This window comes from Pseudoalteromonas sp. PSi26, from assembly GCF_054960575.1.
This window is the reverse complement of sequence record NZ_JBHNYT010000004.1, coordinates 57,672-115,342: the sequence shown is the minus strand read 5'-3', so window position 1 is coordinate 115,342 and position 57,671 is coordinate 57,672. Positions and strand designations below refer to the sequence as shown.

General features: G+C 40.1%; 44 protein-coding genes and 2 pseudogenes (2 of these 46 cut by a window edge). 29 read left to right on the top strand and 17 right to left on the bottom strand.

The genetic code is table 11. The annotated features are described in order from the left end of the window. Positions 1–115, bottom strand: the beginning of a protein-coding gene (locus ACFI34_RS05825; protein WP_006791602.1) for a potassium channel family protein. Its footprint begins 320 nt before the window's first position; 115 of the gene's 435 nt are visible here — the first part of the coding sequence; its start codon is at positions 113–115; its stop codon lies off the left edge, out of view. A gap of 667 nt (positions 116–782) precedes the next feature. On the opposite strand from ACFI34_RS05825, the pseudogene ACFI34_RS05820 reads away from it, so the two are divergent. Continuing rightward, a pseudogene (locus ACFI34_RS05820) lies at positions 783–1,742 on the top strand (IS110 family RNA-guided transposase). Positions 1,743–1,776: 34 nt separating this feature from the next. Here ACFI34_RS05820 and ACFI34_RS05815 read toward each other — a convergent pair. From ACFI34_RS05815 to ACFI34_RS05805, 3 genes are all read right to left on the bottom strand, one after another. Beyond that, on the bottom strand, positions 1,777–2,826 hold the full coding sequence (locus ACFI34_RS05815) for an alpha/beta hydrolase (RefSeq protein WP_462672761.1): 1,050 nt from the start codon (positions 2,824–2,826) through the stop codon (positions 1,777–1,779). A gap of 467 nt (positions 2,827–3,293) precedes the next feature. Continuing rightward, on the bottom strand, positions 3,294–4,457 hold the full coding sequence (locus tag ACFI34_RS05810; protein WP_462672760.1) for a leucine-rich repeat domain-containing protein: 1,164 nt from the start codon (positions 4,455–4,457) through the stop codon (positions 3,294–3,296). Positions 4,458–4,494: 37 nt separating this feature from the next. Continuing rightward, positions 4,495–4,884 (bottom strand): DUF3592 domain-containing protein, encoded by a 390-nt coding sequence (locus tag ACFI34_RS05805; protein ID WP_462672759.1) that lies wholly within the window; start codon positions 4,882–4,884, stop codon positions 4,495–4,497. A gap of 432 nt (positions 4,885–5,316) precedes the next feature. On the opposite strand from ACFI34_RS05805, the gene ACFI34_RS05800 reads away from it, so the two are divergent. From ACFI34_RS05800 to ACFI34_RS05790, 3 genes are read left to right on the top strand one after another with little or no spacing between them, the layout of a single operon-like run. Further along, positions 5,317–7,170 (top strand): CIA30 family protein, encoded by a 1,854-nt coding sequence (locus ACFI34_RS05800; protein WP_462672758.1) that lies wholly within the window; start codon positions 5,317–5,319, stop codon positions 7,168–7,170. 27 nt (positions 7,171–7,197) lie between these two features. After that, positions 7,198–8,238, top strand: a complete 1,041-nt coding sequence (locus ACFI34_RS05795) for a sensor histidine kinase (protein WP_462672874.1) — start codon at positions 7,198–7,200, stop codon at positions 8,236–8,238. Next, positions 8,235–9,023, top strand: a complete 789-nt coding sequence (locus ACFI34_RS05790; protein ID WP_462672757.1) for a LytR/AlgR family response regulator transcription factor — start codon at positions 8,235–8,237, stop codon at positions 9,021–9,023. Before ACFI34_RS05795 ends, ACFI34_RS05790 begins: the two co-directional genes overlap by 4 nt. A 17-nt stretch (positions 9,024–9,040) precedes the next feature. On the opposite strand, the gene ACFI34_RS05785 is transcribed toward ACFI34_RS05790, so the two are convergent. Further along, entirely contained in the window at positions 9,041–9,445 is a 405-nt protein-coding gene (locus ACFI34_RS05785) for a hypothetical protein (protein ID WP_462672756.1), read from the bottom strand. Positions 9,446–9,638: 193 nt separating this feature from the next. Between ACFI34_RS05785 and uvrA the strand changes: the two genes are divergently transcribed. Beyond that, on the top strand, positions 9,639–12,221 hold the full coding sequence (gene uvrA / locus ACFI34_RS05780; RefSeq protein ID WP_462672755.1) for an excinuclease ABC subunit UvrA: 2,583 nt from the start codon (positions 9,639–9,641) through the stop codon (positions 12,219–12,221). Between the two features lie 52 nt (positions 12,222–12,273). Here uvrA and ACFI34_RS05775 read toward each other — a convergent pair whose 3' ends face one another. Continuing rightward, on the bottom strand, positions 12,274–12,891 hold the full coding sequence (locus ACFI34_RS05775) for a LysE family translocator (protein WP_008129686.1): 618 nt from the start codon (positions 12,889–12,891) through the stop codon (positions 12,274–12,276). 71 nt (positions 12,892–12,962) lie between these two features. Beyond that, positions 12,963–15,425 (bottom strand): alpha/beta hydrolase family protein, encoded by a 2,463-nt coding sequence (locus ACFI34_RS05770; RefSeq protein WP_462672754.1) that lies wholly within the window; start codon positions 15,423–15,425, stop codon positions 12,963–12,965. A gap of 164 nt (positions 15,426–15,589) precedes the next feature. Here ACFI34_RS05770 and ACFI34_RS05765 point away from each other — a divergent pair, with 164 nt between their 5' ends. From ACFI34_RS05765 to ACFI34_RS05735, 7 genes are all read left to right on the top strand, one after another. After that, positions 15,590–16,594, top strand: coding sequence for a LacI family DNA-binding transcriptional regulator (locus ACFI34_RS05765; protein ID WP_462672753.1), 1,005 nt, complete (start codon positions 15,590–15,592; stop codon positions 16,592–16,594). Then, positions 16,591–17,820, top strand: coding sequence for a glycosyltransferase (locus ACFI34_RS05760; RefSeq protein ID WP_462672752.1), 1,230 nt, complete (start codon positions 16,591–16,593; stop codon positions 17,818–17,820). Before ACFI34_RS05765 ends, ACFI34_RS05760 begins: the two co-directional genes overlap by 4 nt. A 107-nt stretch (positions 17,821–17,927) precedes the next feature. After that, positions 17,928–19,154 (top strand): threonine/serine exporter family protein, encoded by a 1,227-nt coding sequence (locus ACFI34_RS05755; RefSeq protein WP_462672751.1) that lies wholly within the window; start codon positions 17,928–17,930, stop codon positions 19,152–19,154. A gap of 146 nt (positions 19,155–19,300) precedes the next feature. Next, entirely contained in the window at positions 19,301–21,349 is a 2,049-nt protein-coding gene (locus ACFI34_RS05750) for a S9 family peptidase (protein WP_462672750.1), read from the top strand. Between the two features lie 139 nt (positions 21,350–21,488). Further along, the gene (locus ACFI34_RS05745; RefSeq protein ID WP_462672749.1) at positions 21,489–23,141 is read left to right on the top strand and encodes an RluA family pseudouridine synthase; all 1,653 of its coding nucleotides are present in this window, start codon (positions 21,489–21,491) and stop codon (positions 23,139–23,141) included. A gap of 282 nt (positions 23,142–23,423) precedes the next feature. Further along, positions 23,424–25,343: a tetratricopeptide repeat-containing diguanylate cyclase gene (locus ACFI34_RS05740; RefSeq protein ID WP_462672748.1), complete on the top strand. Its 1,920-nt coding sequence runs from the start codon at positions 23,424–23,426 to the stop codon at positions 25,341–25,343. Positions 25,344–25,537: 194 nt separating this feature from the next. Continuing rightward, positions 25,538–25,963, top strand: coding sequence for a hemerythrin domain-containing protein (locus tag ACFI34_RS05735; protein ID WP_462672747.1), 426 nt, complete (start codon positions 25,538–25,540; stop codon positions 25,961–25,963). Between the two features lie 87 nt (positions 25,964–26,050). Here the strand turns inward: ACFI34_RS05735 and ACFI34_RS05730 are convergent, their stop codons facing one another. Continuing rightward, positions 26,051–26,413, bottom strand: a complete 363-nt coding sequence (locus ACFI34_RS05730) for a hypothetical protein (protein ID WP_462672746.1) — start codon at positions 26,411–26,413, stop codon at positions 26,051–26,053. A gap of 298 nt (positions 26,414–26,711) precedes the next feature. Between ACFI34_RS05730 and ACFI34_RS05725 the strand changes: the two genes are divergently transcribed. The 10 genes from ACFI34_RS05725 to ACFI34_RS05680 all read left to right on the top strand — a co-directional run bounded on the left by ACFI34_RS05725 (position 26,712) and on the right by ACFI34_RS05680 (position 43,334). Further along, complete coding sequence (locus ACFI34_RS05725) at positions 26,712–29,066, top strand: TonB-dependent receptor (RefSeq protein ID WP_462672745.1); 2,355 nt, start codon at positions 26,712–26,714, stop codon at positions 29,064–29,066. A gap of 182 nt (positions 29,067–29,248) precedes the next feature. Then, a complete protein-coding gene (locus ACFI34_RS05720; protein WP_462672744.1) occupies positions 29,249–31,402 on the top strand; it encodes an FAD-dependent oxidoreductase in 2,154 nt (717 codons plus the stop codon). A 1-nt stretch (position 31,403) separates the two neighbouring features. After that, on the top strand, positions 31,404–32,210 hold the full coding sequence (locus ACFI34_RS05715) for a DUF547 domain-containing protein (protein ID WP_462672743.1): 807 nt from the start codon (positions 31,404–31,406) through the stop codon (positions 32,208–32,210). Next, entirely contained in the window at positions 32,197–33,474 is a 1,278-nt protein-coding gene (locus ACFI34_RS05710; protein ID WP_462672742.1) for an ABC transporter substrate-binding protein, read from the top strand. The genes ACFI34_RS05715 and ACFI34_RS05710 overlap by 14 nt, the downstream gene beginning before the upstream one ends. After that, positions 33,471–35,225, top strand: coding sequence for an ABC transporter permease (locus ACFI34_RS05705; RefSeq protein WP_462672741.1), 1,755 nt, complete (start codon positions 33,471–33,473; stop codon positions 35,223–35,225). The genes ACFI34_RS05710 and ACFI34_RS05705 overlap by 4 nt, the downstream gene beginning before the upstream one ends. A 22-nt stretch (positions 35,226–35,247) precedes the next feature. Then, a complete protein-coding gene (locus tag ACFI34_RS05700) occupies positions 35,248–35,886 on the top strand; it encodes an ATP-binding cassette domain-containing protein (protein ID WP_462672740.1) in 639 nt (212 codons plus the stop codon). Between the two features lie 27 nt (positions 35,887–35,913). Beyond that, entirely contained in the window at positions 35,914–36,558 is a 645-nt protein-coding gene (locus ACFI34_RS05695; protein ID WP_462672739.1) for a CDP-alcohol phosphatidyltransferase family protein, read from the top strand. After that, the gene (locus ACFI34_RS05690) at positions 36,551–37,342 is read left to right on the top strand and encodes a sterol desaturase family protein (protein WP_462672738.1); all 792 of its coding nucleotides are present in this window, start codon (positions 36,551–36,553) and stop codon (positions 37,340–37,342) included. The genes ACFI34_RS05695 and ACFI34_RS05690 overlap by 8 nt, the downstream gene beginning before the upstream one ends. Positions 37,343–37,602: 260 nt before the next feature. After that, on the top strand, positions 37,603–40,266 hold the full coding sequence (locus tag ACFI34_RS05685) for a family 16 glycosylhydrolase (RefSeq protein WP_462672737.1): 2,664 nt from the start codon (positions 37,603–37,605) through the stop codon (positions 40,264–40,266). A 74-nt stretch (positions 40,267–40,340) separates the two neighbouring features. Beyond that, on the top strand, positions 40,341–43,334 hold the full coding sequence (locus tag ACFI34_RS05680; protein WP_462672736.1) for a TonB-dependent receptor: 2,994 nt from the start codon (positions 40,341–40,343) through the stop codon (positions 43,332–43,334). Between the two features lie 56 nt (positions 43,335–43,390). Here the strand turns inward: ACFI34_RS05680 and ACFI34_RS05675 are convergent. Together ACFI34_RS05675 and ACFI34_RS05670 are read right to left on the bottom strand one after the other, a co-directional pair. Continuing rightward, positions 43,391–43,786: pseudogene (locus ACFI34_RS05675) on the bottom strand (S41 family peptidase); the annotation flags it as partial. Between the two features lie 59 nt (positions 43,787–43,845). Next, positions 43,846–44,145: a hypothetical protein gene (locus tag ACFI34_RS05670; RefSeq protein ID WP_462672735.1), complete on the bottom strand. Its 300-nt coding sequence runs from the start codon at positions 44,143–44,145 to the stop codon at positions 43,846–43,848. A gap of 203 nt (positions 44,146–44,348) precedes the next feature. On the opposite strand from ACFI34_RS05670, the gene ACFI34_RS05665 reads away from it, so the two are divergent. Then, the gene (locus tag ACFI34_RS05665) at positions 44,349–44,828 is read left to right on the top strand and encodes a hypothetical protein (protein ID WP_462672734.1); all 480 of its coding nucleotides are present in this window, start codon (positions 44,349–44,351) and stop codon (positions 44,826–44,828) included. A gap of 48 nt (positions 44,829–44,876) precedes the next feature. Next, positions 44,877–46,010, top strand: a complete 1,134-nt coding sequence (locus tag ACFI34_RS05660) for an asparagine synthase-related protein (RefSeq protein ID WP_462672873.1) — start codon at positions 44,877–44,879, stop codon at positions 46,008–46,010. Positions 46,011–46,064: 54 nt separating this feature from the next. Here ACFI34_RS05660 and ACFI34_RS05655 read toward each other — a convergent pair whose 3' ends face one another. Then, a complete protein-coding gene (locus ACFI34_RS05655) occupies positions 46,065–46,481 on the bottom strand; it encodes a nuclear transport factor 2 family protein (RefSeq protein WP_462672733.1) in 417 nt (138 codons plus the stop codon). 57 nt (positions 46,482–46,538) lie between these two features. After that, positions 46,539–46,841: a hypothetical protein gene (locus ACFI34_RS05650; protein WP_462672732.1), complete on the bottom strand. Its 303-nt coding sequence runs from the start codon at positions 46,839–46,841 to the stop codon at positions 46,539–46,541. Positions 46,842–47,067: 226 nt separating this feature from the next. Between ACFI34_RS05650 and ACFI34_RS05645 the strand changes: the two genes are divergently transcribed. Continuing rightward, the gene (locus tag ACFI34_RS05645) at positions 47,068–48,099 is read left to right on the top strand and encodes a LacI family DNA-binding transcriptional regulator (protein ID WP_138739554.1); all 1,032 of its coding nucleotides are present in this window, start codon (positions 47,068–47,070) and stop codon (positions 48,097–48,099) included. A gap of 52 nt (positions 48,100–48,151) precedes the next feature. On the opposite strand, the gene gtfA is transcribed toward ACFI34_RS05645, so the two are convergent. Then, positions 48,152–49,621, bottom strand: coding sequence for a sucrose phosphorylase (gene gtfA, locus ACFI34_RS05640; RefSeq protein WP_305472896.1), 1,470 nt, complete (start codon positions 49,619–49,621; stop codon positions 48,152–48,154). Between the two features lie 176 nt (positions 49,622–49,797). Between gtfA and ACFI34_RS05635 the strand changes: the two genes are divergently transcribed. From ACFI34_RS05635 to ACFI34_RS05625, 3 genes are all read left to right on the top strand, one after another. Then, the gene (locus tag ACFI34_RS05635) at positions 49,798–51,027 is read left to right on the top strand and encodes an MFS transporter (protein ID WP_462672731.1); all 1,230 of its coding nucleotides are present in this window, start codon (positions 49,798–49,800) and stop codon (positions 51,025–51,027) included. 167 nt (positions 51,028–51,194) lie between these two features. Next, complete coding sequence (locus ACFI34_RS05630; RefSeq protein WP_462672730.1) at positions 51,195–53,591, top strand: TonB-dependent siderophore receptor; 2,397 nt, start codon at positions 51,195–51,197, stop codon at positions 53,589–53,591. Between the two features lie 127 nt (positions 53,592–53,718). Next, entirely contained in the window at positions 53,719–54,666 is a 948-nt protein-coding gene (locus ACFI34_RS05625; RefSeq protein ID WP_462672729.1) for a carbohydrate kinase family protein, read from the top strand. Between the two features lie 95 nt (positions 54,667–54,761). Here ACFI34_RS05625 and ACFI34_RS05620 read toward each other — a convergent pair whose 3' ends face one another. The 4 genes from ACFI34_RS05620 to ACFI34_RS05605 form a co-directional block, all read right to left on the bottom strand. Next, entirely contained in the window at positions 54,762–55,166 is a 405-nt protein-coding gene (locus ACFI34_RS05620) for a hypothetical protein (RefSeq protein WP_462672728.1), read from the bottom strand. A gap of 170 nt (positions 55,167–55,336) precedes the next feature. Continuing rightward, a complete protein-coding gene (locus ACFI34_RS05615) occupies positions 55,337–55,717 on the bottom strand; it encodes a SpoIIAA family protein (protein WP_462672727.1) in 381 nt (126 codons plus the stop codon). A gap of 103 nt (positions 55,718–55,820) precedes the next feature. Next, complete coding sequence (locus ACFI34_RS05610) at positions 55,821–56,513, bottom strand: cupin domain-containing protein (RefSeq protein WP_462672726.1); 693 nt, start codon at positions 56,511–56,513, stop codon at positions 55,821–55,823. A 77-nt stretch (positions 56,514–56,590) separates the two neighbouring features. Further along, positions 56,591–57,214 (bottom strand): glutathione S-transferase family protein, encoded by a 624-nt coding sequence (locus ACFI34_RS05605; protein WP_462672725.1) that lies wholly within the window; start codon positions 57,212–57,214, stop codon positions 56,591–56,593. A 205-nt stretch (positions 57,215–57,419) separates the two neighbouring features. Here ACFI34_RS05605 and ACFI34_RS05600 point away from each other — a divergent pair, with 205 nt between their 5' ends. After that, on the top strand, positions 57,420–57,671 hold the 5' end (the start) of the coding sequence (locus ACFI34_RS05600) for a TetR/AcrR family transcriptional regulator (RefSeq protein WP_462672724.1). The gene runs 276 nt beyond the window's last position; 252 of the gene's 528 nt are visible here — the first part of the coding sequence; its start codon is at positions 57,420–57,422; the stop codon falls past the right edge of the window.

Here is a 57,671-nt window from a genome sequence, read left to right as displayed (position 1 = left end):
TTAGTAACCAATCGTTAATATTAGCCAGCACTTTAGACAAAACACCAATAAACATTGCTTGTATTAGCACCGTGCCACAAATAACAAATGTTCCAATAATAAGCTGTATTAGCATTTTGATCCCACTGCTTAAATCCTTATATTTTAAGTAACATTATACATAAAATTCACAACAGGGTAGGAACCTACATTCACTATAATAAAGTATTTTTACTACCGTTATTTAACAGTTTATTACTGCTATTAGTGCCTGCTAAAACTAAAAAAGCCCATGAAAACCAAAGCATAAAAATATTTAATTGAATAAAAAGTGAAAAAACTCAAAGTGAAAGGAGTTGCGGTAGTCTTAATAATAGCCAAATCGCGAAGCAACCATCGGTAAGGCAGTAAAAATATAAATGCGGGGCGTAAATCATCAATGATATAAAAACAACGGAAAAGTTATACCTCTACTTGTTTTAACCCACATTTCAATTCAATTCAATTCTCATTAAGCTCGATAGGTAAGATTTAGTCTGCAAAGTGCCATGAGCGGACTGTCGCACCTTAGACTCTTGTATGGATAATAAACCCATAAATTAATTATTATTCTAACCTAGTTCGGGTAATGTGAGGCCCAAGCTTTGGCTGCAACCAAAGCCTTTTATACAGTAGTTCGATTGAGCGTAGGCTCCTCTATTGAGAGACCGGTAACAAGTTAGAACGCTGTATAAACTCCAAGCGTTAAACTCGGATAGTCAACGGGGCCTCGAGCCCGAATAGCAAGGCAGAGTCAGCTTATTATGAATATGAAAAATAATCAAAATGAAATTAACGTCGGTGTCGATACAGGTAAAACACAACTCGATATTTATATCAGGCCTTTAGACATCTACTTTACTGTAGAAAACAACCAAAGTGGCATTAAACACGCCATTCAAATCTTAAAAAAACACCCCGTAACGCGTGTTACTATTGAGGCAACTGGTCGTCTTGAACAGCCTTTTATTATAGCCTGCGCTGAGGCGAATATTCCCTTCGTGGTTGCTAATCCCGTGAACATAAAACGCTTCGCAGGGGCTATCGGCCAAAAAGCAAAAACTGATAAACTTGATGCACAACTTATTGCTCACTTTGGTGAAGCGATCAAACCGCCTTTATCAACTTTAAAACCAGAGCAAATGCGCTTGATGAGCGATTTACTCTCGAGAAGACGCCAGTTAATGGATATGCAAACAATGGAGAAAAATCGTTCTAAATAATGCCAAAAACACTATCGTCACTCATAAAACCTATCTTAACTGCACTGAAAAACCAAATAGATAAAGTCGATTTAAAACTTCAAAAACTGATTGAAGAATGTGACGAATACAAAGCAAAAAATGCCATTATCCAATAGTGTACCTGGTGTTGGCAATGTGGTCGCATTTAACTTGCTTAGTGATATGCCTGAGTTAGGTTATGTGAATAACAAAGAGGCCGCTTCTTTAGTGGGTGTAGCTCCATTTAATCGTGAAAGTGGCGTGTATCAAGGTAAGCGAATGATACGTGGCGGCCGACCTAAAATAAGAACTGCCATGTATATGGCGATGATGTCAGCCATTCAGTGCAACGCTAAATTTAAAGACCTTTATCAACGCATGGTTAAAGCAGGAAAGCCTAAAAAAGTAGCCATTATTGCGTGCATACGAAAGCTGGTAGTGATATTAAATTCGATGCTAAGAGACTGTGTAATGTGGGAAGCGCCAAAAGTTAATAATTAGCTATTGACGCCATAGACTCTTGTTATATTCCGCTCTAGCCACTGCATCTTTGATTATTTTTAGACTGATTACATATTTCATTTAGAATAATTTCACCTGCCTCTTTATACCCATTACTAGACAAATAATCAGATATTTCAAAAAGTGAGTCTATACCTTCTGATGATTGATTAATTGTAAAAGCTATATGTTTGTTAAGTTCTTCAGTCGCATTTTTAGAAATTGCATAATGAGCGGTTAGCTTCTGTAAAGTTTCGGTAGGAACAAGTACTTTAAATCCATACTTTTTAGATAAATCAGTATAGTGTTCTTTTAAGCCATCTAAACCTGAGATTTTTACTTCATAAGTTGGTTCCCAGCCAGCGAATGTTGATTGTAAAGCATACTGCATCGAAGGATGTTTAGTAGTTCTGTGAGATTGTTCTGGGAATTTTTGGAATTCAAAAGAACCTTTAGATAGGTTACTAAGCTTCTTTTTTAATTCAGTAAAAGGACTTTGCATATGTTCACCTTCATTTGCGATGGTGATCGTAACAGGTGCTTTTCTTTTTAAAACTTCAGAATTTGACTTAGATACTTTGTCTACGATGTAGCCATCATCAAGAGAGGGGCTAAAAGCAAAGTATTTCGAAAAAACTGGATTGTCACTTAACCAATAATCCAATACGAAGCGCCCTGAATTGGAGTGCCCAGACAAAATGCTATAAGTTGCAACTCGATAATTTTCATTAACATATGGAACAACTTCTTTTTCTAGAAAGTTAGCAAAGGGTGTTGTTTTTCCATTTTCAGGACGAAGTTCTTTTCCTCTACTTTCGATACCGACAACTATAAAGTTTGGAATTTGATCTTCTAAAAGATCAAGAGTCGATAAAGTTGAAAGCATATCCCATTGACCGTGAAGTACATATAGTACAGGGTATGATTTCTCTTCATTGTGATAGTTCTTTGGAAGTTTTATTAATAAGTTCCTTTCTTCCCCAAGTGAATTTGACTGTAACTTAACTTCCTCAGCTAACATTAAACCTGATGCAAGTGAAAACTTTGAACAAAGTAAAACAAAAATAAAAAACAATACTCTCATTTATAACTCTCCATGTTGATGAAACTCTAGGAATATAACAATTTAATAGTGCGCTCGTCGCGCATATTTCTGCCGACGCTACGCTCATTTTTCTACATTATATAGTTTTAACAAATTACCTAAGGTATTACTATCGCAAAGTTTTCTAAAGTTTTTAGGTAAAGTTAAATTAACCAATATGCGCGCAGCGCTCATTTTCATGAATATATGCGCAAAGCGCAGTTTGACCAATCAATTAACTACAATATTTAGCCAATCTCAATGACTGGTTATCGCTCTTTGCCGAAATTGGACTAAGTGCCATAAGCAGACATTGATAACGCCGTTTTAATCACCAAATTAAAGTTGGCTAAAATAAATGAGGCTCACCACTTTTAAAATTTGCAATTAATAGCTAAATTTTACTAGTCGTCCACCTCAGGGCGTGTTGTTAGGTTTATACTTGTGAAATTGACACCTGTAATAGTTTATTCGCAATGCGAAGGCCCATAAACCTTTGCTGTACTTATTAATACCTCTTTAAGAGGAATTAATTGTGCACATTGAAAGTTAGGGCTACTTACACCAACAATCTGAAGATTAATGCTAGTTAGTAAGGGACTAATATCATTAATCTTTGTACCATGTGCTGAAAACTCAATCAAAGATGTTTTATTCTCAAACGCACTTATATCAGAGATAGGGTTGTAACTTATTCCAACATTCTCTAAATGAACTAGGTTTTTAAATTTCGAAACACTAGTTAATTTGTTCATCATAAGCCCTACAATCCTTAAATTTGACAGCTGTTCAATTCCAATAAGATTAATGAGGCCAGCTTTATTAGCTTGCAACTCTTGTAATGCTGTAAGTTTTTCAATGCCTTTTGTAGAAGTTAATTGTTTATTACCAGCTATTGATAATATTTTTAAATTTGGCATAGACGGTATACTCTCTAGTGAAACTAGGGAGTTTCCCTGCAAATAAAGTGATTCTAAGCTATTTAGATCAGTTAAAGAAGTTAGCTCTGCAATGTTTTCATCTTGACATATTAGCTTTTTAATTTGGCTCCTCTTAGTTGTAAATTCATTTCTCATCGATGTATCTATGCACCTTGAAAGTGCTGATTCTGACTGTGATAATTTTTTACCTGCCACAAGTACGGGGAAATGCTTTTCTAAATATCCGGTTTCAAAATATACAGCGAGTAATACTCCTAAAATGTATAAAAACACAAACCCTTTAGTAAAAATTGGGGAGTAAATTCCTATAAGAAATACTAGCGGAATAACTAATAAAAATGAGGGTAATGCCCAAAATTGAATAAATGTAAATATTCTATTATCTTCATAATTTTGTTCATTAAAAAGAACTGAAACATGCTGCCCTATTTGCTGAGAACAAGTAGCTCTGTTGGGCATTAACACTCCACCTTCAGCCACTTTTCCAAACTCTGACTCAGCTACAGGCACATAGTGGGATGTAGTACGCTCAGTTTCATCATCATAAACACGAATAAGTTTACAACTCGTTATTTGTGCCGATACTATCTCTGAATTTAATATGAGACTTCCTCTGTTATATATAACACTAATTATAAGTAGAATAGATAACGCAATTAATGCTTTTATTATTTTTTTATTCGTGTTCATTTAAATTCCTTTTAAAGGCTAAATATACTTATTTTACTTATGAGGGAGACAAGCCTATATAAATCGCTGGTATTGAAAGTCCAATGAATAAAATCCCCAATCCACAACCATTTTCTCTAGCTAAACGAGCATTGGCTTCATTACCTTTTTGATACAAAATATCTGTATTTTGGCCTATTGGTATTATTTTAGAACTAAATGATGTTTTTGATTGAACTTCGTAAGTAATTCCATTTAAAGAAAATTCAAAACTAGGTCTGTACATTGTCTGTTTTCGGTTATCGCTATCTTTGGACTGATATTCATCATAGCGTAGTATTTTACCCTGAGTTTTAAGTGCTTTTTGATTAAAGCGCCAGTAGTCAAATAATATATAACTCCCCAGTCCTCCAAAAACAAAGCCAGCTACTAATGGAATAATATTCATATTTAATCCTTGATATGTGACAATCTAACCGCGTCTGCTCAGAAAACCTAACAACTTTATCAGAAGACACTTTCCCTATTTTAGCGCGAAAACGCCCTTATTTTGTGAACTCATATTAATAGCAAATACTATAAGTTATTGCCATCTATATATATTATGCTTTTTATACCTTTTATAAACATGTAAAAAAGAAAAAAGTTTCCTCTTAGCTTTACCAAATTAATGACGACTCCCCTGAATGACCGCTCACAAAGGCCCCTTAAAAACTCAATTTAATTATCCTGAACACCCCACCACAAAGCCCATTTATTTTTATGTCGGTTCAACCTCTTATAATGTCGATTCAAATAGCTATTAATGAAGCAGATTAAAAAACTAGCTAAATTTCTTATCAACAAAAGCCAAATACCTATTTTGATAAGGAATATAGTCATGAACATTATTACAAAAACAGTTATAGCACTAAGTTTAGCAAGCCACTTTAGCGCGCACGCCATTGACCTGCGGGTCGATAACATTCGTTTATACCAAAGTAATTCGCAAAGTTTTTCTGCGCCGAGTTCGCTGTATATTGACGAGGGTAAAATAGTAAGTATTACTAAAACGACTGACCCACTAAAAAACGCCGACAATACTATTAATGCCAACAACCATTATGCAATACCTGGTTTAATTGATTTACATGTACATTTAGGCTCATCGGGCAGTAACTTTACTGAGTTTCAGTATTTGCCGGTTAAATCGCACTTTAATTCTAATTTGTATTTAGGCGTAACGAACATTGTTGATTTGTTTTCGTTTGAACAAACCCTAAACGAAGCTGCGCAATTAAAAGCAGCCCAACTAACCCCTAACCTTTTTTATGCGGGTACTTTGTTTACCAACCCTGGCGGGCATGGCACGCAGTTTGGTGGCCAAGCATACGAAATTGCAAAAGATGAAGACATAGCAGCGCTGTGGCAAAAACATATAAGCACTAATCCACATGTAACTAAAGCGGTTATTGAAACCTTTGGCGGTGTAGGTAAATCGTTGACTGATAGCCAACTGGCGGAGCTAGGTAAGCGCTCTAAAGCCGCTAATTTACCGTATTTTGTGCATGTTTCTACACTAAATGATGGTAAACGTGCTATCAAAGCCGGTGCAACGGCTTTAGCGCACGGTATTAATAGCGAAGCGATTGACGATGAATTTATTACGCTAATGAAAGATCATAATGTAACCTACATTCCTACCCTTGCGGTGTATCATAACCATAGCGATGAAAAGCATAACCATACTATTAGCTCACAAAGCGAGTTACTAAAAACCATTCCTGAAAAGCTACAAGGGTGTTTGTTTGACAACGTGCCTGCACCTTCAAAATGGAAAGAGCACGCGTGGGATGAGCGAAAAACAGCTTATGCAAATATACAAAAGCTACATAAAGCTAATATCACTATAGGCACAGGCTCTGATGCCGGAAACCCTTACACGCTACACGGTACTGGGTTACACAACGAGTTAGATGCACTTAAAAAAGCAGGCCTAACTAATGGTGAAATAATTAACGCAGCAACGGTTAACGGCGCAAAAGCGATTAATAAAGCTGGGAGCATTGGCAAACTTGCTAAAGGTTTTGAGGCAAGTTTTGTACTGCTTAAACAAAACCCACTTAATGATATAAATCATATTCACACTATCTCAGAGGTGTATAAAACAGGTTTAAAAGTAGACCGCCCAGCGCTTATTGCTCAAAACAAGGCCATTACACCACAAGGCCCTACCTGCAATGAAGAAGTTAAAAGCAGCCAAGCACAGCATAGTATTGATGATTTTACCGGTGATACACCATGGCAAGCTATGAGCGATTCGGTAATGGGTGGGCAGTCTGTTGCGACGCTTACCACGCATAAAAGTAGCTTAACTATTGATACAACCATTACAAAGCCTACCAGCTTTGGTGCATGGGCGGGCGCTGAAATTAAGTTTTCGTCACCGGCTGATGCCTCAGCATTTAAAGGTATTCGACTAACGTATAAAGGTTCAAGCACGCCTTTTGCTTTGTCTGTTTATCATAGTGATGTAAAAGATTGGGATCACTTTAGTGTACTTTTAAAACCACGCGATGAGTGGACCACGCTTGATATTCCCTTTTCTACTTTTAAACAATTTGGCTTTGGTAGCCCGGTTACCTGGTCGGCAACAGAATTAACAGGGGTTAACTTAATGTGGCGTAAAATGCCGGGCGCAAGCAATGAGCCATTAAAAAACACATTACAAATCAGCGAGCTAACTTACTTTTAAATGAGTAGCAGTCAAAACACAAACTCTTTGGGTTTTGACTGTTTTTTGTTATGGTTTAATCACTTACAAAAAGAAGCACCTATTATGCTCAAACATCCTTTCTATAAATACAGCTTTTTTATTCTACTTATTGTTGATATTGCTTATGCCCTTGGACTCATAATTGCTAACTCTGCGCCTTTTACTGCGGGTAGTGCACTCGCTGCTACCGTGTGGTTTGTTACTTTTTATTGGGTTCCGGTATGGAGTGCGGCAGCCGTTATTTTTTACCTGCGCAATAAACACATTAACAAAATAGCGTTTGAATGGTTAATAGCCGTTGTATTTATGGCACTTGGTAATGTACTTACCGATATAGTACTCACACAGCTTTTTGAAGGGCATAAATCCATGGGGGTCTTTGTTGTATTTAACGGCTTACTTTGGGGCTCGTGTATTTACTTTACCAGTATTTTTATTGAGAACAAAAAGCGCGCAACAGCCGAAAAACACGCACTTAAACAAGCTCAACTTGCTACATTGCGCTACCAGTTAAACCCACATTTTATGTTTAATAGCTTAAATACAATTTCGGCTTATATTCATACAAACCCCGATTTAGCCGATGAAGTACTGCATGAACTTGCTGATATTTTAAGGTACTCGCTTGATACTGCCGAGCAACAGCAAATTCCTCTACAGCAAGAGCTTACAATAATAGAAAAGTACCTAAATATTGAAAAAGCACGTTTTGGCGATAAACTTCAGGTTAATTACCACATTCCCAATACCCTTAAAAACAAAACGCTACCACCGCTACTTATTCAACCTATTATTGAAAATGCCATTAAGCACAATGCTAAACAAACCTCACTTACACTTAATATTACCCTGAGTGAAATGTCTAACGGGGTTAAAATTGTGATAAGCGACAACGGAAAAGGCTTTACTGACGATGTATTAAAATGTGGCTACGGAAAAGGTATAGGGATGAAAAACATTATGCTACGCGTTAATCAACTTGGACAAAGTAAAGTATTACTCAGTAATGATAATGGTGCTGTTGTTACGCTGGAACTAGCGTTATGAACAATATAAACCTGCCAAATACAACGGCTAAAATGCGCATACTGTTTGCCGATGACGAGCTCCCTGCTCGCGAAAAATTAAACCATCAATTAAGCTTAATGGAGCATGTTGACGTGGTAGGTATTGCCACTAATGGCAAAGAGGCCATTACATTAATTAATGAGCTGACTCCTGATGTGGTATTGCTTGATATTCAAATGCCTGAAATTAATGGCCTTGAACTTATTGATTTACTTAACTACCAACCCATTATTATTTACACCACCGCGTACGACCAATTTGCGATTGAAGCATTTGAGCACGCCTCAACTGACTATTTACTCAAACCTTTTCCAATTGCACGATTAAAAAAAGCGTTAGCCAAAGCACAGCAGCAATTAGAGCAACAACGAGCGCACACTCATATAACTAGCTGCGCAGGTGAACCCGCTTTTACACTTACCGAAAGTTCATTAAACAAACTGGTTAGTAAAAGTGGTGAGCGCATATTTTTACTTTCCCCAAGCGACATTAAATTTATTAAATCAGAGCAAGGAAATAGCTTAGCGTGGAATGGAGAAACGTTTAATCATTTGAGCGACACGCTCGATCAGCTTGAACACGCCCTAGCAGCGCACAACTTTGTGCGTATTCATCGCAGCTATTTGGTTAATATTGACCATATAAAAGAAATACAGCGCTGGTTTAACGGCAAATTGATGGTGATTGTAAACGACGATGTAAAATCGGAGCTAAGCACCAGCAGAGCCGGTGCCGATAAGCTAAAACAATTACTGCATATTTAGGCTTATTTTAAAGTTAGCTACTGATCATTACTTGAGTAAACACTTAAAATAGGAAATTTATACTCAGCAAACGAGACAGTTACCGACTGCGTTTCGTTACCCTTAAAACTTAATTTAAAAGGTTGAGGAGGTAGTCGCGTTCCATCAGCGAACAAAGCCAGTAAGTGGTCTTCGTTAAGCTCACGATTACCCGTCGATAAATTAGTGAGTGTTATTACTGCCCAGCGTTCACCCTCGTTATTACTCATTAATATGTAATTTAAAACATTGAAGTCGCCTTTTTTAGGCGTGATGTTAGCATCGTTTGGAAATGCTAAATGCAAGCTATTAGGTATGGCTCTTTCTACGTTTATTGCGTTCTCAGTATTTGCCAATACCGAAGACGACAGTATAACCAACATTAAAATCCATGCTTTAATCATATTAATAACCTCCTTCAAACGTACTTATTGACGTTTGTATAGTCTACATAGTTAAGCATACTCTCAGCATTTACCTATTATGTAAACACACAACAAATTCAATAATGCTCACTAAGCGCTCATTCAGCGTTGCTTGTGTAATCTTAGCTTTAATTTCACCTAATAAACATGGCGATTAAACGGAGAAAATTACATGGCAACCACATTTAACAGTTTAGGCGCGATTGAAAATTCGCAATCGGCTTTATTAAACACTGAGCACAGCATTCAAGTAAGAGGCGCACGTGTTCATAACTTAAAAAATGTGGATGTAAACCTGCCCCGTAATTCGCTTGTGGTGTTTACTGGTATATCGGGCTCGGGTAAATCATCGCTCGCCTTTGGAACATTATTTGCTGAATCGCAGCATCGTTACCTTGATTCGGTGTCGCCTTATGCACGTAGGTTAATCGATCAGGTTGACGAACCCGACGTAGACTCAATAGAAGGGCTGCCACCAGCAGTAGCAATGCAACAACAGCGCGGTGCGCCTTCTGTTCGTTCATCGGTAGGCAGCTTAACCACTATTTCTAATGCGCTGCGAATGCTTTACTCACGCGCTGGCGAATACCCTAAAGGGCAGAGCATTTTGTATGCCGATGCGTTTTCTCCAAATACCCCCGAAGGTGCATGCCCACAATGTTCGGGCATTGGCCGCACTTTTGAGGTAACCGAACAACTACTTGTGCCCGACAATACAAAAACGATACGCGAAGGCGCAATAGAAGCTTGGCCACCAGCATGGCAAGGTAAAAACTTAAGTCGCATACTGGTATCACTTGGTTACGACATCGACATACCATGGAATGAGTTACCGCAAAAAGCACGCGATTGGATTTTATTTTCAGACGACACCCCCACTGTGCCTGTTTATCCAGATTACACTATTTTAGAGGTTAAAAACGCCATTAAAAATGGCGAAAAACCTCGCTATAAAGGTACTTTTACCAGTGCTAAGCGCTTTGTTCTTAAATCTTTTGCTACAACACAAAGTCCTCGTATTAAAAAACGAGTGTCGCAGTTTATGCAAATATCCCCATGCCCAAGCTGTAAAGGTAAAAAGCTTAAAAAAGAGTCGTTATCGGTTAAAGTCGCAAGCCTTGATATAGGCGAAATTTCGCAGTTAACATTAACCGAACTTGCAGATAAATTAAGATTTGCCGCTAATCCACCTGCTAAAAGTAACGCTACAAACCCAGAAAAAGCCATCGTCGCTAAGCGTATTACAAGCGATATTATTAAACGTATAGAGTCACTGACTAAACTTGGCCTAGGGTATTTATCGCTTGAGCGCACCACCCCATCGTTATCACCAGGGGAGTTACAACGTTTGCGGCTAGCAACGCAACTTCGCTCAAAATTATTTGGTGTTGTGTATGTGTTAGATGAACCTTCGGCAGGTTTACACCCTGCCGATACACAAGCACTTTTAAGCGCATTAGATGAACTAATAGCCGCTGGTAACTCTGTATTTGTGGTTGAGCACGACGTAAGTGTTATTCGACATGCCAATTGGGTAGTCGATGTTGGACCAAATGCGGGCTCCAATGGCGGTAATATAGTTTATAGCGGCCCTGTTGAAGGCTTAAAGCAAATTAGTAGCTCACACACTAGCCAGTATTTATTTAAAAATAACCAAACCCAGCAGGCTCCCATACAAAACAAGCAACGCCAACCTAAAGCGTGGCTAGCGCTTAAAAATGTTGAACGTAATAACTTACAAAAGCTTAATGTAGAATTTCCGCTTGGGGTTATTACAAGTGTTACGGGAGTATCTGGTTCTGGTAAATCGAGCTTAGTAAGCCAAGCACTTGTTGACTTGGTTTATGATGCACTTGGGCAAAAATCGCAACCACAAATGCCAACCGACGAAGCAGAATTACTCGAGCAAGAGCTCAACGTAGCAACCGGCGGGCAAATAACTCAGGGCATTGAACACATAAAGCGCCTAATAACGGTTGATCAAAAAGCCATTGGCCGTACACTTCGCTCAAACCTTGCCACTTACACGGGCTTATTCGATCAAGTACGTAAGCTATTTGCAAACACTATTGAGGCAAAAGAGCGAAAATACGATGCTGGTCGCTTTTCGTTTAATGTTAAAAAAGGCCGCTGCGAAAACTGCGAAGGCGTAGGCTTTGTAAGCGTAGAGCTGTTATTTTTACCCAGCGTGTATTCGCCTTGCCCTGTGTGTAATGGCAAACGCTATAACCAAAAAACACTCGACATTACCTATAAAGAGAAAACCATTGCCGATGTCCTTAATTTAACCGTTGAGTCAGCGCATACATTTTTTACCGATGAACCCGCTATTTTGCGCGCGCTCAATGCGCTTTTACAAGTGGGCCTTGGCTATTTACGTTTAGGGCAACCTGCTACTGAACTTTCGGGCGGCGAGGCACAACGTATTAAACTTGCCACTGAACTACAACGAACACAGCGTGGCGATACGCTTTATATTTTAGATGAACCAACCACAGGCCTACACCCAAAAGATGTAGCCATGCTAATGGCGCAGTTAAATGGCTTAGTTGATGCTGGCAACACCGTCATTATGGTTGAGCACGATATGCAAGTAGCCAGTAACAGTGATTGGGTTATTGATATTGGCCCAGGAGCCGGCGACGAAGGCGGGGTAATAGTTGCAAAAGGAAAACCTGAAAGGGTCGCTGAGTCACAAAAAAGTAAAACGGCACCCTTTTTAAAAGCGCAGTTAAATCACGCAGGTTCTAATTAAAAATTAATAGTCGTTATGCACAAAATAATAAAGAGCCACGTGCTCTTTATTATTAATCTAAGGCTAACCAAACACCTACAAGCATCATTAAACTGCCTGCAATTCGGTTCATCCATTTAATATTATCGCCTCGGGCTAAAAACAGGCGCAGGCTTTTACCACCTGTTGCATACGCTAACATACTTACAAATTCGGTTATCATAATTACGCTAAGTAAAATGAATAACTGTGGCGCAACAGCCTGGTCAACATTAATAAACGGCGGCAATAGTGAGATCATAAACGCCCACCCTTTCGGGTTAGCAACAGCGGTAATAAACCCTTGCGTAAAAAGCGACTGCCTACTTACATCACTTGGGCTATGTGTATTAACCGACATTTTACCTTTGGCGCGCCACATATTTATACCTATATAAATTAAGTAGGCACCACCGACCCATTTTAAAATAGCGAACGCATCAGGATAATTTAGCATGACACTTGCAACCCCAAGTACCGCCGCAATAGCTACACTTGCAACCCCTAACAGCTCACCTATCATCATCCACAGGGTGCGGCGCACACCGATGCTCATACCTAATGTCATTGCAAGCGTCATGCACATACCCGGTGTGATAGATACAAAAAAGAAGGTAGGAATAAAAACTGCCAGTGCTGCTACATCAATCATTAATTTACTCTCGTATTCATAACAAAAACGCGGCTATAAGTAGCCGCGCTGTTGCTTACCTATGTGTATTGTTATTGCTGGGTATTAACAGTAGGTTCGCTAACGACCTCTACTGGATGTGGTGTATCATTTAACAAATACTTATCTAGCCACTGCTCTTGCTCCCACAATACATGTAATAAGCTTTTACGTGCGCGGTAGCCATGAGCTTCGTAAGGCAGCATAACTAAACGGGCATTTTTTCCTAAGCCTTTAAGCGCGGCATACATGCGCTCACTTTGCATTGGAAAAGTGCCTGAATTAGGATCCTCTTTACCGTGGATCATGAGCATTGGCTCATTGATTTTTTCGGCGTGAAAAAACGGCGACATATTAGCGTATACACTTTGCGCCTGCCAAAAATCACGTTCTTCCCCCTGAAAACCAAACGGTGTTAACGTACGGTTATACGCACCACTTCGAGCAATACCTGTTTTAAATAAATCACTATGCGCCAATAAGTTAGCCACCATAAATGCACCGTATGAATGCCCTGCTATGGCTATTTTGTCTTTATCAGCAATCCCCTTTTCAACCAGTACATCTACTGCTGCTTTGGCGCTAGAAACCAGCTGTTTTCTGAAGTGATCATTTGGCTCACTACCATCAACACCTACAATCGGCATTTTAGGATCATCAAACACGGCAATACCTTTGGCAAGGTACGGCATTGGGCCCCAGTAACCAATATACGTAAACTCGTAAGGCGACTCGCGAACTTGCGACGCTACGGCTTTGTCTTTGTATTCAAGCGGGTAAGCCCACATAAGCACAGGCAAAGTGCCTTGTGTTTTGTCGTACCCTGGTGGTAAATATAACGTGCCAGAAAGCTCAACACCGTCGTCGCGCGTATAACGCACTTGTTCTTTTGTTACACCTTTAAAAGCAGGGTATGGGTGTTCAAATTGCGTTAGTTGGGTTAACGAATCGTCATCTAAATCACGAATAAAAAAGTTAGGCTGCTCAGTTTTAGACTCACGAACAGTAATAAAGCGTTCGCCTTCGTCATCAAGCAGCGCCCTTACACGCTCGTAATAAGGCGCTTTAGATTCCCATAAACGCTTGCTACTATTTGTTTTTACATCGTACCTGTCTAAAAACGGGATGTTACCTTGTTCTGACGCACCATTGCCGCGCAGGTAAATATAACGCCCACCAACCACTTTAATTACATTAGCGCCTAAATCGTTACGCTCGTAAATAGCATTACCGGGATCTTTATAAGCATCGTTATAACTGCGCTCTGAAAACAGCACACGGTTACTATCGGCATTACGTGGCTGAATAACATACGTACGCAATTGACGGTCGCTAAAGCGCCAATCGCTCAGCATAGCAATGTCGTTATTAGCCCACTCCATACCCGCATAACGACGTTCTACTTTTGCAAATAACTTTGGCTCGCGTTTAAACGGCGCACGTAGGCTATAAATGTAATCATGGTGCGGTACGTCAGTTTTCATGTCGCCGCCATCTTGCGCTTCTGCCCAAATAACTTCAGCACCCTGATCTGCTCGCCATTCAAAATTACGTCTTCCTGTACGCACACTGTCGTAACCTTGTGGAATATTATCGGCCAAAGGTTGCTTAGCAAGCTCGGCTAATGCAAAACCGCGCATACCCCATATTTGCCACGTTGTCGCAAAGCGGCTGTAAGGCACTTGATACGAAAACGGCTCGTTAATTCCCGCCACCAAAATATTAGTTGAATCGGGCGACACCGAAAACGATTTAAAAAGTGCTGGGCTGCCAATAGCTTGGGCTTTACCATCAAGGGTAATGTAAGCCAACTGGCCTTGGCCAAAAAACTTAAATTGAGCTTCATCAAATGGGCTCGTTAATAAATTTTGATACGTGCGTGCGGGGGCTTTTTCACCAGTGCTTTGCTGAATAACTGGCACAACATTTTGACTGTTATTTTCTAGTCGTGGTTTACCCACATTTACAGCAAGGTTTGCAATAATGGCAGTGCTGTCTGGTAACCATTGGTATGGCGATGCCGTTAAAACTGAATTTAACGCAGCACTTGAAAGCATTTTTGCCTGTTTGGTTTCAACACTATAAAGCCATAAATTTGCTTCGTTTGTTTGCTCTACAATAAACGCTAAGTATTTGCTATTAGAAGACCACTTAGGCGAGCGAATAATACCATTTGGTAAGTTATTAATATTAATAACAGTACCACTTTGCACATGTTTAAGTTCTACAGCACTAAAATTTGCGCGCACCCGTGTGCGTGAAAAATTAGCCGGGTTTAGTTTAATACCCGCAAGCTTTAATTCTTCAATTGCAAGCTCATCAAGCGATACAACACGCCTGCGTTCAAATAGCGCAAGCCACTGACCATCACTTGATAAGTAACTTGTAGGCGCCAATTTAGCATCTACCACTGCCGCTAAATCAGGCGAAGGAGTTTGGTAGCCCTGCTCTGCATGACTAAATGGTAGTAATACAACACAACAAATAAAGGCAACTAACAGCCTAAAAGCGTTCATGTTTTTATCCTTTTGTTATTTTTTACACAATTAAGTGTATATAAACACGTTTTGCTTTGTTCATAAAGCATTAAGGTGCCTCAACACATAGCAAAAGATGACTTAACAGCCCTGTTTAAGCTACACTAACGCGTTTTTAATTTATCACTGCGGCAAACACAACTATGCATAACAAAGCTAAATCTGTCACAATTTTTGATGTTGCCGACCTTGCAGGTGTGTCTAAGTCAACGGTGTCTTTGGTGCTTACTCAAAGTAAAAAAGTCAGCGATAAAAGCAAACAAAAAGTATTAAAAGCAATTGATGAGTTAGGCTACGTTTATAATCGCGATGCAGCCGCTATGCGCTCAAAGCGATCTAATTTAATAGCTGTAGTGATAAACGATTTAACTGATCCTGTTATGGCACAATTGGCCACCGAGCTTGAACAAATATTAAATAGCGAGAGTTTTCAAGCCGTTATTGTTAGCAGTAATAACAATGTTGAGCAGCAAACACGGGCAATTAAAAAACTAAAAGAATACAACGCCGCTGGATTTATAATTTGTCCAGTACCTAATACATGCACTCAATGGTTAGACACATTAAGTACTCAGCATTGTGTTGTTACGTTAATGCAAGAGTTTGCATTTAGTAACGCTCCTTGTGTGTTACCCGACTACAAAAAAGCAAGCCACATAGCAAGCATGCATTTGCTCTCTCAAGGGGTTACAAACATTGCGTTTATAGGCAGTAATTTACAATTAAGTAGCTGCTTAACACTTCAACACGGCTTTAATACCGCATGTGCCCAACACAGTATATCGCCACTAAACGCAATCGAATGTGATGAAAACAACGCACTTAGTGCCAAAAATGCTTTTGTACAGGCTTACAAAAGCAACCCTGCTATTAACGCCATTGTGTGTGAGAATGACATTATCGCCCACGGCGTGCTAGCAAGCATTAACACATTAGACTTAGCAGCTAATCAACGCATTAAAGTAGTAAGCTGTCAGCAAGTTAAAAATAGCGCCTTACTTGACGATACATTAACGAGTGTTGCAATCAGCACGCATGACATTGCAAAACGTTGCCTTTTAGTGCTTCAAGAACTATTACAAAATACAGCCCCACCGGTTAAAACACTGGTAAATGTTAACTTACAAATTAAAGAGTCTAGCCAATGAGAAAAGTGCTGGTAATTGGCTACGTATGGCCAGAACCCAATTCGTCTGCTGCGGGCACGCACATGATGTCGTTGTTGAACGCATTTACAGCACAAAACTGGCAAGTAGAGTTTGCCACCCCTGCTCAACGCACAGATCATATGGTAAACCTTGATGACTTTGGCATAACGAGCCAAATCATTGCCCTTAACTGCGAAAGTTTTGATGAGTACGTTAAAGCGTTCAGCCCTGACATAGTCATGTTTGACCGCTTTATGATGGAAGAACAATTTGGTTGGCGCGTAGATAAGCATTGCCCAAATGCCATTAAAATTCTCGATACCGAAGATTTACAGTGCCTGCGAAACGCACGCCATGAAGCCCACAAAGGCGGGCGCGAATTTACAACCAGTGACTTACATTCTGATATCGCAAAGCGTGAAATTGCAGCCATTTTACGCTGTGACCTAAGCTTAATTATTTCAAGCTACGAAATAGAATTACTCAATAGCGTATTTAAGGTCGAACCAAGCTTATTACACCATTTACCGTTTATGGTTGATTTAAGCGCATTGCCCAAAACCACAAAAAGCTTTGATGAACGTCAGCACTTTATGACGATAGGTAATTTTAGACACGCCCCAAACTGGGATGCTGTCCTTTACTTACAAAAAATATGGCCATTAATTCGTAAGCAGCTCCCAAAAGCCGAGCTACACATTTACGGCTCATACCCGCCACCAAAAGCCACAGCACTTAATAACCCTAAAACGGGATTTTTAATTAAAGGCTGGGCCGATAACGCCTATGACGTTATGCAAAGTGCACGCGTATGTTTAGCCCCTCTTAGGTTTGGCGCAGGTATTAAAGGTAAATTACTTGAAGCCATGATTATGCAAACACCGAGCGTTACCACCTGCATTGGCATAGAGGGCATGCATAACGATTTACCTTGGCCAGGTAAAGTGGCTAATAATACCGAAGACTTTGCAAATGCAGCCGTTGAGCTTTATACCAATGAAACCGATTTTGAACATGCCCAGCAAGCTGGCAATACGCTACTTAATACCGTATACGACAAAGTAAAATTAAGCGCGGCGCTCATTAATAAAATAGATGCAATAAGCAGCGACTTAAGCGCGCATCGTGAAAAAAACTTTACCGGACAAATGCTCAAACATCATACAATGCGAAGCACACAATACATGGCGCAATGGATAGCGGAGAAAAATAAAAAATTAGATTAAAAATGACTAGACACACACCAATTAGTCTTTAAAATCGCGCCCATTACAAATGGGCGTTTTAGCCTATACTTTTAGCTAATTTATTTACACACTGGCCTAAATAAGATTTGAAAACTGCAACCTTTACAGAAAAACGCAAATTTATCGTTAAATTAGGTAAAATGCTTCACAAGTACGGTACGCCTGCTTACCGCCTAGAAGCTCACCTAATGGAAGTCGCCACATACTTAGGCCTCAAATCGTCATTTGTTATGTCGCCTACTTCAGTTACTTTTGTTATTTGGACCGACGGCCATGAAGATGAATACACACATGTGGCACGAGTAGATCCTGGCGATCATGACCTAGGTTCTCTTGCCGACACCGACGACCTAGTAAATAAAATGCTCAACGGTGATCTTACACTTCAAGAAGTAGACCAACAGCTCGACATCATTTTTGATGCACCAAACCCATATAATAAACTGACCACAGGGATTGCGTTTGCAACCTCGGGTGGTGCTTTTGCAATGCTGATGGGTACCAGTTGGACCGATGTAATTTGGTCGGCGTTGCTCACCCTTGTGGTGTATTTATTTGTTTTGTGGTCTATGCGCTCTAAGCGTGTAGCGCACATGCTTGAGCCTCTTGTTGCTATTGTTTCGGCAATATTGGCATGCGCAGTAAGTGTTTACATTACCCCTGAAGTAAACATACGCTTGGTGGTACTTTCGGCCATTATTGTATTTATACCGGGCCTTGCGCTTGCGCTTGGACTGGCAGAGCTTGCAGCGCGGCATTTAGTATCGGGCACTGCACGTGTTATGGACTCATTTATGCTGCTGTTTAAGCTATATTTTGGTGGTTTTATAGGTATAGGCATTGGTTTTGCACTATTTGGCCAAGCAGACTTTGTTCAACCAGAGCCTTTACCAAGCTGGACGCCTTGGCTTGCTATATTCTTACTGTGTAGCAGCCTAATAGTTATATTTAGAACCAAACTAAAACATGCGGGTTGGTCTATTGCATCAGGCTTTATAGCCTATGGCACAAGTATTGGGTCAGCAATGTATTTAGATTACACATTGGGTACTTTTGTTGGCGCGTTATCGGTGGGTATTTTTAGTAATTTATTTAACCGTGTTGCTAATGCGCCGGCTTCAATTGTGGCAATGCAAGGGTTGATTGTATTAGTGCCAGGTAGCAAAACCTACATTGGCTTAAACTCGCTTATTGAAGGCCAAGACTTTGTATACGCAGAGCACATAGGCCAGCAAACATTTTTAATATTTATGTCGCTTGTAGCAGGGCTTATATTTGCAAACGTTGCCCTACCGCCTAAAAAAAGTTTATAAAAGACAGCGCGGGGTCATTCCGCGCTACTCATCATTTATTTTATCACCTTCATTTAACGCCCTCTTTTGAGCATTAATCGCATTTTTTAGTTTATTGACCTTTGCTTGTTATACTAATCTGGATTTTAAAAATAAAGGATATAACAATGCTAAAAACTAGCTTAGCGCTGGCAATCGGGCTTTCAAGCTCACTTGCATTTGCGCAATCAGCAATAACAGTTGAAGATATACCAAAAGTAAAATCGGTAATACAAACAAGTATTAGCCCAGATGGTGAAAGTGTTGCATTTACACGTTCGTTACCACGCACGCTTTACGTTGACGAAAATGGCAGTAATTACAGCGAACTTTATGTTGTAGACGATGAAGGTGTTGAACGCCCATTTATTACCGGCTCGGTTAATATAAAAAGTATTCAATGGTCAAACGACAGTAAAACAATTTATTTTTTAGCGAAATTAAAAGACGACAAATTTACTTCTTTATACCAGATCCCAGTTGATGGCGGACAAGCACAAGCTGTTATGTCGTTAAAAGGGACTTCTATTTCAAGTTATCAACTAAGCCCAGACAATAAACAGCTTGCGTTATTAGCGATGCCCGCTGCCGACAAATCAGATAAAGAATTAAAAAAACTTGGTTTTAAAGCAGAAGTATACGAACTAGGTTTAAAAAACAAACAACTCTTTGTTGTTGATTTGGCCAAAGAAGATAAACCATTATCGCCAACAGCCATAAACATTGATAGCTATGTAAGCGATGTTAACTGGTCAGCCGACAGTGAAAAGCTACTCGTTAAAACTCAACCTACAGCACTTATTGACGATCGCTATACTAAATCAATGTGGCACCTTTACGATATTGCTAACGAAAAAGTAACCTTATCGTTTAAAACACAGGGTAAACTGGGCGATGCAGAGCTATCGCATGACGGTAAATATGTGGCTATTTTGGGCGCTGAAGATCAGCATGACCCTGCAACTGGCCGCTTATTTATTGCTGACACTGACACCGCAAAAATCACTGAGTGGCTACCTAACTTTATGGGCCACGTAGTTGATTTTGAATGGTCGCATAAGCGTAACACGCTTAACTTTATTGCCAATGTAGGTACGCAAAGCTTTGTTGCCAGTATCAAAGCTGGCTCTAATAAATACAAAAAGCTAGTTGATGAAGGCCAATTTATTGCAACGCAGCTTAGTGTTTCTGATTCAGATAAAACATTAGCCCTTCGTGGTAACAGCGCTAAACACCCTAACGAAGTGTTTATTGTGCGTAGTAAAAAAGCAAAGCGTTTAACAGACTCAAACAGCTGGTTGAACGATAAACGTTTTGCAAAACAAGAAACCATCAAACTTAAAGCACGTGATGGTGTTGAGCTAGACGGCGTACTTGTATACCCGCTCGATTACAAGAAAGGCACACGCTACCCACTTATTATGTCAGTACATGGCGGCCCAGAAAGTCACGACAAAGATGGTTGGATCACCAATTACTCTCGCCCAGGTCAAATGGGTGCTGCACGTGGGTACGCGGTATTTTATCCAAACTATCGTGGTTCTACAGGTAAAGGCGTTGATTACTCAAAACTAGGGCAAAACGATTACGCTGGTAAAGAGTTTGACGACCTAGTAGATTTTAAAAACCATTTAGTAGAAATGGGTCTAGTTGACAGCAAACGCGTTGGTATTACAGGTGGCTCTTACGGCGGTTACGCCTCTGCTTGGGGTGCAACAAAACTAACTGAACATTTTGCAGCAAGTGTTATGTTTGTGGGTGTCACTAACCAACTTTCTAAGTTTGGTACCACTGATATTTCAAACGAAATGCACTTAGTGCATGCCCGTTCATACCCATGGGATAAATGGCAATGGTATTTAGAGCGCAGCCCAATTTACTGGGCTGGTCAGTCAGAAACACCGTTGCTTATTATGCACGGTAAAGACGATCCACGCGTACACCCTGCGCAGTCAATGGAACTTTACCGCTACATGAAAGTACAAGGTAAAGATGTACGCCTTGTTTATTATCCAGGTGAAGGCCATGGCAACCGTAAAGTGGCAGCACAATACGACTACAGCTTACGTTTAATGCGTTGGATGGATAACTATTTAATAGAGGGTAAAAAAGACATGCCTGATTACGAAATAGACCACGCAGCAAAACTTAAAGCAGTAAAAGATGCCAATAAATAATTTGTGGTAAGTTAAAATAGTGAGGCCAGCATTATTGTTGGCCTTTTTTCATTATTTGTAGAACCAATATCCCCTACCAAGCTCATGCTGTGGTAAAATCTGAACCAATTCTTCGTCTCAATTTCATAATCCGACTGCTATGCCAAACAGCCCTTGTTTTACTCCATTTGCTCAACCTGTCTCTACTATTTCGTTGCCGGAACAGTTTACATACCCGTTTTTTTACGAGCCACACCCATTAACTATTGCAGCAAGCGAACAATTGCAACAACAGCTCGAAACACTGCCACATTTAAAAGCTGAAAACGCGGGTAAAATGTTTGGCGTATTAGTGGTTAAAAATGAGCAAAACGAACTTGGTTTTTTAGCAGCCTACTCAGGGCAAGTTGATGCAGACAAGGCTAGTATTGACTTTGTCCCCCCCATTTCAAGTATGCAATTGAACGACGAAAACTACTTAGCCAAAAGTAAAATAATAAATGACATAAACGCACAAATAAACGAGCTTGAAAACAGTGATCAGCTAAAAAGCATTAGCCAATTATTAGCTACAGCCAACGAAGGCTTTGAAAAAGAACTGCAAGCGCAGCATGCTTTAATGCAAAAAAGTAGAAAAAAGCGTAAAAAACAACGCAGCGACGCTGAAAAAAAATCGAGTAAAACTAAAATTCAGCAACTCAAAAAAAAGCTTGCAACACAAAGTATTGAAGAAAAAAAACAACTTCAGGCATTAAAGCAAAAATGGCAAACACAGCTAGTCACGCTTGAAAAAGCGCATAGCAAAATAAACGATGAGCTTGAGCATTTAAAAAAACGCCGTAAAACGCTCTCCAAAAGCTTACAAAAAATACTATTTGCTCAATATCAATTTCTTAATATTGAGGGCGAAACAGAAGACCTCAATGCTATTTTTGCCAAATTACCTGAGCATACGCCGGCATCGGGGGCTGGTGACTGTGCAGCCCCTAAATTACTTCAATATGCGTTTAAACATAACTTAACACCCATTGCCATGGGTGAGTTTTGGTGGGGAGCCCCGCCTAAATCAGCGGTTAGACAGCATAAAAATTACTACCCATCTTGCTTTAGTAAGTGCCAACCTATTTTGGGCCACATGTTAAAAGGTTTAAACGTAGAACCAAGCCCACTGTTGAATAACCCTGCACAAGGTAAAGAGCTTACTGTTGTTTACCAAGATGACGATTTGGTCATAGTGAATAAACCAGCAGAGTTTTTATCGGTCCCGGGCATTACCATAGACGACTCTGTATTCTTGCGCATGAAAACACAATTTCCAGAAGCTACAGGCCCACTTATTGTGCACCGATTGGATATGTCTACTTCAGGGCTATTAATTATTGCCCTAAACAAACGGGCACATAAAGCCATTCAAAAACAATTTATTGAGCGCACAATAGAAAAGCGCTACGTTGCTTTAGTCGACGGAAATATAGAAAAAGAAAGCGGCACTATAGAGTTACCCCTAACACCAGACTTTGATGATAAACCGCGCCAAAAAGTGTGTTACGAAAAAGGTAAGCCTTCACTAACAACATGGCAAGTGCTTGAGCGAAAAAACAACACAACACGCTTGCAGCTATATCCTAAAACAGGCCGCACACATCAATTGCGAGTGCACTGTGCACATGTTTTGGGTTTAAATACCCCAATTGTTGGTGATACGCACTATGGTAAAAAAGCAGACCGATTACATCTGCATGCTGAGTACTTGGCGTTCACACACCCGATTACTCATGAACGATTAGAGTTTAAAGTTGCCGCTGATTTTTAACAGGTAAATACTAAAACCATCATAAATAAGGCCGTTATCACGCTAATACTAGGAATATAAGCGCAGGTATTTTTATAAAATAACTTTTATGGTAATGTAATTAGATAATTAATGGTTAACCAATACTTAATACAGATTGAAAATGCTAAATATAAACGCCTCTCAAGGCTACACTCTTTTTAAGTTTTTGATCGCTAAATGTATACGGATGAGGTTTAGCCAAAATTTAACTAACCTTACGTTTTTCAAAAACTACACGTATCAAGTTAGTAAGGGCTTAATATGACAAATAACATGCAATTTAAGTCAAGTTACCTATCGGTGTTGATTAAGCAGCTTGTTGTTGTGTTTTTTTTACTCGTCGCCTTTCAAAGTATTGCTTATTCAAACAACTCCGCTACCTCTGAGCTTAGTCAGCAAGACGTACGCGCGCTGATTAAAAGTGTAAGAACAGATAAACTTGATTACCTGCAAAACAAAAAACAAATCACTCAAGCTTACGAGCAAAGTAAATTAAAACAGAATGACGCTTTGCATTTAGAAGCTGCAGCCATTTATGCCGAACTGCTTTTTAGAGAAGAAAAGTACGAAGAATTAAATAAACACCTCACTGTTTACTTATCTAATCAGCAATTATCTAAACAACCTGACGTATTACTGCTATTTTTGGAGTCACAATTAAAACTGCTTAGCCTACAAAAAAAGCTCCAAAAGGCAAACGATGTTGTTAATCAACTAAAAACGCGATTTTCTCAATCTACACCGGCTGAAAAAATCATTATTTTAAGAGCCTTAGCATACTTTTATACCGAAACAGATGAACTGAAAAAAACCTTGAGCGTGGCACTAGACGGATTAGAACTGGCGATGCAAAACAACGATATTGCATCGCAAGGCTATTTTTACAGGAAGATAGCCGATGCGTATAATTATTTAGAAAACAAAGAAAAAGCAATAACATACGCTAAAAAAGCGCTGATCGCATATCAGCAAACTCAAGATGGCTTATATACAGCTAAAGCTTACTGGAGCTTGGGCAATGTGTTACTTGAAATAAACAAACCAAACGAATCCCTCATTTATTTAGACAAAGCACTCTCTTACTTTGAATCTGTTAACATGCAAAAAGGACTGTCTTTTGCTCAGTATTCAATTGCTAATATTTTATACAAACAAGAAAATTACGAAGATGCGCTCGCCTTAGCCACAAAAAATATTGAGGTTGCCCACCTAGCCGGAATAGGTGATATGAAACTCGCATCGATGATATTGATGCTAGATATTTATAAAAAACAAGGTTTACTTGAAAAAGCCGATAAAATGAACGATGAAGTATTTTCGATGATCGATGATTTTAGCCGCAGCATTTATAAAGCCGATTACCTTCAAAAGCGATACCAGTTAAAACGAAGCCTCAACAAAACAGACGATGCATTTGACGCAATGGAGCAAATGCTTACATTTATGAAAAAGCATTACGAAGCCACCAGCGAAACAAATATTAAAACGCTGCAAATAAAATTTGAAGTAAAAGAAAAAGAAGAAAAAATTCTCCAACTAGAATACGACAAAAACATTAACGAATTACTCGCCAAAGAAGAGTATCAACAAAAAATAATTTGGCGGTTAAGCGCAACAATTGCGTTTATTTTAGTTATTATGTCGTTATTACTTATTTATAAACAAGTACTACAACGTAAAAAATATTATAACATTGCGCTGACTGACTACTTAACGAGTAGTTTAAATCGACGTGGTATTATGCAAAAAGCGGCTCAAAAACTTAAGCAAAGCAATGCTACAATTGCCATTGTCGATCTAGATTTGTTTAAGCACATTAACGACACTTACGGCCACGATGTGGGTGACTCCGTTCTTAAAGCTTTTGCCCGTGCAGCACAAAATACACTTGCTGATGACGACCAATTTGGTCGCTATGGTGGTGAGGAATGGTTATTTGTTTTAAACACAGTAGATAAACAAAGCGTTAAAACAACATTCGATTCTATTGCTAATGCGCTAATTAATTATTGTAGTGAAATACAAGGCTTAAAAAACGCAGAAACGATTACTTTTAGCGCAGGTGCAGCAATTAGCTCCTCTTCTAATCGCTCACTTGAAAAACTCATCATCCATGCTGATGAACTTCTTTATAAAGCCAAACAAAGTGGCCGCAATCAAGTTAATGTAGAGCAGCCCTAGACGCATTAGGGCTCAGCAAATATCAGCACGCTTAGTAAGTAAGAAATTATTTCACCCTCTTGTCTGTAAAAAATACATAGATGAAACAGCCTAACAAACACACCAAGTATAAAACCAATTAATTTCATAAGGTTACACTATGGCACTACGTTTGCTTCAATCGTTACAAGCAACGTAATTGATTAGGATGATTTATGAATATTTTTGAAGCACTACGTAATGACCATGATAAACAACGCAAACTAGTTGACGCGCTAATTCAAACCAAGGGCGACACAAAAAAACGTCATAGCTTAATGGATGAGCTAAAAACAGAGCTAGAAGAACATGCTAAGTTTGAAGAACGCTACTTTTATAATCCATTAATTTGTGAAGACTTAACACAAGAAAAAGCCCGTCACAGCGTTGCCGAACACCACGAAATAGACGAATTAATTGAGCAACTTGAAGACACCGAAATGAGCTCGTCGGCATGGTTGGTCGAGGCTAAAAAATTACACCATTTAGTGCATCATCATTTAGATGAAGAAGAACATGAGGTATTTCAGCTAGCGGGTAAAGCGCTGTCTGAAGGCCAAAAAGAGCGCCTAGGCAATAAATACAACGACGCAATGCACTAACCATTGCAGGTAACAAATTCATACACCTCCCTGTGTACTTTTGGTTATAAGCTAATTAGCTTATAACCATTTCTTTGTATAAGCGCGCTACTTTAATGTGAATTTAGTGTCTTGGTCACGTAATAAATACAGCGTAAAACACGCTGCCCACATTGGCCTCGCTGCAAAAAATAATAAGTTATTAAATCCATCTATATATTGGTTATACGATGACAACGTAGACAAACCATGCATTATAAAAACCACACCGTAAGTAATTCGTTTTTTGATCCCTGCTAAAAATGCCAACATTAAAATAAGCTGAAGCGCGCCCAATACATAAGCAATAACGTCAGTTAGGCCACTAATCCCATAAAAGTGTTCGAATATACGTACACTGTGACCCGGATTCACAAACTTATCGAGAGTCCACATTATCATTACTATAAAAACACCTAAACGAAGCGACAAAAGTGACTACTGTAGACGGCTTTGAACATCGCTACTTAAAGAACCTGCCATAAAATTTCGTTTAAAAATATATAAATAAACCAAGAATTGAACAAGACCGTATAAGCTATGAATAATTTCAGACTATTAAGATTTAATGCGAATTGGTAATCAACTATAGTTAACGTTTAAAGACTATAATAAGCATAATTTGCAAACATCCATTCTAAAAATTAAAAAAGTTAAACTTTGATTGAAAGATATTTTTATTCCTTTCGGTCTTTATCGCCAATAACTAATTACACTAGAGAGACAACCCTTGAAACACGCATACTTAGCACTATCCTTAGCCACTATATTAAACACTCCCCTTGTAGCCTTTGCAGCTGATAAAACGCAAACGCAAAATTCAATTGAGCATATTGAAGTGGCAGGCCAAGTTATAAAGTCTCAAGGACTTTCTGTTAAAAATGAAACAATTGACGGCCCTTTTGGCGATAATTTAGCATTGCAAGACATAGCACGCTCAGTAACACCTATTTCAAGCGAGTTAATAGAGCAACTAAACATTACTACTTTACAAGACGTATTAGCAGTAAGCCCAAACACTTATTCTGCAAGTGGCTTTGGTGCACCAAGTTTACCTACAATTCGCGGTCAATTGGGTGAGCTTTTTCAAGATGGTACACGTCGTCAAGCAGGTAACAATGGGTTTGGCGTGCCGTTATCGTTCAATTCTGTAGAACAAATAGATGTAGTTAAAGGCGCACCGCCGGTTTTGTTTGGTTCAAGCCAACGCAACGGTGGATTTGTTAACTTACACTCAAAAGTAGCGTCAACGGACGAAAGTAAAGGCAAAGCGAGTTTATCGGCCGGTCGTTGGGATCAATACAGTGCGCAAATAGATTACACTGCGCCAATTATTAAAGACAAAGTCGGGTTTAGAGTAAGCTATGAACATCTTGACCATGGCAGCTATTACGATTATTCAGGTACTAAAAGCGACAGTTTATTTGCAGCACTACGCATTTTGCCAGACGATAAAAGCACTTGGGATATTAACTTTGAGCTATACCAAGTCGAATTTACCGACAACGCCGGTATTAACCGCCCTACCCAAGCTTTAATTGATGACGGCCTTTATATTACCGGCCAAGGCGTACAAGCAAATGGCAGTACAGTACCAGCGGCGGGTTCGATTGTGTCGCCTACTGGACAAGTAAACATTGATCGCAGCACTGTACTTACCGACCCTGATAACCAAAACGAAGCTACAACCTATTTAATTCACAGTATTTATAAGCGTGAGTTAAGTGCAAATGCTTCTATTAAAAACATTAGCTACTTTCAACATTTACAGCGTGAAGAAATAGCACAAAATAGCTTTGTTGAAATTATTGACGGCGCCGACACTGCGCAAAATCGAACAGAACTAACGTATAGTTGGAACGACGAACAACAAACAATTTTTGCTTTCGACGTACGCTATAACAAAGTACTTGGCTACAGCCAGTTCACCACTGAGGCCGACTTACCTATTGATTTAACCGGCCCATTATCAAACCGCCGCATTCCTTTAACAGACGCACAAAAGGCACGTTTGGTTGAGCTTCGCCCAGGTGTGTTTGTATCACCTGGTGCGCAGTACGATATAGATAACGACGGCAGCGGCGACTTTAATCTATCAGACACCACTGACTCACGTTCATGGCAAACAGGTTTTGCTATTCAGCAAGACTCAGATTGGACAGATAAACTTCATACAAGCGTAGGTTACCGAGTAGATTATTATGATGTAGAAGCACGTGACCCTATTGCACCACAGGGCCAAACTGCAGCAAGTGATAGCATTAACGACACGCTACAATCAGGCCAAGTGAGTTTTAATTACAAACTAAATGCTGATTTCACAGGCTACGGTGCAGCAAGTTATAACGAAGCCACATCAAATAGTATGGCTGGTGGTAATGTGCTGGGTGGCGGCAACGTGATTAGTGCACAAAACTTTGCAACAGAAAACACACTCGTAGAATTTGGTTTAAAATACGCCCCAATCGACAGTGATTGGTATGCCGATGGCGCTGTATTTAGTCAACGCCGCAGCTTGCGTAACCGTGATGGCAGCAATACGGGTATTCGTACCACGGGCTTTGAAAGCCAAGTATTTTACGATGCTTACCCTTATTGGTTAAGCGCAGGTTACAGCTATATTGATGCGCGATACGATAATTCAGCAAGTAGTCAAGATTCAGCACAAGTAGCCGATGCGTTTGATAACTCACGCCCAGAGATTATTGTTGGTACGGGCGTTGGCGCGCCAAGCTTTACACCATTTGCACCGTCAAATAGTCAAGTACAAGGTATTCCTGAGCAGTCATTCAGTTTTAATGGTAATTATTCAATTACCTCGAAATGGCAAACTGGCTTTTCGGTTCTATATACAAAGAGTTACCCATTAGACTTTTTACAAACAGTTAAAATTCGTGATCAATACACGCTAAACATTAATACTAGCTATGCATTTACGCCTAGCACCAAGTTGCGTTTAGATGTAAATAACATCACAAACCAAAAAAACTGGCGCCCTGTATTTGAAGGCGGCTACTTCGGCGCAACTTTGGCATTCCCTGAACTGCCAATAAATGCCAAGCTAACGCTGACCCATAAATTTTAAGATTTATGCATTTTTAACTTTCAAGTTTAAATATGCATCAGCTTGCTCGGTTTAAAGCTAACTAGAGCCTATGTGGTGTTACCATTTCCTATAGGCTTTAAATTAATGCTTAACAGGCGCAGTCCAAAGTATTTACCTAGGGCAATACAAAAGGTCAACAGGCCCTAATTAAGAGAGAGAACATGATAAAAAAATTATTTTTAATAGTGATTGCAGCCGCTGCTATTGGCGCGTTCTTTCATTTTAATTTGCACCAGTTATTAACACTTGATGGCTTAAAAGGGTCAATGGACCAATTTGACCAGTACAAGGCGCAGTCACCGCTACTTGTTATTGGCGGCTTCTTTTTACTTTATGTGGTAGTGACGGCTCTCTCTTTACCGGGTGCAGCTATTTTAACGTTGGCAGCAGGTGCGCTATTTGGATTAGTTGAGGGCTTATTGGTTGCGTCTTTTGCATCTACAATTGGGGCAACACTTGCCTTTTTAGTGTCGCGTTATTTATTACGTAACTCTATAAAACAACGTTTCCCTGAGCGTTTAGCAGCTATTGATGCGGGCGTTGAAAAAGAAGGTGGTTTTTACCTATTTACACTTAGGCTAGTGCCAGTATTTCCGTTCTTTTTAATTAACTTATTGATGGGTGTTACCGCAATTAAAGCATGGACCTTTTATTGGGTAAGCCAGGTAGGTATGTTGGCGGGTACATTTGTATTTGTAAATGCCGGTACTCAGCTTGCGCAAATTGAGAGCTTGTCTGGTATTTTATCCCTCGATCTTATCCTTTCATTTGCCCTTTTAGGTGTATTCCCATTAATAGCGAAGAGTATTCTAAACGTATTTAAAAAACGTCGTGTATACAAAAATTACACTAAACCTAAAAAGTTCAATCGAAACATGATTGTTATTGGCGCAGGTGCTGGCGGCTTAGTTACAAGCTACATTGCAGCAGCCGTTAAAGCCAAAGTAACCCTAATTGAAGCCGGCGAAATGGGCGGCGACTGTTTAAACTATGGCTGCGTGCCAAGTAAGGCCATAATTAAAAGTGCAAAAGTGGCAGAACAAATTCGTCACGGTGAGCATTACGGGCTTGAAAGCACCACACCGCAGTTTTCGTTTAAAAAAGTAATGGCACGTGTACACCAAGTTATCGCTGACATTGCACCTCACGACAGCATTGAGCGTTATACAAACCTAGGTGTAGATGTAGTAAAAGGTTACGGTAAATTATTAGACCCATGGACGGTAGAAATTAAGCTTAACGATGGCGGCACGCAAACGTTAACCGCCCGCACTATTGTTATTGCCACTGGCGCACGCCCATTTGTACCGCCATTACCGGGCATTGAAGAAACAGGCTATGTAACAAGCGACACTTTATGGACTAAATTTGCTGAGCTTGAAGAAGCCCCTAAAAAGCTTGTTGTTCTTGGCGGTGGCCCAATTGGGTGCGAACTTGCACAAAGCTTTGCACGTTTAGGCTCAAATGTTATGCAAATTGAAATGGGCGATCGTATTATGATCAAAGAAGACCAAGAAGTGTCTACCTTTGCTCACAAAGCGCTTACTGAGAGCGGCGTAAACATTTTAACCTCGCATCAGGCACTTCGTTGTGAAGCGCGCGATGGCAAAAAATTCATTGTGGTAAAACATAACGATACCGAAATCGATATTGAATACGATGAGCTACTATGTGCTGTGGGCCGAAGCGCTCGTCTTAAAGGTTACGGCCTTGAAGAACTCGGTATTGAAACAAACCGTACCGTAGTCACTAACGAATACCTTGAAACGCTTTACCCTAACATTTTTGCCGCTGGCGATATTGTAGGTCCGTATCAGTTTACGCACGTAGCCGCTCATCAGGGTTGGTACGCAGCAGTAAATGGCTTATTTGGTAATCTTAAAAAGTTTAAAGTAGATTACCGTGTTATTCCGTGGACCACATTTATTGAACCAGAAGTAGCACGTGTTGGCTTAAACGAGCAAGACGCTATTGATAAAGGCATAGACTATGAAATCACTCGCTTTGAATTTGAAGAGCTAGACCGCGCCATTACCGAAAGCGCCACCAAAGGCTTTATTAAAGTAATTACACCAAAAGGTAAAGACAAAATCCTTGGTGTTACTGTGGTATCTGAGCATGCAGGTGATTTAATAGCTGAGTTTGTACTGGCAATGAAATACGGTTTAGGCCTTAACAAAATACTAGGCACAATTCACAGCTACCCTACGTGGGCTGAAGGTAACAAGTACGCAGCGGGTGAGTGGAAACGCGCTCACGCACCTGAGAAAGTACTTAACATGCTTGAAAAATACCACACATGGCGCAGAGGCTAAAATGTTTAAAACACCTTTTAAAGCGCTATTGTTAGGGTCTGCTTTGCTTGCAACATCGTTTGTAAGTAATGCTCAAAACATGCACGACAGCTGGAACGTATTATTAAACAATCATGTTGTAGCTATTAATCACGGTCACAGCACAGAGGTCGATTATTCAGCAATTAAGGCCAAGCACAACGAACTGAAAACCTATTTAGATTCGCTATCGGCGGTTACGCAAAATGAGTTTGATGAATGGAGCAAACATAAGCAGCTGGCTTTTTTAATCAATGCGTATAACGCCTTTACTGTTGAGCTTATATTAACTAAATACCCAAGTCTTAAATCGATTAAAGATTTAGGCAGCTTTTTTAGCTCGCCGTGGAGCAAAGAGTTTGTGCCATTACTTGGTAAAATTCGTAGCCTTGATGATATTGAGCATGGTTTAATACGCGGCAGTGGTAAATACAACGACCCTCGTATTCACTTCGCTGTAAATTGTGCCAGTATTGGTTGCCCAGCATTGCGCGAAGAAGCCTACACAGAATCTAAACTCGAATCACAATTACACCATCAAACTGACCGTTTTTTATCTGATATGACCCGTAATATGGCGCAAGATAACACGCTAAGCGTGTCTTCAATATTTAAATGGTATGGTGATGATTTTGAACAAGGTTTTAGAGGCGCTAATTCGTTACAACAGTTTTTTTCACAATACGCAGACGAGCTAAAACTGATACCCGCTCAGCAAAAAGCGCTTGAAAATGACGACATGAAAATTAAGTTTTTAGATTACAACTGGAACTTAAATGCTCGCCATTAAATTTTGGCAAACATTATCGCGATACAGCGTTTACTGTGTCGCGTTTTGCATTTGCCTTGTTATTAGCTTTAAAGGCCTAGCAAGTACACAATTACAAAGCCGATGGCAGCAAGTTGAAAGCTTAGGTAAAGACCAAAGCGTATATTTTTATGCGTGGGGTGGCGATGCGCAAATAAATGCGTATATTCAATGGGCTGCGCAGCAAGTAAAAACCAAATACAACATTAACTTAGTGCATGTAAAGCTAAGTGATACCAGCGAAGCTGTAAGCCGCGTACTGGCCGAAAAATCAGCAAACAATAACGACAAAGGCAGCGTAGATTTAATTTGGATAAACGGTGCTAACTTTGCCACTATGAGCGAGCACTCATTATTACTAAAACAATGGGCTAATAAGCTGCCTAATTTTAGTTACACAGACCCTGGTAATAACCCTGCGGTTAATTTTGATTTTGGAATACCCACAAATGGAATGGAAGCACCTTGGGGCCAAGCATCGCTTACCTTTTACTACGATAGCTTAGCAATTGACGGCACGGCAAATAACACACTACCAACAACCCTAAACCAATTACTTAACTGGAGCGCACAAAACCCAGGGCGTTTTAGTTACCCAAAGCCACCTGATTTTTTAGGAATGAGCTTTTTAAAATACGCGCTTGTCATGCTACACCAACAAAGTGATCACACACTTAAAGCGCAGTTAAATCAGCCTGCTACTGCACAAAACACAGCCCAAGTATTAAACCCATTATGGGACTTTTTAAATAACCTGCACCCAACACTTTGGCGCGATGGCAGCCATTTTATGCAAAGTGGTGCACAAATGCGCCGCTTAGTAGGCGACACAGAGCTAAGCATTGCATTTACGTTTTCAGCGCCAGAAGTTCCCGCCGCCGTTAAACGTTATGATTTACCAAAAAGTATTCGCAGTTATGCAATGCAAGACGGCAGTTTAAGTAACACCCACTTTGTAGCCATACCTTATAATGCAAGCCACCAGCAAAGTGCGCAGTTAGTGGCTAATTTTTTATTAAGCCCAGAGGCGCAAGCACATAAGCAAAAACCTTCTGTTTGGGGGGATAAAAGTGTATTGATTCAATCTACATTGAGCCAAGAGCAGCAAGCCTTGTTTAAAACGGTGGAACCGCATCCAAGCGCATTACCCTTAAATAGCATAAAACGCACGCTAAGTGAGCCACACCCAAGCTGGGTAAACGCTATTATGCAAGGTTGGCAAGCGCGTTTTGGAGTAAGCCAATGAGTGTTATTCCAAATAAGTTAGCAGCAAGCCCAACGCTTAAACCACATAAAAGCGCCGATATGTTTAGTAAATTAGTTAAATTAAGCCCACGCATTTTACTGGCATTGCTAATTTTACCGGTAATATGCGGCCTAATTAGTGTGCTATTGCCCGCTTTTGGCTATGCACCAGTACTTGAGCACACAACACTTGGCCTACATGGCTTTACTATGCTTATGCAAACACCCGGCCTAACACACATGGTTATGCTAAGTGTTGGCACCGGCTTAATAAGTACCTTACTTGCCTTTATCATTACGCTAATGATTTTAGCGGCTTTTTTTAATAGCCCGTGGCTTAACCGTATTCAGCGTTTATTGAGTCCCATACTGGTAATTCCCCACGCGGCAGCGGCTATAGCGGTTGGTTTTTTAATTGCGCCTTCGGGTATGATCTCGCGTTTAGTATCGCCTTGGTTTAGTGGCTGGGAACTTGCGCCTAACGGCATGTTTCCGCATGACGCCTTTGGCATTAGTATAATTTTAGGCTTAACGCTTAAAGAGCTGCCTTTTTTACTGTTAATGGCGCTAGGTGTACTTGCACAACCTGAGCTTGGCAAAAAACTGCGCCAACAACATAAAGTAGCGCTTAATTTAGGCTACTGCCCTATGACTGCTTTTTTTAAAGTAGTATTACCAAGCCTTTATCCATTATTGCGCCTACCCATTTTAGCCGTGTTGGCTTATGCCAGTGCAAGTGTAGAAATGCCACTTATTTTGGGGCCAAATACACCACCTACCTTAGCTGTCGCTATTATGCACTGGTTTAACGATGTAGATTTAAACCTGCGTATTAAAGCCTCTGCGGGGGCATTATTGCAGCTTGTACTTACTGGTGGTTTACTAGCTCTTTGGCTTGGCGGCGAAAAAACGATAAAAGCATTATTTAGTGATTTACTCACCAATGGCGAGCGAGAATATGGCGGTGTTTATTGGCAAAAAATAACGACCGTATTAACAGTATTTGTAATTGGCTTTATTTTGCTCTCGTTAATTGGGTTAATTATGTGGTCGGTTGCCGGATTTTGGCGTTTTCCGGCGGCACTGCCCGATCAGCTCACGCTACTTCACTTTAAAAGTGCGCTAATGCAAATGCAAAGCCCGCTTTATAATACCCTTGCTATAGGGCTAGTTACTACGTTATTTGCCATTATTATTACGCTTTTATGCTTAGAGTCAGAGCAGTTAAGTGCAAAACCCCTATCGCGCTTTACCAGCTTAATTATTTATTTACCGCTGCTTGTACCAAGTATTGCGTTTTTATTTGGCCTGGTGTGGCTGCAACAACTAGTAAATAACCAGTCCGCGTTTTTTAATGTGGTATTTACCCATTTATTGTTTGTACTGCCGTATGTGTTTTTATCGCTTGCGAGCAGTTATAGGCGATTAGACCCTCGCTTTGCTCATGTAGCTGCAAGCCTTGGCGCAACGCCCTGCAAAGTATTTTTACAAGTGAAATTACCCCAGTTATTTGCTCCTATTTTAATTGCGGCGGCACTGGGTTTGGCCATTAGTTTTGGCCAATATTTACCTACACTTTTAGCCGGTGGCGGGCGCATAGCAACCATCACAACCGAAGCGGTTACCCTTGCTAATGGCGCAAGTAGGCGCACCAGTGCGGTGTATGCCATTATGCAAATGGCATTGCCACTCATAGGCTTTATACTGGCGTGGGTGTTACCTAAGTACTTTTTTAAAAGCGCCCATCGCTAACCCATAAATTAAAAGGTTTTTAATGCAGTCATCTTTAGAGATTAAAAATTGTGAGCTTTATCGTCAAAACCAGCAATTACTAAGCTTAAACGAGCAGGTAAAAGGCGGCGAAATACTTACTATTATGGGGCCTTCAGGCAGTGGTAAATCAAGTTTATTAAATTGGCTTACCGGCACATTACCCAGTGGTTTTAGCGCAAATGGCGAAGTGTGGCTTAACGGTGAAAATATTAATAACTTGCCTGCTCATTTACGTCACATAGGTGTGCTTTATCAAGATGCGTTATTATTTTCACATTTATCGGTAAGCGGTAACATTGCTTTTGCTATGCCTAAAGGCAATAAAAAACAGCGCCTTGAAAAAATAGAGCACGCGCTTGAACAAGTGGGATTAAAAGGCATGGCTAGTCGCCACCCCGATAATCTCTCTGGTGGGCAACAAGCCCGCGTTGCTTTACTGCGTATGCTATTAAGCGAGCCAAAAGCTATTTTGCTTGATGAGCCATTTAGCAAGCTCGATACCCAATTAAGAGTAGATACCCGCGAGCTGGTATTTAGCCAAATACGTGAGCATAAACTGCCCGCTATTATGGTAACCCACGATCATAGCGATGCAGAGGCCGCAAACGGCAAACTGATCACCTTAAACTTAGCTAATTAAACGCACAAAAAGTACAAGGCACCAAGTATGTTAGACAAATACATCACCCCGGTAATAAAGCCACTGTTAACCCCTGTTGTAGCGTTAATGCACAAGCGCGATATAACGCCCGATCAACTCACTGTGGTCGGTTTTTTAATAGGGCTATTAGCAGTGCCATTAATTGCGTTTGAAATGTGGTACGCAGCGTTAACGGCTATTGCTCTAAATCGTATTTTAGATGGACTAGATGGCGCATTAGCACGCCATGCAAATTTGAGTTCAAGCGCTGGCGGTTTTTTAGATATTACCCTCGACTTTTTATTTTACGCGGCAATTCCGCTTGGCTTTATTTTGGCAAACCCCGAGCAAAACGCCATTGCAGGTGCAGTATTGCTGGCCACCTTTATAGGCACTGGCTCAAGCTTTTTAGCCTTTGCCATAGCCGCCGAAAAATTTAAGCTCGAAAAACCCCAGTTTAAATACAAAAGCTTTTACTATTTAAATGGTTTAACCGAAGGCACAGAAACCATCGCGCTGTTTATTGCTTTTTGTATTTGGCCGCAGCACTTTGCCATAATGGCGAGTATTTTTGCCACTGCGTGCACTATTACTATTTTTACACGTATACATGGTGGATATAACACGTTAAAACGCCAAGAAGCTGATGAGGTTACACAAGCCAATGAGTAATGAAATTTGGTGGCGTTTAGGGTTCTTCTTTAGCATTTTGGTTATTATGATGCTGCTAGAATCGCGTATGCCTGCCCGTAAATCGCCTATAAAAAGTACCACCCGATGGTTTGCTAATTTTGGACTGGTGTTTGCTTCATCACTAATTGCTCGCTTAAGTGTACCCATAGGTTTAACCGCCGTAGCGCTTTATAACCAAGAGCACGGCATTGGTTTATTTAATCAAATAGCCACACCAAGTAGTGTTGCAATTATTTTAAGCATGCTACTGCTTGATATACTTATTTATTGGCAGCATAGGTTATTTCATCAAGTGCCTATTTTGTGGCGTTTGCACCGCGTACACCACGCCGATGCGCACGTAGATACCAGTACAGGTTTGCGTTTTCATCCTATCGAAATTGTACTAAGCATACTTATAAAGCTCATTGCCGTTACCGCCTTAGGTGTGCCCGCTATTGCCGTATTAATATTTGAAATAGCACTTAATGGTTTAGCGCTGTTTAACCATGCGAATATTCGCTTGCCAAATACAATAGAAAAACCACTTCGGCTCATATTAATGACTCAAATACTGCATCGTATTCACCATAGCCAACGCGTAAGCGAAACCAATTCGAACTACGGATTTAGCGTTATATGGTGGGACAAACTGTTTGGCAGTTACAAAAATGAAGCGCAAAAAGCCGATAACGAGATAGATATAGGCTTAAAAGAATACCCAAGCCAAAAACAAAATGCGTCTCTTTGGGCATTGTTAATCATGCCATTTAAAAATAAGTAACAACTATTCTCTTAAAAAATAAAATATTAAAACAATATTACGCAGTTTGATTACTTTAGAACTACAGTTAATGCGTTAATCAGTAAATTAATTGTAAATAATTTAGACAAATATGTTGACCAAATCACAACTGCACAATACTATTTGTAAGCGCTTACAATTGCACACACAAATGTAAGCGCTTACAGAAAGTATAAAAGCTATAAAATCAAGTACCTAAACACATATTCTGACAATTATCAGTTGAACGGGGTTCAGTTATGAACATTGAAACAACACGCATTACACGCCTTTTGGCAGCTATTTCATTAGCGTCTTTGGCCGGCTGTGGTGGTGACGCTGCAACAACAAACACGAATACAGAAGTCGTTAATTCTTCAGAGCCAGTCTCAGATTGGCGCATGGTATGGAATGACGAATTTGACGGCACTAGCATTGATACAAACAAATGGAACTTTGAATTAAATTGTGCTGGTGGTGGTAATAACGAAAAGCAATGTTATACCGATAGCGAAGAAAATGCCTTCATCAAAGACGGCATGCTTAACATAGTTGCTCTTCCCGCAGAAGAAGGCGCACCAAAACCTTACACATCAGCCCGCCTAAATACCCGTTACAACGCAGATTTTACTTATGGCCGTTTTGAAATGCGTGCAAAATTACCGTCTGGTCAAGGTAGCTGGCCTGCATTTTGGATGATGCCAACTGATGAAGAATACGGCACTTGGCCACGTTCTGGTGAAATTGATATTTTAGAAGCTGTAAACCTAAAAGTAGCCGCTGAAGATGGCACTGTTGAATCATACGTACACGGTACTCTTCATTACGGTCGTGAATGGCCAAATAACTCTAGTTCAGGTAAAGCTTATTTATTACCTGAAGACATGAACCCAGCTGATGATTTTCATACTTACGCTATAGAGTGGCAAGAAGGTGAGATCCGCTGGTATGTAGATGACTATTTATACGCTACACAACGTCGCTCAGAAGTTCGTTACAATTCAAAAGACGAAGCTGTTGGTCTTAAACATAAAGGCTGGTTTGCTGAATACTTTGAACAAGGTAGCGGCGAACTTAAAACGCATTGGGATAACGCCCCTTTCGACAAAGATTTCTACCTGATATTAAACCATGCAGTGGGTGGAGATTGGCCTGAAAACGTTAACAATTTAGGTATTGATGCAGACGCGTTCGCACAAGGCCAAAGCTTTGAGATTGATTACGTTCGAGTATACGAATGTGCATCAAACCCAAGCACTGGCAAAGGCTGTGAAACAGTTCGTCCAGGTTACGACAGCCTAGACGACGCACTTGTAGAAGGTGCAGCACCTGTGCCTACACCACCAAGCGACGGTGTAGCCCGAAACCTTGATATATTTAAAGGTAGCCTAGACGCCAACTGGATTGCATGGGATTGTTGTGGCGGCACTGTACCAGAGGTTATCACTGATGCAGACAAAGGTGACGTTGTTAAATTTAACATAAATGATAACAACGGCACCGTGCTTGGCTTCTCTACTCGTGGCGGTCACTTTGCAGACGATTTCACAGGAACATCGTCTCCATTTGATGCATCTCCATTACTAGATTTAAACGGCCGTTTAACGTTTGATATGAAAGTGGTAACGCCTCCAACATCAGATACTACGTGGATACTAAAAGCAGAAGCAGGTGATGGTGGCCCAAATACAGGCGACGTACCATTAAGTGAAAGCAATGAAGGTGTAGCACCTGTAACTGGCCAATGGCAAACATATACTTTTCCATTGTCACTTCTTCAAGAAAAAGGCTTAGATTTAAGTGCCATTGATGTACTTATGGTGTTTCCAGCATGGCAAACAGGCGAAGGCGCTGAGTACCTTATCACTAACGTAGCAATTGAAGGTGATGTTGGTGCTTCTCCTGAGGTTGTTTTATTCGACAACGGACAAAGTTTAGATTGGCCTATGTGGGATTGTTGTGGTGGTTCAACCCCAGTTGAAGCTTTAGACGACGAAGAGCACGGTTTGACTGCAGAATTTAGCATTGGTGAAGCGCCTACAGTAATGGGCTTTAACACACGCACTTCTGCGGGTGGAAGCGGCACACCGTTCGATGCGACTAGCATTTTAGAAAATGGCGTTATTCAGTTTGAACTAAAAGTAATCTCAAATCCTAATAACCCAGATTCAACGTGGTTAATGAAAATAGAATCAAATGAGGGTGACTCAGCAGTAGAGCTTCCGTTAACAGACGCAGGTGACGAGCCAGTTGCAGGTGAATGGAAAACTTATACCTATACCTTAGCCGACCTAGCAGGTGCAGGCCTTGACGTTAGCGCGATTGATGTTGTTATGATTTTCCCAGCATGGGGCACGGGTGAAGGCGCAGTTTACCGTGTAGATAACGCTAAAATTTATGACCCAAGTGCAGCATCTACTGCAGGAAGTGAAATTACAATATTCCAAGATACTGCTGCAGAGCAATGGAGCATATGGGATTGTTGTGGTGGTTCAACGCCAACTGAAGAAACAGACGATAGCGACCATGGTACCGTTGCTGAGTTTGTAATTGGCTCAGCGCCAACTGTAATGGGCTTTTTAGCTGATGAAGGTGTTTCTTTTGATGCCTCGTCTATCCTAGCAAATGGGGTTGTACAATTTGAAATGAAAATGGTGACTCCACCTAACGCAACGGACGCTGAATGGTTATTTAAAATTGAGTCAACTGGTGCAGCCTCAGCTGTGGAGCTTCCTCTTGCAGAAAGTGTTGAAGGTCAAGTACCGGCTATTGGTCAATGGCAAACGTACACATTTACATTGCAATCACTTTTTGACGCCGGTTTAGACATCAGTGATATCAACGTGTTAATGGTTTTCCCAGCATGGAGTACGGGTGAAGGCGCGGTTTATCGTATCGATAACGTAATTATCGCAAACCCGTAGAGCAACCATTGAATGGTAGGTGCCTTTAAATAGGCACCCACTAACTGTAATAAATTTAGAAAAGCAGAGCAATTATGAACACATTCACTTTTAAAAAGAGCCAGTTAGCAGCTTCTGTGTCACTTATCATCGCTGCAAGTACATTTAATTTAGCCTATGCAGCAGAAGAAAATACTGCTGAACCTGAACTAGAAATCATTGAAGTAAAAGGTATTCGCGGATCATTAATCCGTTCAATGGATGTAAAACGAGATGCTTCTGGTGTAGTTGACGCCATTTCAGCTGAAGAAATGGGTAAGTTCCCAGATACAAACTTAGCAGAATCATTACAACGAATTACTGGCGTATCTGTCAGTCGCTCAAACGGTGAAGGTAGCCAAATTACTGTTCGTGGTTTTGGTCCATCGTTTAACTTGGTAACACTGAATGGTCGCCAAATGGCGGGAACAGGTTTTACACGCTCATTTAACTTTGAAAACTTATCATCAGAAGGTGTAAGTTCACTTGAAGTAATGAAAACTGCACGCGCTGATTCACCAACAGGTGGATTGGGTGCAACTGTCAATATTGTTACCGCAAAACCATTACAAAAGCCAGGTGAGCGTTTTTCTTTTATGGCTAAAGGTATTCACGATACATCTGTAGAAGAAGGCGATAAAGTAACACCTGAAATTGCAGGTATTTACAGTAATACCTTTGATGACGAACGTTTTGGTGTGTCGGCTAACTTTTCATATCATCGTCGTGATTTTCAACGACAAGCAGCGAATGTTCGATCTTGGTTAGTTAACCCTAACCTCTCGGTTGATGCGGCTAATATTGTTGATAACCGCCCAATGGATGCTGAAGGTAACCCGGCTAAACAATTCTTTGACCCAAACGCTGGGGAAAATGGTGAATTTGTTTCAGCCGCTTTCTTTCCGCAAGAAGTTAGCTTTGCAAAAGATGACATTCAACGTGAGCGCTTAAATGCGCAAGCAACATTTCAGTTTGCACCAACAGACAACCTGACATTTACGCTTGACCATACAATTTCACAAGCAACAACCGGTAATAACTCATTGTCTTGGGGGATCTGGAACGGATCGTTCGGTGGTAATGCCAATGCTTATGAACTTGATGAAAACGGCACAGCTGTTTATTACAACTCTGCAGGTGACGATGCATCATTTACAGCATTTCGTGAAACTTCAGAAGTAGATTCAAAAGCAACAGGTATTAACGTTGAATGGTTAGCAACCGAAAATCTGAGCTTTAACTTTGATGCTCACACATCTAAAACAACGACCGATAATGGTAAAGATCCTGGTTTAGGTGCTAATGCACGAATCATTTTAGGCTCGGCAGACATTTCAACTAAAGAATACTTTTTCCGTGAGGGTGACGTACCTGGTTTTAATGTAAATTGGAATAACGGCACGCAAGAAGTTGACCCAAACCAAATTGGCTCTAACTTTAGTATATTTACAAGAACACCCGGTGAATCAGAAGTATCTCAAGTACAACTAGACGGTAAACTATTTACTTACACTGACATTGGTTTAGAAACAGTAAAATTTGGTGCTGCATACACTAAGCAAACACTTAGTGGCTGGGGTGGCTCTAATAATGCCAATGCACCAGGCTTTAATAACGGTACATTTGCTGAAATATTCCCAGATAGTATGTTCGAGCGAGTTGATTTAAGTGGCTTTCTTGACGAGTTTTCATTTGGTCCTAACGGTGTAGCGCCAGGCTATGCTTACACTTATGATCTTGATGAAGCATTTGCTCGCCAAAGCGCTTTTTTAACTGAAGACGTAATAGGCAGTGATGTTTACCAAATAGGTACTTTTGATGGCTTCCCAACTAACAAAGTAGAAGAAGAAACAATCAGTGTTTACCTGTCTACAAATTGGGTGTTTAACGTTAGCGACTACGATGTTTTTGTAAATTTAGGCCTTCGCTACGAAGAAACTGACATTGTAAGCCCAGCTAAAAGCCGTGTTGCTCAGCAAGTATATTGGGCAGGTGGTTCTGAGTGGCTAACTGAATTTGCCAGTGGCGGCGAATTAGTTGAGGTTGATTACAAAGGTAATTACGATCTTCTTCTACCTATGATAGATGTAAAAGTCGACCTCTCTGATAACTTAGTGTCACGTGTATCTTGGGGCCAAACAATTACACGCCCTACCCTTGGCGACATGCTTGGCAACTTAAGCTTAACACCGTCACCTAAGTTAAATTCAAGAAGCGGTAGCCGTGGTAACCCAAATTTACAACCGTTTAAATCAACAAACTTCGATCTTAGCCTTGAATATTACTACAATGAAGGTAGCTACGCTGCAGTGGGTATGTTCTGGAAAGATGTAGATAATTGGATTGATAACACGCAAGTAACAACCACGTTTGAAGGCCTGCATGATGTTTATTTAGGTCAACGCTGGAATAATGCAGTAACCGCAATTGAAGGACGTGGCGAGCAGGCAACTGACTCTGCTATCTATAATGAGATTGTGGCAAATGGCGTAGGAATTGGCGAAAACAACCGTGTACTTCCTGATTCAGCAACTGATCCATTAATAGAGTGGACAATCAACTCACCAGAAAACGTAGGTTCTCGTAAAGTAAATGGTGTTGAGTTTGCGATACAGCACTTATTCGGCGAGTCAGGTTTTGGCGCTGGTTTCAATGCCACTATTGTTGACGGTGATGTAGAGTACGACAACTATTACCTTGCATCTCAAGCTGTATTAGCTGGTCTGAGTGATTCTGCCAATCTACAAGGTTTTTACGAAAAAGATGGCTTATCAGTTAAAATTACTGGTGCATGGCGTGATGAATACCTAATTGCGCAAGGCCTACCAGATTCGGGGGCTACGGCTCCTCCACAATATGCTGAAGAATATTTACAGTGGGACATTAGCGTTAACTACGAAGTGAACGAAAGCACTACAGTATTCTTTGAAGGCGTTAATTTAACAAACGAGACAGAGCGTTCGTTCAGTCGTTTTGAAAGCCAGTTCTTAAGTGCTGCACAATACGGACCGCGTTATGCATTTGGTTTTAGATACTCAATGGGTAACTAAACTTAAATAAATACCAAATAAAAGCCGCTCTAAGAGCGGTTTTTTTTATTTTTAAGCTATGGGATGCGCTTAATCTGCTCTAATAGTATATTCGTTGTCCAATCAACGCCGTTATACGCAATATCTGGCTTGTAAAAATCACCTGCCCCTCGCGCTCTATTTACATATACTTTATTTGGCACTACAACTTTACCTAAGCCTGAAGGTAAATCGGCTAAACGTACCTCCATATACATCGAGTCAGCGCTACTGGGTGCACCAAACAACCTGGTATTTTCAAAAAGCTTAAACTTATCAAGCGCATCTAAACAAGCACTAGCGCATTGCGGCGGCACTATAACAAACACCTTGGTTTTAAAGTCACTCACTAATGGCTCTTCTGGTAGGATATTTAGCGTAGTAGACTCTCGTTCTACATAAAATGGATCACCACTTTTAAGCGATAAATACATTGCATGATACCAAACAGACTGCTGAAAATTTTACCTAAAGGTCAACAGACCCTAATCATTTAATGCTTGAGTAAACGAATCCATTCATCGGGGTTTGCTAAAATAAAATCATAAGTATCTTCATTTTCTAAGGTGATTGTTATTGCATCGCTTGTAAGTGCTAATATGCCTGCACCTGTACCTACCGATTTTTCAATTTTTACGATTGCGCTGCGTGTTAAAGTATAAGGCCCTAAACCAGCACGTTCATTGTATGGCTCAAAAAGTACCTCACCTTGCGTTATATAAAATTTACCATCGGCTTTTGCCACACCGCTTTGGTACGTAGCAGTAGATGATTTGAGTATTTTATTGTTCATTCGGCTTTCCTGCTGATTGATAAATTTACTTTTATAGGATGTATGCACTTTAATAAGTTATATAGTTTTGTGTTCTAAGGCAATTAATTTGTACCTAAAAATGCAAATTCAATTAGTACTGCGAATCTCTAGCAAAGTATTAATTAATCTTGGTACAAACCTTGATACCTAATTAATAACAAAACGACTTACAGGTACGGGTTATGGCGAAATTTTTTGGAATTTATTGTGCATCTGGGCTAACTCAACATCATGATTTTATTATTAATAAATTTAAAGCTGAAGATGCTAAAGTAAACAGTGGCACAATAAACGAAGTACATGAACAGGCTCTTTACTTAGCTAGTTTAGATTATGAAACCTTTGGCCCACATGCTTTTTTGCAAACAGATTCGCATATTGCAACACTGGTTGGTCACCCACTTTTAAGCGCGAACCGAAATAATGATTTAAACACCCTAAACTCACATTATACCAATGAAATGCTTACAGAATGTGAAGGTGTTTTTTGTATGGCACGGTATAACAAGGTTACGAATGTATTAAACTTAGTTACCGATTCCCTTGGGGTTCGCCCTTTTTACTATATGTATTATGAAGGTGCTTTTATTTTTAGTACCCAATATAGCTTACTCAAAAACTTAGGCTTACCACTTACCTGTAATCACGAAGGAATGATGTAATATGCAACACTTGGGTATTACCTATTTGAGCATACCCATTACAACGAAATTTCGTGTATTCGCCCAGGAACTCGCCTAGAAGCATCATCTAACGGGGTTACTAAAACACAGTATTTTGACTGGAGCAGCCTTACTAAAAATTATGATAATTACGAAAAAACACTGCATAGCTTAAAGCAAGACCTATCTAACAATGTGAACAAATATATTGATAACGATAATCACGTGCTTACTACGCTATCGGGTGGATTAGACTCAAGGTTGATTGCGTGCTTACTTAAAAGGCAAAATGTAAACATCACCGCGCTTAATTTTTCACAGCATCAAACACAAGACTTATACTGCGCAACGGCGTTCGCAAAAAGCCAAAAAATTGAGCTTGATGTTATTCGTGTTAACGATACGCAGGCAAAAACAATTGAAGACAGACTAGGCGAGCATTGGTTAAACGGCAAACATCCAGACCACCCTAAAGTAACACGTCCTCGTTTAGCATGGTCTGGCAATGGAGGCAGTGTTGGGCTGGGTGTTATTTACTACTCAGATGAAGTTTACGAAGCGGCATTAACACAAGAACCTGAGCGCCTTGCTGACGCTTATTTATCGCAACAATTTGCTTATATCCCCAAATCAATAATCCATAACGCTGATAAAATGCAAGCCAGACTAAAAGCTAATATCGTAACGTCATTAAAAGAGTTTGGAGATATTCCTCTTGAAAAAGCTTACTATCTGTTTTTATTACTTAACGATCAGCATCACCATTTAGCCATTCCATTCGATAAAGTGGACGAGTATCAAATGGATTTTTGCCTGCCCTTTTATTCCTGGAAAGTACTTCGACATGTTTTGTCGCAGCCAACGTCACAAGTAAGAAAGCATCGCTTTTATCATGATTTTTTACGCTATGCATTCCCCGAAGCCCTAGATTCGCCTTGGCAAGCATACCCTGGCCATGCTCCATGTTTATTACCAAAAGAAGGGATTGATCAATGGCAAATTAAACGCCCCAAGCAGTTTAAACCCACTGAGGTGTACCAAATTTTCACTCAGTTAATGACAAGCCAACATAAGCAATTAGTTAACCTAGCCTCGTTTAGTGCGGTTGCCTTACTGCATGCTTCTGGCATTAGAAGCTATAACGATAAGCTAAAGGTTATTGAAAATATGCTTAAGTGGTAACATTAAAACACCTTGCTGTAGGGCTCTACTCAAGGTGTTTTAAGCAAGCTGTTGTCATTTAGTTGGTGGGAACCATACGCTAACAATTTTGCCATTTCGTACTTCATACACCGCAACGGCAAACATATCATCTCGGCCCTCACCAAGCCCAGTTAACCGCTCATAATCAACAACCACAGGCCCATTCACAATTCGATTTTCAAGAATCACTTTAAATGATTTTGGCGCTGTTTTTAAAAACTGATACGCTTTGACTAAGCTTGCTTGCCCAATAATGTCAGGATCGCCTTCTTGGCTATTTTTAATTTTTATATCTGCCGAGTGACAGCTTGCAAATAGCGCTATATTTCGTGCGTTATAAGCCTCTAGTTGCGCTTGCACTACTTGTTCAGGATCGGTACTTGCCGAGCACGCTGACGCATCACTCGCATAAAAGAGGCTAAATAACATTAGCATTGAGACAACTTTCATAACAATAAACATCCTTGAAAATAAACTAGGTAGTAAAAAAGCTAGTTGTGAAAATGACTACGAAAACTTAAAAAATACAATACTCGCAAGCAAAACAAACACAACATAAAATATAAAATGCTTACCAGCTTGACGATGCTTAATAGCAAGCTTACAAACTCTTTTATCGGTCGCACCTTTTAAGTGATTTAAGCCACTCCTTGAGACGAACATTATAGGAATCATTAAAAATTTTGGCTGCCCAAGCGCTTGCCATATTTCAGGCTCGAAAATTTTAACCGCTTGATAATATTTATATTCAGCAATTACTGCGCGAGCCATAAATAATGCCCATAGAAAAATAACAATTGTTATAATCATTTGCTTAGCTCCTCAACACTCTAAAATTAAGTATTCAATCAAGCCTAAATTAAAAACACGAACTTTAATTAATAATTTTTGTGCAAAACACGTCCAAACATAATAACGCAACCTCCTTATTAACCAAATCAATACATATATTAACGATAAAACCCAAATTTTTTATTATGTTAAACAGCTCAATATGTTAATTTGTGTAGTGTAGTTTTACGGCAAAGAGTAGTTAATGAGTAAACAAATTCGATGGACCCTAAAAAGTATTGCTAAAGAGTTAGGTGTGTCTAATGCAACGGTATCTAATGCATTTAATCGACCAGATCAGCTCTCAGAAAAACGCCGAGAAGCGATACTCAAAGCCTGTAAAGAGCTTGGTTACTTTGGCCCAAATAAAGCAGCACAATCATTAAGAAGCGGTACATTTAACATTGTCGCTTTGGTGCTACCCGACAGCGTTGAATACATGGTATCAGACCCAGTTGCCAGCAGCTTTATGCGTGGCGTGACTTCTGTACTCGAAAAAAACAATATTAACGTTTTATTGCTCTCTGGTAGTAACAATAACCTCAATAGTGTTGTTGATTTTGTAGATGGTTTTATTTGCTACGGTCGCCCTCGTAACCACGCATTAGTAGAACAACTTAAAACAACGCCAAAACACGTCGTCACTGTAGATTTTGACATTAATCGCAATGCGTCGGTTAACATTAATAACGAACAAGCTAGCTACGAAATTGCCAAGCATGTTTTGCACAATATAAACGATAAGGTCGCCATTCTAGGGCTAAGACTTCTCGATGAAAACGTATTATGCCGCGTTTATGAACATCACGAGTTTCAAACCGGAGAGTCAATTTCTCATCAGCGTTTACGTGGCTATCAACGTGCATTAGTTGAGGCAAATATTAGTGTTGCTGACGACCGCATTTGGAACATACCTGAAAGCAGCGAGCGCTTTGCTAATATAGCTGCAAAAGAAGTACTATCAGCTTCACCTCGCCCTAACGTTATTATCTGTATGAGTGATTTAATTGCACTCGCCACAATGCGAGAGGCAATCAAGCAAGGTATAAAAATTGGAAAAGACCTACGTATTGTTGGATTTGATGGGATTGATGAAGCAGCACGGTTCGTGCCCAGGTTAAGCACTATTCATCAAAACAGTGAAGAAAAAGGCGTAATTGCTGCAAACTTATTTATTTCTAAAGAAAACAAAATACAAGAAGTCAGCTACGAACTCGACATTGGTGCCAGCAGTTAATAAAAAAGCCAAGCTAACTAGCTTGGCTTTTTGTTCAGCAAAACTCTATTCGTTACAATAAAGAATCTAAACTTATCGATGTTTCTTCATCACCATTTACTTGCGTTATAAGGGCGGTTCTTGCTTCAAAATCTACACTTAATGAAATAGATTGCTCACCAAGTTGCCACGTTAAACAACACATACCGCCTTCACCTTGCGCTGAAAACTCACCAGAGAACGCAGGGTGTTCGTTACGAATTTTAATCAGTTCAATTAAGCCTTTTACAACGGGCTTATCAAGTGATTCGCTTATTTTATCTGCATTTAAATATGGGCGGTTAATATCACGGCCAACATTTGTTTTGGCTAAAAGCTCCATGTCGTTTTCGCATGCAAATAAACCACCGTAGTAAACTTGTGGAACACCTGGTGCAAAAAACTGAATGGCGCGAGACAATAAATAATCAAAATCTTTTGCCCCCAATGCGTTGTAATAAGTACAGTTAACTTGGTACAAATCAACATTACTGGCTGCAGCTCCAGTTGCTTGTCGGCTTTCGTTATTACTGTTTGCATGCATTGTTTCAACAAGGTTATCAATTTGCTCAGCGTTTAATAGACCGGGTTTGTCGCCCATTGGCCCAGCATCAATAATACCAATGCCGTCATGTGTATCGAGTACAGTTAAACAGTTACGTGGTGATATTTTTAGCCACTTTAAAAGTGCATCAACGTCGTTATTAAACAAGCTATGTAAAATAAGCGGCGGCAGTGCAAAGTCATAAACCATGTTTACGCGTTTAGCCACTTCAACCTGAGTTTGATAATGGCTGTGTATTTCAGCAATTGTTTCCATACCTAATTCATTTGCTTGCTTAGATAAGTTATCTAAGTAGCCAAACGTTTCATCTAGCATAAAACAGTTAGTACCCGCTTGCTTAATAGCGTAACCCGCTGCATCTAAGCGAATAATATTTACATTGTTAGCAGAGAACTTGGTGAGTACATTATTTAAATACGCAACGCCAGCCTCTACCTTTACATTAATGTCAATTTGATTATCGGTAAATGTAGTCCAAAAATCGTACGTTTCGCCATCACCACATTTCATTGGTGTAAAACAACTACCAGGGCGAGGGCGATAAATTGCTTTTTGCTCTGCGTCGCTCATGCCATTTGGAAATACGTCTTCTTTGGTTAAAAACAAATCCCAAAATTCAGAGGCTTTACCTTTAGCAAGCACATCCTGAAACTGAAAAGATTGCGCCGAAACATGGTTAACAATTAAGTCGGCCATTAAATCATGGTTGTTACCAAGCGCTTTAATATCTTCCCAAGAACCTATTCTTGAATCTACTTCACTATGGTCTATTGGGTCAAAGCCAGCATCACTGCCGTCAATTGGGTTATAAAATGGCAACAAATGCACACCGCCAAATACGCCTTTTAAAGATCCATTTAAAAGTGTAGTGAGTGCATTAATGTCTTGGCCAGTGATTCGATCAGCATATGTGATCAATTGAACTTTGTTTTGCATCATTGTGTGATTACCATGTTGAAACTTAATCGATTAAGATATATCTTTAACTAGAGAGTAAGAATTTACAAGTAATTTTTAAAAATTTTACATACAACTATCGTTGCACGAGCAATACTTCATAAAGTAACTAACTGACTTAACGAGTATTAGCCTGCATTTAACGAGGAATAAATAAAATGACAAAATCACACACACAAGTAAGCGGCGATCCGTTGCGACAAATACGCTGGCTTACATACATGATGTTTTTTATGTTTGCCATGACCTCTGATGCGGTCGGTATGATCATCCCTGAGCTTATAAAAGACTTTGGCTTAAGTATGACCCAGGCCAGTGCCTTTCATTATGCGCCAATGGCTTTAATTGCTTTTAGTGGACTATTTTTAGGCTTTTTAGCCGACAGCCTTGGCCGAAAGCAAACCATTATGCTGGGCTTACTCATTTTTTCTGCGAGTTGTTTTTTATTTGCAGTAAGTTCTAGTTTTAATTTTTTCTTGGTACTTCTTTGCTGTATTGGTTTGGCAATCGGTTTATTTAAAACAGGTGCATTAGCTTTATTGGGTGATATTTCACACAGTAACGAAGAACACACCAAAACAATGAACAAGGTAGAAGGCTTTTTTGGAATAGGTGCTATTGTTGGTCCTGCACTGGTAGGTGTTTTACTCGTTCAAAATGTAAGTTGGACATACCTTTACATTATTGCCGGTGTTATGTGTTTGATCCTTGCTCTTCTAGCATGGCGAGCAGATTATCCGCCAGTTGTAAAAACAACCGAAAAACCCGCTTCACTTGCCACTACCATGAAAATGATTAAAAACCCTTACGCACTGGGCTTTTCAATGGCCATCGCATTATATGTAGCTACCGAAGTAGCTATTTATGTATGGATGCCAACACTACTACAAGACTACACAGGTTCATGGCCATTACTTGCAACCTACGCACTAACCATATTCTTTATACTTCGCGCAGCGGGTCGTTTTATAGCGGTATGGTTACTAAATCGCTTTAGTTGGCAAGGCGTAATGACCTACCTGAGCCTTGGCATAGCACTATGTTATGTAGGCACGTTAATTGGCGGTGTAGATTGGGCTGTGGGATTGCTTCCACTTTCAGGTTTATTTATGTCAATGGTTTACCCTACTTTAAACTCTAAGGGTATTTCCTGTTTCCCTGTTCAACAACATGGTGCCGTAGCTGGCGTTATATTATTTTTCACCGCATTGTCAGCAGCATTAGCACCGCTTTTAATGGGTATGATCAGTGATTACTTTGGCCATGTGCGTTACGGTTTTTACTTAGCAACTGGTTTTGCAGTTATTCTATTTTTGGCTATGCTATTTAATTATTTACGTGACCCATCAGCATCAGCTTTAGAGCAAAATAACGTAGTTACTAATTAATTTGATAATTATTTAACAAAAAAATTACCCTATAAATCAATGGATGAGTAAAAAAAGAGCAAATTATTAATAAAATAATTTGCATCTTGTAAAAATTTTGTTATTTTTACTTAATCGATTAAGTAAAAATAAATAACCACTTAGGTTCAACATAACGAGGCGTTCACATGACAACACACAACACTCCTTTATATTTAATCAGTGCATTAGCACTTGCAGTAAGCCAAGGCATTAATGCACAAGAAGCAGAAACAACACAGCCAGAGGCATCACAAAACAAAGGACTTGAAACAATCGTTGTAACAGGTGTACCACGCCGAACAACAATCATGGCTTCAAGCGTTTCAGTAAGCAGTGTTTCGCTTGAACAAGTTCAAGTTTCAACACCTCGCTCTACCGCTGAAGCATTTAGAATCATTCCGGGTATCCGTTCAGAGTCCACTGGCGGTGAAGGTAATGCAAACATTGCAGTTCGTGGTCTACCGGTTGCATCAGGTGGCGCTAAATTTTTACAGTTACAAGAAGACGGTTTACCTGTACTGCAATACGGTGACATCGCTTTTGGTAATGCTGATATTTTTATGCGCCTTGACAACACGGTACAAACGGTTGAGTCAATTCGTGGTGGTTCAGCGTCTACAGCAGCAAGTAATGCACCGGGCGGTATCATCAACTTTATCTCTAAAAACGGCGAAAACGAATCGGGCAGCGTTGCAACCACTGTTGGCCTAGATTTCGATAGTGTCCGTACTGATTTTGAATACGGTACTTATTTAACTGATAGCGTTCGCTTTCATGTAGGTGGCTTTGTACGCCAAGGTGAAGGCCCACGTGAAACGGGTTACACATCAAATAAAGGTGGTCAAATCAAAGCCAATCTGACTAAAGATTTTGATAACGGCTATGTTCGCCTTTACTACAAGCACTTAGACGACAAAAGCGTGGGCTACCTTCCAATGCCAATGTACTCAAATGGTGATTCAGTACCAGGGTTTGATTCTCAGTCAGATACACCGCATTCAGCTTTATTTACTAAAACAGTTCGCTTAGATGGGCAAAACCAAATTAGCAATGGTGACATTCGAGACGGCATGAACCCAAATGTTGATTCTATTGGCTTTGAAGCTGTATTCGACCTAGACAACGACTGGCGTATTGAAAACCGTTTCCGTAAGTCATCAGTTAGCGGAAACTTTAATTCTGTTTTCCCTGCTGAAGTAGGTGATGCATCAGCAATGGCAGCAAGCATTGGTGGAGCAGGAGCAACACTGAGCAATGCAAACACAGGTGACGCATTCAATGGCGATTTAGCTATGCGCATCCATACGTTTGACGTAACAATGAATGACTTTGACTCTATTGTTAACGACTTTAAACTAACAAAATCGTTTGACGATGACACAAGCCTTACGTTTGGTTACTACGCATCAACGCAAAACATAGCGATGTCGTGGTTGTGGAACTCTTATGTTATGGAGCTCAAAGGTGACAACGCAGCACTGTTAAATGTAACGGCTGCCGACGGCACTGAGTTTTCAGAAAATGGTTTATACGCATACGGCACGCCATTTTGGGGTAACTGTTGTCAGCGCGACTACGACACTGAATACGACACACGTGCACCTTATGTTGCGTTCTCAACTAAACTTGGTGACTTGAGTATTGATGCAAGTGCGCGTTATGACAGCGGTGAAGCACGCGGTAATTACGCAGGAGCAGTAACCTCTACTGTAGACATGAACCGTGATGGTGTTATTTCAGTACCCGAGCAGAATGTTGTCGGTATTGATCATGCTAACTCAAGCCCAGTAAATTACGACTGGAGCTACTCTTCTTACTCAATTGGTGCTAACTACCAAATAGACCCTAGCCTTGCAACATTTGCACGTATCAGTAAAGGCGGACGTGCAAACGCTGATCGTCTTTTATTTGGTAAAGTACGCACAGATGGCTCAGTAGCTGATGAAGATGCAATTGATGAAGTAAATCAATTTGAGTTTGGTGTTAAAAAGCGTTTTGACTCGCTATCGGTATTTGCAACAGCGTTCTACGCAGAAACTGAAGAACAAAACTTTGAAGCAACATCACAAAAGTTCTTCGACCGTGAGTACGAAGCCAAAGGTATTGAACTTGAATCAACGTACTTTATGGATGCGTGGGATTTTCGTGGTAACTTGACGTGGACTGATGCTGAAATTGCTAAAGATGCGCTATCTCCTGACGTTGTAGGTAACACACCACGCCGTCAAGCGGATTTAATTTACTCACTAATGGCTCGCTACAGCTATGAGAAAGGGGCAGCAGGTCTGAGCTTTATTGGTACAACTGACGCTTACGCTCAAGACAATAACGACCTTAAATTCGATGGTTACACACAGGTAAATGGCTTTGTAAGCTACGACCTATCTGAAAACCTTAGCCTTGCGCTTAATGTAAATAACCTATTTGACACAGTCGGTATTACAGAAGCAGAGGAAGGTTCAGTACCAGCAAACGGGATTATACGCGCACGTACAATTAATGGCCGTACTACATCATTAACGCTTAAATACGCGTTTAACTAACCGAGTCTGAGTGTGTTAAGCGCTGAAATGCAGTTTTATTTCAGCGCTTTATTCCTCGCTTAGCTCAAACTTTATTACTCTCCCGTAAATTTAACCTAGCTTAGCTAGGTTTTTTAGGATTTATAACATGACCAAATTACTAAGCCTTGGCGAGCTGCTTATTGATATGTTGCCACAAGACTCACACAACACAGCTTATTTACCTATTCCAGGCGGCGCACCTGCAAACGTAGCAGTCGGTTATGCAAAGTTGGGCGGAAACGCAGCTTTTTGTGGTGGTATGGGTGATGATTACTTTGCAAAACAACTTACTGACGCAGTAAAGCACTATAATGTCAGCACAGAGTATTTATTTACTATAAAAAATGCGCAAACAGCGATGGTTATTGTCAGCTTAGATGAAACTGGCGAACGCAGCTTTAATTTTTACCGCCATAACACTGCCGACATACTACTTGCACCTGAACATTTACAGCAAATTCAGTGGGGTGAAATAAGTACCCTACACTTTTGCTCAAATACGCTAACAAGTATTGCCATTGCAAACACAACATTAAGCGCTTTAAAACAAGCAAAAAATCATAATAAACTTGTTAGCTTTGACGTAAATTTACGATACAGCCTTTGGCATAACATCCGTGATATTGAGCCTAATGTGCGTGCCTGCTACGCCCATTGCGACATTATAAAATTATCACGTGATGAGTTAAATTTTTTAGCAGAACAAACCAGTCAATCAGGTGATGAATATCTACAATCGCTATTAGAGGTAGGCGTTAGTTTAATTTTCTTAACCGATGGACCCGAGCCTGCCACTGTTTACCATAAAACGTTTAACGTAAGTGAAGCCGCTCCAATTATTAACGCAGTAGACACAACCAGTGCCGGAGACGCGTTTATTGCAGGTGTGTTATATCACTTAAATCACTTCAACGAGACGCTATTACTAAGCGACAAACTCAATAATAAACAAGTCATTAAAGACGCATTAAGTTTTGGCCTTCGCTGTGGCTCAAAAGCCTGTTTATCAAAGGGTGCTTTTCCTGCATTGCCCGTTTTAGACGATGTACTTTGAGCTAATACACTCTGAAGTAGTTTAAAAGTAAATCTAAAAAAGCCCCTGTAGGTAAATACCTACAGGGGCTTTTTAACAATTACTAATTTAAGGGCTTACAGGGCAAGCTCTTCTTTAGCACGTGTTAAGTTGTGCGATACCATATCATTGTTAGATAGTTGTTTTGCTTCGTATAGGTCAGCAAGGCCGGCCGTTTCGTTTTTGGCTTTTAGGCGCGCTACACCACGGTTACTTAGCGCGAATGATGTAAGCTCACGAACTTTAAATTTAGGGGCATCGGCATCTTGTAAAAGTGCAATTGCTTTAGTACAAATTTTATCAGCTTCAGCGTAATTTTTTGACTTAACATTAAGTGCGCAGCTATTAAAAGATTGCTCAAGCGGCTGCGGTGCGGTTTGCGCTTCAATAACCATTAATTTGTAATCACTTTGATCAGCCATTGCAGCAGCTGAACATGTTAATAGTGAGCCAAGAGCGATAGTTTTGATAAGTGTTTTCATGGTCATAATCCTGTTTAGTTAAGTCGTGCTTGTTGCCGACAACTGAACTTTAGAGGATCCCAATAAAACCGACAAACGATAAAAACAAAACTAATAAGTGAAGAAATCTAACCTATAGACTTTAGTCTAATAACACTGCCCTGAGCCCAAAATAATAAACCTATTTAAAACTAGTGTTCAAGCCAGTCAATTGCCGCAGTGGCATTTTCAAAGTAAGCCACTTCACCACAAATAATACCATTTGCAATGTTTGCTGCGGTTGCTTGCCATGTTTTATTACCGTAAATAGCCACTTTACTTAGCGCTTTATTATGCTTTATCCCTAAATTTAAATCGTCAAATATCGATTTAAAACCCACGCCCTTTAATTCAATGCCGTCTATAAATAAATTAATAATAGGGTTGTTCACCTTTAAAAGTGCCGCTTCAATTTTAGGGATAATTGAATTGTAATCAGCATGCTTTAAATCACCCACGGCTTTTAAGGTTATAAAAATTTCGCGTCCAGCGCCTTCTATGTCAAGTGTTAACCTAGGAGTTAAATTTTCCATTACATTTGCTCACTCTTATAGTAAGTTTTGAGCATAAAGCACTTTATCTTAATCAATGATGAAGCAAATCAACAAAACCGTATTTAACCTGAGCTTAAGTTAGTTAAGCTTGCTGCACTCGCGCAATTTGGTTATCTACATCGTTTAAATGCCCTTCTTTAACCCATAACTTAGCACCCAGCTTGCCTGCTTTTGCTAAAACATTAGAGTTCACAGGCGTACGCAACCAGCTATTTTTTTCAAGTAAATCTTGCCCTTCTGTTACGGTGCCTTCAATTACTAACAATTCAGCTCCGTATTCAGCTTCTAAAACAAACTGCGCATTAGGCGCTAAATGAATTAAGCTAACTTCCTCAAACTCATCTTTGTATAAAGGTGTTACCGCGACCCCTTGTTGTGTTGGGTGTTCAACGCTGCCCATAAAGTGAGTTTGCAACCGAACGTGTGTTCTATCCTGTGGCTGAAACTGCCAAAGCTTAACAAAAATAATACACCCCTCTTTTGAACCCGGCTTATGTTGTGATTGCGGCGGGTTTCTGATGTACGAGCCAGCAGGAAAATCGCCATGTTCATCCTGAAAAACCCCCTCTAACACAACAAACTCCTCCCCGCCGGTATGAACATGTGGCGAAAACTCACTACCTGGTGCATAACGAACAATACTCGTTGCACGCGCAACCTCATCGCCTATACGATCAAGAGGTCGCCTATCAACGCCTGCCATAGGCGATTTTACCCAAGGTAATGTATTACTGTTCACCACTATACGCTGACTAAAGTCGGCTGCTATTTTCATGCTTGCCCCTTAAATTTTTGTTTTGCCAATTAAGCTCAATATACCGAGTTTAATTGGCCTATTGAACCCACATTTACTTATAAGCCCGCTACGCTTGGTCGAGCTGCAACTGCTTTTTGCCACGCTAGCAAATGAGTTAAATGATTCGGTAGCGCAATATTGGCAAACCCTGCAAACACTAATCCAGCGTAAAGGGTTATATCGGCAATACTAAAATTATCGCCCGCAACAAACCTTGATTTAGCAAGTATATCGTTAAAATAATTTAGGCTAGTACGCGCCTTTTCACCTTGCTTTTCGCCCCATGCAATATTTTGATATGTTTCAAGCTCTGGCCCTAATCCATCAGTAGCATGATGAAAATACGTTGCAACAGCATCAAGTACCATAGACTCAGCACGTTTTTGCATCATATTTATTACTGCGCGCTCTTTTGCCGTAGTGCCCATCAATGATGGTCCTGTAAAAGCAGCATCAATATATTCAGTAATTGCCGTGCATTCTGATATAAATGTTCCGTCATCAAGCTCTAACACTGGCACACCAGCCAATGGGTTTTTAGCTAAAAAAGCCTCTGTCCGATGTTCACCATTAAGCAAGTCTACCGGAATAAATTCAATTTCAGTTGTCGCATTTTTCTCTGCTAGCGCAATACGAACGCGAAGCGGATTTGGAAAGTTTTCTACATCATAAATTTTCATTGAGTGTGACCTTTCTTTAATTAACCTATCTATTGATAGGTATTTATATTCTCTATACCAAACTAAGTCAAACTTTAAAATAACGACATAAGCAGGGTATTAGCTAACCGCATGAAACTTAATATTTTATTTATAAAAATATTAAGGCTTGAAAATAACTACCTACTGGTCGATAATTTTGTTGTCAACAATAGGATGAAGATGTATGAGCAAAAAAGAGGCCCTACTCAAAGCGGCAGAAAATAAAGTACGCCTAGGCGGATACAGCAATTTTAGCTTTAGAGAACTTGCTAACGAAGTAGGTATAAAAAGCGCCAGTGTACATTATCACTTCCCTACTAAAGCCGACTTGGGCGCAGAGCTTGCACATCAATATACTGATGCGTTTTTGCTTTCATTAGGGGAGCCCGCTGAGTTAAAAGCACAAGGTAAAAACCCTATCGACTTTTATACGTCA

Bases quoted from the DNA above. Each gene is read 5' to 3' on its own strand.
- ACFI34_RS05815 (WP_462672761.1), bottom strand. From the start codon at position 2,826: ATGAGAGTATTGTTTTTTATTTTTGTTTTACTTTGTTCAAAGTTTTCA.
- ACFI34_RS05810 (WP_462672760.1), bottom strand. From the start codon at position 4,457: ATGAACACGAATAAAAAAATAATAAAAGCATTAATTGCGTTATCTATT.
- ACFI34_RS05805 (WP_462672759.1), bottom strand. From the start codon at position 4,884: ATGAATATTATTCCATTAGTAGCTGGCTTTGTTTTTGGAGGACTGGGG.
- ACFI34_RS05800 (WP_462672758.1), top strand. From the start codon at position 5,317: ATGAACATTATTACAAAAACAGTTATAGCACTAAGTTTAGCAAGCCAC.
- ACFI34_RS05790 (WP_462672757.1), top strand. From the start codon at position 8,235: ATGAACAATATAAACCTGCCAAATACAACGGCTAAAATGCGCATACTG.
- ACFI34_RS05785 (WP_462672756.1), bottom strand. From the start codon at position 9,445: ATGATTAAAGCATGGATTTTAATGTTGGTTATACTGTCGTCTTCGGTA.
- uvrA (WP_462672755.1), top strand. From the start codon at position 9,639: ATGGCAACCACATTTAACAGTTTAGGCGCGATTGAAAATTCGCAATCG.
- ACFI34_RS05775 (WP_008129686.1), bottom strand. From the start codon at position 12,891: ATGATTGATGTAGCAGCACTGGCAGTTTTTATTCCTACCTTCTTTTTT.
- ACFI34_RS05770 (WP_462672754.1), bottom strand. From the start codon at position 15,425: ATGAACGCTTTTAGGCTGTTAGTTGCCTTTATTTGTTGTGTTGTATTA.
- ACFI34_RS05765 (WP_462672753.1), top strand. From the start codon at position 15,590: ATGCATAACAAAGCTAAATCTGTCACAATTTTTGATGTTGCCGACCTT.
- ACFI34_RS05760 (WP_462672752.1), top strand. From the start codon at position 16,591: ATGAGAAAAGTGCTGGTAATTGGCTACGTATGGCCAGAACCCAATTCG.
- ACFI34_RS05750 (WP_462672750.1), top strand. From the start codon at position 19,301: ATGCTAAAAACTAGCTTAGCGCTGGCAATCGGGCTTTCAAGCTCACTT.
- ACFI34_RS05745 (WP_462672749.1), top strand. From the start codon at position 21,489: ATGCCAAACAGCCCTTGTTTTACTCCATTTGCTCAACCTGTCTCTACT.
- ACFI34_RS05740 (WP_462672748.1), top strand. From the start codon at position 23,424: ATGACAAATAACATGCAATTTAAGTCAAGTTACCTATCGGTGTTGATT.
- ACFI34_RS05735 (WP_462672747.1), top strand. From the start codon at position 25,538: ATGAATATTTTTGAAGCACTACGTAATGACCATGATAAACAACGCAAA.
- ACFI34_RS05720 (WP_462672744.1), top strand. From the start codon at position 29,249: ATGATAAAAAAATTATTTTTAATAGTGATTGCAGCCGCTGCTATTGGC.
- ACFI34_RS05715 (WP_462672743.1), top strand. From the start codon at position 31,404: ATGTTTAAAACACCTTTTAAAGCGCTATTGTTAGGGTCTGCTTTGCTT.
- ACFI34_RS05710 (WP_462672742.1), top strand. From the start codon at position 32,197: ATGCTCGCCATTAAATTTTGGCAAACATTATCGCGATACAGCGTTTAC.
- ACFI34_RS05705 (WP_462672741.1), top strand. From the start codon at position 33,471: ATGAGTGTTATTCCAAATAAGTTAGCAGCAAGCCCAACGCTTAAACCA.
- ACFI34_RS05700 (WP_462672740.1), top strand. From the start codon at position 35,248: ATGCAGTCATCTTTAGAGATTAAAAATTGTGAGCTTTATCGTCAAAAC.
- ACFI34_RS05695 (WP_462672739.1), top strand. From the start codon at position 35,914: ATGTTAGACAAATACATCACCCCGGTAATAAAGCCACTGTTAACCCCT.
- ACFI34_RS05690 (WP_462672738.1), top strand. From the start codon at position 36,551: ATGAGTAATGAAATTTGGTGGCGTTTAGGGTTCTTCTTTAGCATTTTG.
- ACFI34_RS05685 (WP_462672737.1), top strand. From the start codon at position 37,603: ATGAACATTGAAACAACACGCATTACACGCCTTTTGGCAGCTATTTCA.
- ACFI34_RS05680 (WP_462672736.1), top strand. From the start codon at position 40,341: ATGAACACATTCACTTTTAAAAAGAGCCAGTTAGCAGCTTCTGTGTCA.
- ACFI34_RS05670 (WP_462672735.1), bottom strand. From the start codon at position 44,145: ATGAACAATAAAATACTCAAATCATCTACTGCTACGTACCAAAGCGGT.
- ACFI34_RS05665 (WP_462672734.1), top strand. From the start codon at position 44,349: ATGGCGAAATTTTTTGGAATTTATTGTGCATCTGGGCTAACTCAACAT.
- ACFI34_RS05655 (WP_462672733.1), bottom strand. From the start codon at position 46,481: ATGAAAGTTGTCTCAATGCTAATGTTATTTAGCCTCTTTTATGCGAGT.
- ACFI34_RS05650 (WP_462672732.1), bottom strand. From the start codon at position 46,841: ATGATTATAACAATTGTTATTTTTCTATGGGCATTATTTATGGCTCGC.
- ACFI34_RS05645 (WP_138739554.1), top strand. From the start codon at position 47,068: ATGAGTAAACAAATTCGATGGACCCTAAAAAGTATTGCTAAAGAGTTA.
- gtfA (WP_305472896.1), bottom strand. From the start codon at position 49,621: ATGATGCAAAACAAAGTTCAATTGATCACATATGCTGATCGAATCACT.
- ACFI34_RS05635 (WP_462672731.1), top strand. From the start codon at position 49,798: ATGACAAAATCACACACACAAGTAAGCGGCGATCCGTTGCGACAAATA.
- ACFI34_RS05630 (WP_462672730.1), top strand. From the start codon at position 51,195: ATGACAACACACAACACTCCTTTATATTTAATCAGTGCATTAGCACTT.
- ACFI34_RS05625 (WP_462672729.1), top strand. From the start codon at position 53,719: ATGACCAAATTACTAAGCCTTGGCGAGCTGCTTATTGATATGTTGCCA.
- ACFI34_RS05620 (WP_462672728.1), bottom strand. From the start codon at position 55,166: ATGAAAACACTTATCAAAACTATCGCTCTTGGCTCACTATTAACATGT.
- ACFI34_RS05615 (WP_462672727.1), bottom strand. From the start codon at position 55,717: ATGGAAAATTTAACTCCTAGGTTAACACTTGACATAGAAGGCGCTGGA.
- ACFI34_RS05610 (WP_462672726.1), bottom strand. From the start codon at position 56,513: ATGAAAATAGCAGCCGACTTTAGTCAGCGTATAGTGGTGAACAGTAAT.
- ACFI34_RS05605 (WP_462672725.1), bottom strand. From the start codon at position 57,214: ATGAAAATTTATGATGTAGAAAACTTTCCAAATCCGCTTCGCGTTCGT.